At 53.9% G+C, this 52,576-nt stretch carries 47 protein-coding genes and 3 pseudogenes; 22 read left to right on the top strand and 28 right to left on the bottom strand.

What is annotated here, in order from left to right; genetic code table 11:
- Positions 1-581: 581 nt before the first annotated feature.
- Together ACFQEY_RS05475 and ACFQEY_RS05470 are read right to left on the bottom strand one after the other, a co-directional pair.
- Complete coding sequence (locus ACFQEY_RS05475) at positions 582-797, bottom strand: hypothetical protein (protein WP_379765570.1); 216 nt, start codon at positions 795-797, stop codon at positions 582-584.
- Between the two features lie 261 nt (positions 798-1,058).
- A complete protein-coding gene (locus tag ACFQEY_RS05470; protein WP_379765567.1) occupies positions 1,059-2,219 on the bottom strand; it encodes a tyrosine-type recombinase/integrase in 1,161 nt (386 codons plus the stop codon).
- Between the two features lie 1,093 nt (positions 2,220-3,312).
- Here ACFQEY_RS05470 and ACFQEY_RS05465 point away from each other — a divergent pair.
- Positions 3,313-4,764 (top strand): site-specific integrase, encoded by a 1,452-nt coding sequence (locus ACFQEY_RS05465; RefSeq protein ID WP_379765564.1) that lies wholly within the window; start codon positions 3,313-3,315, stop codon positions 4,762-4,764.
- 312 nt (positions 4,765-5,076) lie between these two features.
- Positions 5,077-5,436, top strand: a complete 360-nt coding sequence (locus ACFQEY_RS05460; protein ID WP_379765561.1) for a hypothetical protein — start codon at positions 5,077-5,079, stop codon at positions 5,434-5,436.
- Positions 5,437-5,980: 544 nt separating this feature from the next.
- Here the strand turns inward: ACFQEY_RS05460 and ACFQEY_RS05455 are convergent.
- Together ACFQEY_RS05455 and ACFQEY_RS05450 are read right to left on the bottom strand one after the other, a co-directional pair.
- Entirely contained in the window at positions 5,981-6,295 is a 315-nt protein-coding gene (locus ACFQEY_RS05455; protein ID WP_379765558.1) for a hypothetical protein, read from the bottom strand.
- 2 nt (positions 6,296-6,297) lie between these two features.
- On the bottom strand, positions 6,298-6,948 hold the full coding sequence (locus ACFQEY_RS05450) for a hypothetical protein (protein ID WP_379765555.1): 651 nt from the start codon (positions 6,946-6,948) through the stop codon (positions 6,298-6,300).
- Positions 6,949-7,055: 107 nt separating this feature from the next.
- Here ACFQEY_RS05450 and ACFQEY_RS05445 point away from each other — a divergent pair, with 107 nt between their 5' ends.
- Both ACFQEY_RS05445 and ACFQEY_RS05440 read left to right on the top strand, forming a co-directional pair.
- Complete coding sequence (locus ACFQEY_RS05445) at positions 7,056-7,739, top strand: hypothetical protein (protein WP_379765552.1); 684 nt, start codon at positions 7,056-7,058, stop codon at positions 7,737-7,739.
- 689 nt (positions 7,740-8,428) lie between these two features.
- Positions 8,429-8,842 (top strand): ArsR/SmtB family transcription factor, encoded by a 414-nt coding sequence (locus ACFQEY_RS05440; RefSeq protein WP_379765549.1) that lies wholly within the window; start codon positions 8,429-8,431, stop codon positions 8,840-8,842.
- 59 nt (positions 8,843-8,901) lie between these two features.
- Here ACFQEY_RS05440 and ACFQEY_RS05435 read toward each other — a convergent pair whose 3' ends face one another.
- The gene (locus ACFQEY_RS05435; protein ID WP_379765546.1) at positions 8,902-9,414 is read right to left on the bottom strand and encodes a PIN domain-containing protein; all 513 of its coding nucleotides are present in this window, start codon (positions 9,412-9,414) and stop codon (positions 8,902-8,904) included.
- Complete coding sequence (locus tag ACFQEY_RS05430; protein ID WP_379765543.1) at positions 9,415-9,717, bottom strand: hypothetical protein; 303 nt, start codon at positions 9,715-9,717, stop codon at positions 9,415-9,417. It abuts the gene before it with no gap.
- On the opposite strand from ACFQEY_RS05430, the gene ACFQEY_RS05425 reads away from it, so the two are divergent.
- Positions 9,676-10,185, top strand: coding sequence for an ATP-binding protein (locus ACFQEY_RS05425; protein WP_379765540.1), 510 nt, complete (start codon positions 9,676-9,678; stop codon positions 10,183-10,185). The genes ACFQEY_RS05430 and ACFQEY_RS05425 overlap by 42 nt on opposite strands.
- Positions 10,186-10,307: 122 nt before the next feature.
- Here the strand turns inward: ACFQEY_RS05425 and ACFQEY_RS05420 are convergent, their stop codons facing one another.
- The gene (locus tag ACFQEY_RS05420) at positions 10,308-10,802 is read right to left on the bottom strand and encodes a hypothetical protein (RefSeq protein WP_379765537.1); all 495 of its coding nucleotides are present in this window, start codon (positions 10,800-10,802) and stop codon (positions 10,308-10,310) included.
- Between the two features lie 151 nt (positions 10,803-10,953).
- On the bottom strand, positions 10,954-11,382 hold the full coding sequence (locus ACFQEY_RS05415; protein WP_379765534.1) for an RDD family protein: 429 nt from the start codon (positions 11,380-11,382) through the stop codon (positions 10,954-10,956).
- Between the two features lie 247 nt (positions 11,383-11,629).
- Between ACFQEY_RS05415 and ACFQEY_RS05410 the strand changes: the two genes are divergently transcribed.
- From ACFQEY_RS05410 to ACFQEY_RS05400, 3 genes are all read left to right on the top strand, one after another.
- The gene (locus ACFQEY_RS05410; protein ID WP_379765531.1) at positions 11,630-11,917 is read left to right on the top strand and encodes an amphi-Trp domain-containing protein; all 288 of its coding nucleotides are present in this window, start codon (positions 11,630-11,632) and stop codon (positions 11,915-11,917) included.
- A 308-nt stretch (positions 11,918-12,225) separates the two neighbouring features.
- Positions 12,226-13,320: a hypothetical protein gene (locus ACFQEY_RS05405; RefSeq protein WP_379765528.1), complete on the top strand. Its 1,095-nt coding sequence runs from the start codon at positions 12,226-12,228 to the stop codon at positions 13,318-13,320.
- Positions 13,320-13,868 (top strand): hypothetical protein, encoded by a 549-nt coding sequence (locus ACFQEY_RS05400; RefSeq protein WP_379765525.1) that lies wholly within the window; start codon positions 13,320-13,322, stop codon positions 13,866-13,868. Before ACFQEY_RS05405 ends, ACFQEY_RS05400 begins: the two co-directional genes overlap by 1 nt.
- A gap of 385 nt (positions 13,869-14,253) precedes the next feature.
- On the opposite strand, the gene ACFQEY_RS05395 is transcribed toward ACFQEY_RS05400, so the two are convergent.
- The 8 genes from ACFQEY_RS05395 to ACFQEY_RS05360 all read right to left on the bottom strand — a co-directional run bounded on the left by ACFQEY_RS05395 (position 14,254) and on the right by ACFQEY_RS05360 (position 20,466).
- Positions 14,254-14,751 (bottom strand): hypothetical protein, encoded by a 498-nt coding sequence (locus tag ACFQEY_RS05395; RefSeq protein ID WP_379765522.1) that lies wholly within the window; start codon positions 14,749-14,751, stop codon positions 14,254-14,256.
- 287 nt (positions 14,752-15,038) lie between these two features.
- The gene (locus tag ACFQEY_RS05390; protein ID WP_379765519.1) at positions 15,039-15,566 is read right to left on the bottom strand and encodes a hypothetical protein; all 528 of its coding nucleotides are present in this window, start codon (positions 15,564-15,566) and stop codon (positions 15,039-15,041) included.
- Between the two features lie 232 nt (positions 15,567-15,798).
- The gene (locus ACFQEY_RS05385; RefSeq protein WP_379765516.1) at positions 15,799-16,455 is read right to left on the bottom strand and encodes a hypothetical protein; all 657 of its coding nucleotides are present in this window, start codon (positions 16,453-16,455) and stop codon (positions 15,799-15,801) included.
- The gene (locus ACFQEY_RS05380) at positions 16,452-17,393 is read right to left on the bottom strand and encodes a hypothetical protein (protein ID WP_379765513.1); all 942 of its coding nucleotides are present in this window, start codon (positions 17,391-17,393) and stop codon (positions 16,452-16,454) included. The genes ACFQEY_RS05385 and ACFQEY_RS05380 overlap by 4 nt, the downstream gene beginning before the upstream one ends.
- Positions 17,394-17,880: 487 nt before the next feature.
- Positions 17,881-18,687 (bottom strand): DUF8168 family protein, encoded by an 807-nt coding sequence (locus tag ACFQEY_RS05375; protein WP_379765510.1) that lies wholly within the window; start codon positions 18,685-18,687, stop codon positions 17,881-17,883.
- A gap of 50 nt (positions 18,688-18,737) precedes the next feature.
- Complete coding sequence (locus ACFQEY_RS05370; protein ID WP_379765507.1) at positions 18,738-19,031, bottom strand: hypothetical protein; 294 nt, start codon at positions 19,029-19,031, stop codon at positions 18,738-18,740.
- A complete protein-coding gene (locus ACFQEY_RS05365; protein WP_379765504.1) occupies positions 19,028-19,972 on the bottom strand; it encodes a hypothetical protein in 945 nt (314 codons plus the stop codon). Before ACFQEY_RS05365 ends, ACFQEY_RS05370 begins: the two co-directional genes overlap by 4 nt.
- A complete protein-coding gene (locus tag ACFQEY_RS05360; protein ID WP_379765501.1) occupies positions 19,972-20,466 on the bottom strand; it encodes a hypothetical protein in 495 nt (164 codons plus the stop codon). The genes ACFQEY_RS05365 and ACFQEY_RS05360 overlap by 1 nt, the downstream gene beginning before the upstream one ends.
- Before the next feature lie 156 nt (positions 20,467-20,622).
- Here ACFQEY_RS05360 and ACFQEY_RS05355 point away from each other — a divergent pair, with 156 nt between their 5' ends.
- Entirely contained in the window at positions 20,623-20,877 is a 255-nt protein-coding gene (locus ACFQEY_RS05355) for a MarR family transcriptional regulator (protein ID WP_379765498.1), read from the top strand.
- Between the two features lie 206 nt (positions 20,878-21,083).
- On the opposite strand, the gene ACFQEY_RS05350 is transcribed toward ACFQEY_RS05355, so the two are convergent.
- Positions 21,084-22,808, bottom strand: coding sequence for a DUF2254 family protein (locus ACFQEY_RS05350; protein ID WP_379765495.1), 1,725 nt, complete (start codon positions 22,806-22,808; stop codon positions 21,084-21,086).
- Between the two features lie 650 nt (positions 22,809-23,458).
- Entirely contained in the window at positions 23,459-23,608 is a 150-nt protein-coding gene (locus ACFQEY_RS05345; RefSeq protein ID WP_379765492.1) for a hypothetical protein, read from the bottom strand.
- A gap of 40 nt (positions 23,609-23,648) precedes the next feature.
- Here ACFQEY_RS05345 and ACFQEY_RS05340 point away from each other — a divergent pair, with 40 nt between their 5' ends.
- The 3 genes from ACFQEY_RS05340 to ACFQEY_RS05330 all read left to right on the top strand — a co-directional run bounded on the left by ACFQEY_RS05340 (position 23,649) and on the right by ACFQEY_RS05330 (position 29,056).
- Positions 23,649-23,951, top strand: a complete 303-nt coding sequence (locus tag ACFQEY_RS05340; RefSeq protein WP_379765490.1) for a hypothetical protein — start codon at positions 23,649-23,651, stop codon at positions 23,949-23,951.
- Entirely contained in the window at positions 23,948-24,397 is a 450-nt protein-coding gene (locus ACFQEY_RS05335) for a hypothetical protein (RefSeq protein ID WP_379765487.1), read from the top strand. Before ACFQEY_RS05340 ends, ACFQEY_RS05335 begins: the two co-directional genes overlap by 4 nt.
- A 183-nt stretch (positions 24,398-24,580) precedes the next feature.
- Positions 24,581-29,056 carry an NACHT domain-containing protein gene (locus ACFQEY_RS05330; RefSeq protein ID WP_379765483.1) on the top strand — a complete coding sequence of 1,492 codons (4,476 nt, stop codon included), beginning with the start codon at positions 24,581-24,583 and terminating at the stop codon, positions 29,054-29,056.
- Positions 29,057-29,623: 567 nt separating this feature from the next.
- Here ACFQEY_RS05330 and ACFQEY_RS18765 read toward each other — a convergent pair.
- The 3 genes and pseudogenes from ACFQEY_RS18765 to ACFQEY_RS05315 form a co-directional block, all read right to left on the bottom strand.
- Positions 29,624-29,815, bottom strand: a pseudogene (locus ACFQEY_RS18765) (phage NrS-1 polymerase family protein); the annotation flags it as partial.
- Positions 29,816-30,022: 207 nt separating this feature from the next.
- Positions 30,023-30,289 carry a hypothetical protein gene (locus ACFQEY_RS05320; RefSeq protein WP_379765477.1) on the bottom strand — a complete coding sequence of 89 codons (267 nt, stop codon included), beginning with the start codon at positions 30,287-30,289 and terminating at the stop codon, positions 30,023-30,025.
- A gap of 580 nt (positions 30,290-30,869) precedes the next feature.
- On the bottom strand, positions 30,870-31,082 hold the full coding sequence (locus ACFQEY_RS05315; RefSeq protein WP_379765474.1) for a hypothetical protein: 213 nt from the start codon (positions 31,080-31,082) through the stop codon (positions 30,870-30,872).
- A 485-nt stretch (positions 31,083-31,567) separates the two neighbouring features.
- Here ACFQEY_RS05315 and ACFQEY_RS05310 point away from each other — a divergent pair, with 485 nt between their 5' ends.
- Positions 31,568-32,800 (top strand): hypothetical protein, encoded by a 1,233-nt coding sequence (locus ACFQEY_RS05310; RefSeq protein ID WP_379765472.1) that lies wholly within the window; start codon positions 31,568-31,570, stop codon positions 32,798-32,800.
- A gap of 493 nt (positions 32,801-33,293) precedes the next feature.
- Here ACFQEY_RS05310 and ACFQEY_RS05305 read toward each other — a convergent pair whose 3' ends face one another.
- From ACFQEY_RS05305 to ACFQEY_RS05290, 4 genes are all read right to left on the bottom strand, one after another.
- Positions 33,294-34,667, bottom strand: a complete 1,374-nt coding sequence (locus ACFQEY_RS05305) for a hypothetical protein (RefSeq protein WP_379765469.1) — start codon at positions 34,665-34,667, stop codon at positions 33,294-33,296.
- The gene (locus ACFQEY_RS05300; protein WP_379765466.1) at positions 34,664-37,396 is read right to left on the bottom strand and encodes an AAA family ATPase; all 2,733 of its coding nucleotides are present in this window, start codon (positions 37,394-37,396) and stop codon (positions 34,664-34,666) included. Before ACFQEY_RS05300 ends, ACFQEY_RS05305 begins: the two co-directional genes overlap by 4 nt.
- Positions 37,397-37,780: 384 nt before the next feature.
- A complete protein-coding gene (locus ACFQEY_RS05295; RefSeq protein WP_379765462.1) occupies positions 37,781-38,143 on the bottom strand; it encodes a nucleotide pyrophosphohydrolase in 363 nt (120 codons plus the stop codon).
- Between the two features lie 142 nt (positions 38,144-38,285).
- Complete coding sequence (locus tag ACFQEY_RS05290) at positions 38,286-39,533, bottom strand: hypothetical protein (RefSeq protein ID WP_379765459.1); 1,248 nt, start codon at positions 39,531-39,533, stop codon at positions 38,286-38,288.
- A gap of 249 nt (positions 39,534-39,782) precedes the next feature.
- Between ACFQEY_RS05290 and ACFQEY_RS05285 the strand changes: the two genes are divergently transcribed.
- Positions 39,783-39,980, top strand: coding sequence for a DUF6884 domain-containing protein (locus tag ACFQEY_RS05285; RefSeq protein WP_379765573.1), 198 nt, complete (start codon positions 39,783-39,785; stop codon positions 39,978-39,980).
- Here the strand turns inward: ACFQEY_RS05285 and ACFQEY_RS05280 are convergent.
- Positions 39,946-40,242, bottom strand: a pseudogene (locus ACFQEY_RS05280) (Lrp/AsnC ligand binding domain-containing protein); the annotation flags it as partial. The gene ACFQEY_RS05285 and the pseudogene ACFQEY_RS05280 overlap by 35 nt on opposite strands.
- 49 nt (positions 40,243-40,291) lie before the next feature.
- Here ACFQEY_RS05280 and ACFQEY_RS05275 point away from each other — a divergent pair.
- The 7 genes from ACFQEY_RS05275 to queC all read left to right on the top strand — a co-directional run bounded on the left by ACFQEY_RS05275 (position 40,292) and on the right by queC (position 47,553).
- Positions 40,292-40,480, top strand: coding sequence for a hypothetical protein (locus ACFQEY_RS05275; protein ID WP_379765456.1), 189 nt, complete (start codon positions 40,292-40,294; stop codon positions 40,478-40,480).
- Entirely contained in the window at positions 40,470-42,923 is a 2,454-nt protein-coding gene (locus ACFQEY_RS05270) for an AAA family ATPase (RefSeq protein ID WP_379765453.1), read from the top strand. The genes ACFQEY_RS05275 and ACFQEY_RS05270 overlap by 11 nt, the downstream gene beginning before the upstream one ends.
- A gap of 297 nt (positions 42,924-43,220) precedes the next feature.
- Positions 43,221-43,745: a hypothetical protein gene (locus ACFQEY_RS05265; protein ID WP_379765450.1), complete on the top strand. Its 525-nt coding sequence runs from the start codon at positions 43,221-43,223 to the stop codon at positions 43,743-43,745.
- Positions 43,746-43,928: 183 nt separating this feature from the next.
- A complete protein-coding gene (locus ACFQEY_RS05260) occupies positions 43,929-44,480 on the top strand; it encodes a hypothetical protein (RefSeq protein WP_379765448.1) in 552 nt (183 codons plus the stop codon).
- 1,033 nt (positions 44,481-45,513) lie between these two features.
- The gene (locus ACFQEY_RS05255) at positions 45,514-45,975 is read left to right on the top strand and encodes a 6-pyruvoyl trahydropterin synthase family protein (protein WP_379765445.1); all 462 of its coding nucleotides are present in this window, start codon (positions 45,514-45,516) and stop codon (positions 45,973-45,975) included.
- Positions 45,975-46,751 carry a 7-carboxy-7-deazaguanine synthase QueE gene (locus ACFQEY_RS05250; RefSeq protein WP_379765442.1) on the top strand — a complete coding sequence of 259 codons (777 nt, stop codon included), beginning with the start codon at positions 45,975-45,977 and terminating at the stop codon, positions 46,749-46,751. Before ACFQEY_RS05255 ends, ACFQEY_RS05250 begins: the two co-directional genes overlap by 1 nt.
- 112 nt (positions 46,752-46,863) lie before the next feature.
- Entirely contained in the window at positions 46,864-47,553 is a 690-nt protein-coding gene (queC, locus tag ACFQEY_RS05245; RefSeq protein ID WP_379765439.1) for a 7-cyano-7-deazaguanine synthase QueC, read from the top strand.
- 83 nt (positions 47,554-47,636) lie between these two features.
- On the opposite strand, the pseudogene ACFQEY_RS05240 reads toward queC, so the two are convergent.
- Positions 47,637-47,813 (bottom strand): annotated as a pseudogene (locus tag ACFQEY_RS05240) (YgjP-like metallopeptidase domain-containing protein); the annotation flags it as partial.
- Between the two features lie 241 nt (positions 47,814-48,054).
- Here ACFQEY_RS05240 and ACFQEY_RS05235 point away from each other — a divergent pair.
- On the top strand, positions 48,055-51,852 hold the full coding sequence (locus ACFQEY_RS05235) for a helicase-related protein (protein ID WP_379765436.1): 3,798 nt from the start codon (positions 48,055-48,057) through the stop codon (positions 51,850-51,852).
- A gap of 42 nt (positions 51,853-51,894) precedes the next feature.
- Here ACFQEY_RS05235 and ACFQEY_RS05230 read toward each other — a convergent pair whose 3' ends face one another.
- On the bottom strand, positions 51,895-52,416 hold the full coding sequence (locus tag ACFQEY_RS05230; protein ID WP_379765433.1) for a hypothetical protein: 522 nt from the start codon (positions 52,414-52,416) through the stop codon (positions 51,895-51,897).
- Between the last annotated feature and the right edge of the window lie 160 nt (positions 52,417-52,576).

Below are 52,576 nucleotides of genomic sequence, written 5' to 3'. Positions count from 1 at the left end.
GATCTTACAGGAGACGCTCGCTACCGCTACGCAACCGAGGTGTGAGGCTTAGCTAAAGACGAATGCTAGCCTTGATTAAGTTGCCGGCAAATCGCGGGCGGAGGTGCGTATCCCGCTTGGTGGTCGTGAGTATGCTGCGGTAAACGAGCGATAATGTGCGAGGTGTTTCGAGAATCGAACGTGGCGATTGGAGTGAGAGTCCATCGTGATTGCCAGGACTCTCGCGGCGATGCATCCTCGTACACGCCGTCGAACCTCTCGATTTCGGCCCGTTCACCTACGATAACCCGTTTGATCCTCTTAAAAACCCGGATAATTGCTGGTGAGGCAACTTCGACTCGAAGGACTCACTGCGACGCTAATCAAGGCGTGGATCCTCTCGTGTGATCAGTTCCTCGAAGTACGGTTCTGAGAGACCAGTGCGACCAGTACTGGATCGAAACGCATGATCCAGCACACTGGGAGCGGTAGAACTGCACTCGATTCTCATCCACGCCGGGTTCACGGATAGACACTATCGGCTCTGTTGAAATCGTCAGAAAGTGATATATGTTGGCCCTGTCGCGGTCAATACAGGGGATTCACTGACTGCGAGCATAGACGGCTTGTGAAATGATGAATACAAATGCGGTAGAAAAGAAGATTCCCAGAATCTCGATTGCTAACTCGCCGAGAACCCAGTACTGATACGAGAGAACGAGAAAACCAGTAAGCAGAGCCGCTGTGAATCCGTTTCTGTAGCTTCTCGCCTTGTTCATATCCAGGTTCGAATCCAAGACGGCTTCTACGATTCCCACAGGTGAGAAGTCTCTCAGCCAATGATAAATATTGTTCATAAAACACAACGTGGTCTGTTCAATTCGCCGTCTTCTGTGAACGGCTATTTCATCCCGTCTTATAGCTGATGAATAGGATTTCAACAGAGTCGCACTATCTTCTCAGCCGGAAGAGAATATCTGAGTCGCCAGTTTTCCGTAGAGTAACGAATCGGGTGTGTCGCTGTCGTAATCAATGCTGTAACGAGTGATCTTTGCTTGACTGTCGTCTCGGAAGACCGGTTAGAGTTGCGCGAGGTGGTCTCGAACGGTTTCGTCCGGCGGGTGGATGTATCGGAGTGTCGATTCGATGCACTTGTGCCGGAGTTGCAGCCGGATTTCCTCGATGTTGTTCGTGATCGTTGCCATGTGAGTGGCGAGTGAGTGCCGTAACGAATACCACGAAATGTCTCTTTCCGCGATCGCGATTCCGGCCGCCTCCATGAGGGATCGAAGCCGGTTTCCGAGCGGCCCAGAGCTGAACGGATTCCCTTCCCTGGTCAGCCACAACGCGTCAGTGTTGTCGTACGCTGGATCCGCTGCGCGCTGCTTCAACCATCGGTTAAGTGATCCTCCGGTTCGCGATCTGAACGGGGTTTCCCAGTACGCGTCGTTTTTCGCCGATTCGTTTTTCGGGATTTCCAGTCGGTTCTCCTCAAGATTCACCCACCCGACTTTCGCTCTCTTCACTTCGATGGGGCGCAGCGCGGTGTCAAGTGTGACGTGGAATAAGCTCGGGTACTTCCAACACCGATTCACGTCTTCCCAGTCGCCTTTTGTCACGTCACTTTTCGGTTTCCCGAGTCGCTGGGCGAGCAACGCACGAATCCGATCGCGTTCTTCTGGCGTACAGTTATTGTACTGTGTGACGGTTTCATACTCAAGCACTGCTTCTCGCAGTTGTTTCCGTTCTGCCAACTTGATCGGGTCGGCCATTGGTTTTTGACTCGGTTCGTGGTCGAACAACGTGTGTGGCTGCCACGCTTCGCCGCCACGTTGATCCGTTCGCCATCGCTTGTACGCGTAGAGAGCGCACGCGTGCTTGCGTTTTGTTGAGTCAGCGTACGGGTCGCCGTTGTCTTTCGTGATGTTGTCGTCTTCGAGTTGTTTGACGTACCAGTCTGCGAGGTCGTTCGTGATGGCGAGCGTGTACCTGCCGTGCTTTTTCCAAAGCTGCGGCAGCGTGCGACCGAGGCGCTGAAGGTTGTTTGTTGCGGTGCTTCGCTCGTATCCTGTTGGGTTCCGTGCTTTCGGGGTGAGCCCGCTTGTGAGCATCCAGTCGAAGAACGCGTCCATTTCCGCGAAGAAGTCGGTTGTGCGTCGCTGCCCGAGCGCCTCTTGATACCTGTTTTGGAGTACGTCTTGTGCCTCAGGTGTGCTTTCCTGAGTGGTGCTGTTCTGCATAGACGGGCAGTGAACCCGGGTTTAAAAAGCGGAATTTGACTGGCAACCGGTTGCCACACATAAAAATTTATATACAGTAATTGGACGCGCTGTGTGCGCACGAGGGTTTATTAATAACCTCACTTAGAACGGTGTGCCATGATAGAGAAAGACGAACTCTTCCTGTTCTTTGACCGTGAAGGTGCATATGAGCTGTGCGCTGCACTGTTTGATGAGCACCGATCACGACAATCACTCATTGAACTGATCGACGTTCCCACACGGTCACTCGATCGACGGATGGATGAAGCACGAGAATTATCGCTCGTCGAATTTATTCCGACGACTGAGTCAGAACGCGTAGTTGCGTTACAACCCGATTCCGTCCCGGAACCATTCCACGGACGCTGTACAGACGTTCTTCATTGCCACCGCACAACGACACCAGAGGATGATACTGGTGACGCGCCGTTCCGACCGTTACACCGTGATAATTTGAATGGGTCCAACTGCGACTCGTCAACAGTTCATGCAAACGTGGTTGGTGGCATTAGCAGGTTTCGCTCTACTTAGGAACCAGCGCGGTCACCCGTTCCGTCATGTCTCGATGCCGTAGCCGTGTCGCTCCATACACTCCCCAGTTACCCAGATGTCCTCACGTTGAATAGGAGAGTCGTTCAGCCGTTATGCTGTTCGACTGTGAGGTCAGAAGCCAAAAACGGCTTTCACAGCACACGCGTGATAACTCACTAGACTAGGTGAATTTAGACTTGGTGAATTATCAGTTTGGGTGCAGACCCGTCGTCACATCATTAAAAAAACGCGTGTCTAGTACTTTCTCTACTACGCTCACCCTGACGGGTTCACTCGTTCCTTGAGGTAGGGACCCTGCGCTACCGAGTTGGGATATCCGCACCAGTACATGGGTTCTGTAGAAATCATTGCATTCTCGGGGGGTGACAGGCTGTTTGCCGTCGATAACTTGGTGGATGGGGCGCAAAACACCCCTGTTTTGGGTACTCTCAACGACTACCCTGGTGTTACATTCTCTTTCAGGGTACGATGTGGCTGCTCAGCCCTAACCTATTATTACAATTGGAAGATAACCAGTGTGATGCCAACGAAGAGTCCACGCAGATCGGCCAAAGATGCACTCGAACCGGATACGTACTTCCAGTTGTATCTAGGTGCATTACAGATTGAAGACCCTGACCGGCGGTTAATCGCTTGTTTCGTAATCTTAGTTGCGGGACGGCTTGGACTGCGGATCGGCGAAATCCTCCACTTGAGAGAAGAGCACATTCACTGGAAGCGAGGAGAGATCTGTATCCCGAGTTTCGATCCGTGCGCATGCCATCAATGCTGGGTCAAGGCGTTGAATAAATGGGGGCGGAAGGGACTCAAAGAGCTTCAGGCTAATGGAGAGTGGGATAATACAGCAACGTGGAAATCACTTTCCGCAGCGGAACACGAGGAAGTCACAGCCAAAGCAGACTACTGTACTCCTGAGAATCTCACTCAAATCATCTACACCGATCAGTTCACACCGAAGTACGACCGGTCAGCGCGCGTCATCGCGTTCGGCTGGTCTTACAGACTTACCGCTTGTTTGAGCACGTTTTTCGACACATTCGATTGTCTGGACTGGCAGCGGCACTCTGTGAACCGGTTGCTGAAAGAAGCAGCCGAGAATGCCCGTGGACTCGATCCTGAACACATCTCAGCGCACAAGCTCAGAGCGACGGGTGAGACGTTCTTTGCTGACATTTCGCTTGACCCGAAGATGCTTCGTGATCTCGGTGGCTGGCAACAATTAAAAACAGGTGACAGGTACTGGGCGAAGAGTGGACGAGTCAATACGTTGAAACTCTACAATATAATGGGGATGAAGGATGAAGCGCCTCCGGTCGTTCCTGAAGAACCCAAGCATGAATTCCCCATCGTCTGTAATCCGGTCCCATTCCAGAACGAGCCGTTCCAACCGGTTGGTCCCGATGACCTTGCATACGATCGTGATTCTCGGTTGGAGCGACATCAGGAACAGGAACAGAAACCGATTCGGCTACGACATCCACGGGAAGTTAGTCTCCCGTTTGACCGAGCCGGGTTCCCCGATCCAGACGAGATTACGTATGATCCGATGAAGCACACGGTTCCTGGGCATCGGCACGACAGCAGTGACGATGTAGCGGTGCAGACTGGAGAAGTCGTGACGAAAGCAACGACTCTCTACGAATATATGGATACTCACCGGCACACCCGGTCACCGGACCCTCGTACTGAAACTGAGAGTCACCGGGTGGACTTGGTTGACACCACGTTGGAACGATACCGAGATACCGATGGATCGCGGATGTACCTCGCCATCGACATCATAACTGCCATGCGGGTTAGCCTCATTCAAACCGGTGGGTGGGTGTATCACCGCTTACAGCGAGAGTGGCGCGAGTACTGGTTGAACAATCCGACCCAGACAATCAGTCCCGAACGAGCAACAAAAGCCATCGCAATGTACCTCATCGGTGTCGTATTCCCCCTTGTGATAATTCTCGGATTGATACACTGACTTGGGCACGGTGCAGTCGCGGTCAAAGCAGCACTCCCATCCTCACAGCCCGACCGTTGCGTTCCTGAGTCCTCCACCGTGGTCCACGTTGAAACCGCGGGCGACCCCGCAAACAGGGAAAATTATTTATATTAGTTCCGTCAGTTGGTGCCCAGTAGTGTGAGAACCCGCATCGACCCGAGCACACCTCGACACGAACGACCGTGGAGACCCGTGTGCCCGGGGTGACCCTCACCAGCGTGGCACTCGGCGTCCTGTGACCCCGGATTGAGAACGCCGGCGGGGTCGTCCGCGCCACGGCCAGCGGGACCGATGTCGTCACGGAGTACCCCCAACACTCCCGCCGGTGTTCAGAACCGTGGTGACATTGAATCCGCAGTAACCTCCATCGAAGAGGTCAGTTTCGATTCCGAACCGGAAACCATCCACGAGAAGGCGTATCACCTCCTCGTCGCCAATCTCCCCTTCGTTAGTGCGAACAAACGAACTGTGCTCAACGTAACAGTCGTCTTCTACTTCCCCAATGAGTATCGATTCGAGTACGACAACGAAGAGAGAACAATGCTGAAAGGGTTCGGCACTGACGAGGCCGCCATCGATGAGAAGGATACTACCGAGTATCTACGATCCCACACCGAGAAGCTGGATCTGGCCAGAAAGATCGAGGAGTGACGAGACGAACTCGTCCGGTACGGGCGAGACCAGTTGACCCGCGACCCTTCGAGAGATAATCCTCCCTCGATCATCAGTCTCAGTCGCCATACCTCACACCACGCGTGGGACAACAATCAAATTACCCAACACTACCGTTTCCGTCCCGTAGCATTTCAATACGGTAATCGGTTTCAGCAACCGTGCTGAATAGAGGACCCGTCCCGGTCAGAAGGCTCACGTTTGGTGGCGGACGGTTGAGTCGGTAGATACAGACGATGGGATTCGTTTAGACGCTTGGAGCGAGATACATCTTCTCAAATCAAGCTAGGACCCTTCACGTGTTAACTCATGAAACTCTGAACCCACGAGAGAGAAATCCGGCCACAGTAAGAATTTGAAGTTATCGGAGGACTTGGTCGGCCGATAAGAAGCCGATGCCAGCAAAAGTGGATTGGTCCACATATGCGATTTCTATCGGCATTTCGATGTGAGCAATCCGACGATTGACCGAGTGCCCACGCAAAAATCGCGATTGAAGGAGGAAGAATACTTAGATGATGTACTATTCGTCCAGATGGTCGGGAGCGTGCTCTTCGATATAATTGTCCAAGAGATTGCGGAGCCTGAGAACACCGTCCCAGTGCATCATTACCTCTGTTTCTAATTGGTAACCGGTCGCCTCTACACCATCATCCATCTCGATTTCTGTGTCCTTGTCGCTCCAGAATCCAAGTTGGACAGTATTGTCGTCAGACTCACTCATCCTTAGAAGCGTCCCACGTGCGAAGACCCGCCGAAAATCCGGCTCATACTTCGTCAGAACGGGTGCATCGTCGCTGGCAACGTGGATCTCCTCGTCGTCTGTTTCGTCACTCATCGTTAGTAGGCGGACGCGTTTTCGGTGCCGAAATTGGTTGAAGCGTAGTCTGCATTGTTGTCGTCTGAAGTGCTCTTCCTATCCACCGTTTCGGAGAAGCCGCCGTACTCCGAACCACTGTTCCATCGGCCAACGACATTCGGGTCTAATTCGATAGACTCGGCAGTTTTGATCGGATTGGTGTTTCTAATCTCGGACCGAACGGGCCCAATCATTCCGATTCCTTCTGGCTGGAGCCGAATCGTGTCTGATTCTCTATCGTGCTCGATAAGATTTAAATCGTGTAATTCGCCGATTTCGTCCTCGTATCTTTTCAATACATCGGAGTGCTCGCTAATCTTGATTGGTTCGGTTGGTCCCCCCGAAATCTCTGCCTGGAATAGAATGTAGAGAAGTAATCGGAAATCATTCTGTCCACGAAGATGCCGAAGATTTTGGCCTATTCCCTTGACAAAGATTCCGTCGTTACTGGAATCGAATGCCGGCGTGATTCTTGAGACGGTTTCTAAGAGTGTAGTGTATTTTTTTACAGTGGCCCAAGATAGATCTGTCTCTTCGGCAAGACGATTCACGGAGACAGACTCTCTAGAATGGAAATTGAGCGCCCATGCAATACGCTCGATTGCGTCCGACGGCTCCGTGCGTTGGCTCATCTCATTACAATGAGAGTGTTCCAAGGTTATTAACTTTGTCTTCGTCATCACGGTGATGTAGCCGGAGTCTGCCGTGATTTATATATCAGTTCTACATTGGATAGTATGTGTCTTGGGACAAAGAATCAGTCCTGCGCGCCTCAGACACCGTTGGAGACAACGGAACCCTCTGGCTTCTCTATCTGGCTGGAAACACTGCTGTTGGCGTCGGAAAGACGTCGAACGCTGAACAACATATTGGGTCGGTTCGAACACTCGCGCAAGATGGTGGGCTTCCTGACCCAGGCCATTCTGACGTGATGTCCGGTTACGGCAACATCACACGGAGGGTCGTCGAAGACGCTGATGGTAACCGTAGTCCGATTAATGTCGATAAGAAGAGTAACAATTTACTCCAGCTAACCACACTAGGGAAACAACTTCTCACGAAACTTGATCGAGACGAGCGTGTCGAATTGGCTGTGAGAGAACAGATTGGGATGGATGTCGATATGCCGACTGAGCCTTGGTGGCCTTATGGGGATCCCAACGAAGCGTTCCCTATATATATGCGGACCTTCGCCGAACACTCTGTTCTAGACGAAGATGAATGTAAAATAGAGGTCGTTTCGAGCTTCGAATGTGGGAAGTGTCATACAGATATTGAGCACTCGTACAAGGTTCTGATGCGGGACGGAGATTTGGTCAATGGATGGAGCAGAACTGTTTCTGTGGATTGCGAGAACCCGAACTGTAACCTGACGTTTGAACACCTCGTCGGTGATCCACATAGCGAGCCGGCCCCGAAGTGAACACATTCACCTTTACTCTACCTATAGACTATCATCTCACCACGTCATTGGCAGCTATTACGAAGCGGGGCCGACGAACGTAACGTTCAGCCCTCGGTTGGACAAAGTAACCGGCTGATATTTAGGTGCCGCACTTACCAGTCTCGACGAAGGGTTCGTCCGAAACAAAGCTCGCCGCTTGCAGAAGAACAACAGAGCAAATTATTGCCCAAGCGCAAGTGTAGCATGCGGACCGTAATCGGCTGAGGGAGAGCGAATAAGGCCTGACTGAGCCCGGTCCCCGAACTATGGGATACTCCCGACTCTGCTGGAAATTCTCGGAGATAGGCTCCCGGACGTGGGGTACTGAATACATCCTCTGTATCTCGCACGGTGCTCCTGACAGATAGTGAGTGACTCTACGGATGGAGCGATCTGTGAGTTTTTTGTATTGACCGCAACTGCCACAACGGGCCTCAATTGTAGTGGGACTTCACTAAAGCCAAATTAGTCTAACAGATCGAGATTCCCCATCACATAGGAGAGAAACCGGTCGTACGTCACATGACCTAACCGCTCGGTAATAAGTTCACGCGTGAACTCCACAGCTGTGGCCAATTATGACCGTCAGTAGTATTTGAAAACCGGTGTTTTTGAGAAACTTCGGCTTGAGAGAGCCTAAGGGCCTCTCCTCCGTACGAGGCACTACGATGGCGACGAATCACTCGCAGACCGCCGGCGCAGCGTTCCCGGAGAATCCCGAAGATTTGCTGCCAGAGGATAGCGTCCTCAGCCTTGACGAGTACTTGGCGATGCTCGCAGCGGTCGGGCACCGCACTAGATACGAGGTTCTCTACCGACTCGTCCACAGCGGTGACATGAGTCCCACAGAACTGGCAGACGCGATCGACATCGACGACAGTACCCTTCACTACCACCTCAACAAACTCGTTGACGTGGGACTCGTCGAAAAACGCCAACACACCGAGCGAGGCGCAGACGGTCTCTACACGTACTACCGAGCGACAGTGTTCGGCGAGGTAACGCTCACGAGCGGCGTTGACGAACTGATCCGCGGCGAAGCAGCGTTCGAAGCGATGTACGACAGTTCGACCGAGGAGTGAACTTTCCGTCCCCTACTCGTTCACGGCGGAACGACCAGTGTGGAACGTGTTCCACCGCATTACCCTTCCTCAAGCAACGAGCGAGCTCGTTGCACATAGCTGTTCGCGCCCCAGCTCCGAGCGTCGCTGATCGCATCAAGGAGCAGCCGTGCATCGGTAGCTGAGAGGTGTTCAGTTCGAACGAACACTGAGAGGAGCGTCGGCGTCGTGACGAGCCGTGTATCAGCGAGCGAGGCATGGATCAAGCCAAGTTGCGTGAACTCGTCACAGAGGAAGAGCGCAGCGCCGAAATCGTTTGCGAGAGTAACGGCCGCGTTCTCGCCATCATCGAGCGGGAACGCTGCATCGAGGGCGACTGACCGCGTCTCAAACGCATCGGTTCGATCGAGGACGATGGTTGCAGCACGTCCGTGCGCATCATCGTACGACGCGATCTCTCGGAGCTCCTCAACGACCGCTGTTGGGACGACGACATCGTATCGGGCGTCACAAAGCGCAAGCGGATCCGGATCGTCGTCAGCAACGATCCCGAGACTGACGAGGGCAGACGTATCTGCGACGAGTGTCGGCATCTACGCGTCAGCGACCTCATCGATGAAGTCCTCGTCCAGCTGCTGTTTCAACACCCGGATATTCGCCGCCTCCTCAGCACCGACGAGTGCTTTGAGCTGGTCAACGGTGATCTCGTCGTCATAGTAGGCGGCTGCGATTTCTTGTACCAGTGCGTCGTCGTGCGTGGCTTCCTGCAAATACTCACGAAGGGCAGTCACGAGAATGTCCGTCCGGTCCTCCCCAAGCACCTCCGCGAGAGCGTCGGCCCGGTCGATGAGCCGGTGTGGGGCCCGGAACTGGACGCGCTTCTTATCGCTACTCATCATGTGTACACTGTGAGCCACCCCACGTCGCCCGTGCGACACCCTCAACTGAGCAACTGCCGAGCAACCAGCCACTCGGCAAACGCACACCATCTCCTGCAGCGAACCCCGAACAGGCGAAGCCACCCCACCTACATCGACCCGTCCCCGTTCAACAACTCACTCACATCACCGTACACATCATCAGGCTCCCCACCCCACGTCTCCACGCATCCTAAGTTACCGTCCGGCATCCCCCAGTCATTCCACACCGGTACACCACCCTCACAGTCGTTCGACTCGACATCACGTTCCACTGGCCGCCCACCACGAACGGCTGGCTACTCGACAAGAGAGGACACAACTGGCTTCGGACTGAGTATCGTCCAACAGATCGTTGACGCTCACGACTGGCACATCAACGTCACTGACGGTGACGAGGGCGGCACACGCTTCGAAATATCTGGTGTCGAGTTCGCTGTTCAGTAAAACGCGCAGATCCCGCACAGAATGATTCCCGTATCCGAATCAGACCTGATCGCTCAGTACAGGGGATTCACCCATCGATTGGTACCAGTTAACAACCGTTCTCGTAAGAGTGACGTGCCGGCTTATTCCGTGACATTCCCGCCGCGCTCGCCAGTCCTCAATGAAGAGGAACCCTTGTGGTAGTAGTAATACTCAACGAGCGTCCGTAGTACCACCGCACCGTACGCCAGTAGGCCGAGGGCGATCCCGATGAATAACAGTCCGATAGCACCCGGACCGGCAGCCTCGCCGCCGATCTGAACGATGAGAACGTAGAAGATCCCGGGGGCGACGACGGTCACGACCACCTCGATAGCACGAATCGCCGTATATCTGCGTCGGCCCGTGAGCCGAGCAGTCGGATCGTCAGCGCGTGTAAGTTTGTATCCCGCGAGTAGCGCTTCAGCACCGACGACGACAGCGAGAATCATGGGGGAGAACGCGAGATACAGCAGGCTGTATAGTTCCTGTCCCGGCAGAACCCCAATGAAGCTGGCAAACGCGAATGCGAGGCCGCCCATAACAGCAGTGAGCTTGAGGACTTGGAGGGGCTTGTCGTGAATGAACGAGGAGGGCATGAAACCGGTTGGCGTTGCTTCTGGGTATTGAATAAGCTTTCTGGAAGGAGTGCTTTCAATACAACCGCGATCTTACGGTAGAGTCAGCCGCGCACCCCCGGGACGTATCAACCGTAGTTCGTTCAATACAGGGCAAACAGATTTGACCTGATTACTGCTGCTTCACGACGACCGTATCTGCAACGAGATCGCCGACCCGCTGATTGTCATCAGTAACCAATATTGACACCATTGCGACGAGGTTGAAGGTCGGGAGCGAGTCAACAATCCATAACAGGTTCCGGAGTATTGACGCGCCGATTGAACACCTGGAACCATCCGACTTGATAACAACTAGTCCGAGCAGGTATTTCCCCGGCGTGTAGCCGTACAATCCCTCAAGGAGAAACCCGTACACCACTGTTGCGACCAGCCCAGCGAAAATAAACACGAGAGCAACCATATCCCCGACGGCCGCCCCGACGAGTATCACGGGAACCCAGATCACCCCCATGAGAAGCGAGTCGATTAAGAATGCACCCACCCGGTGCCAGGTCACACTTCCATTCGTCCCTAATTGCGGTTCCGGATGCTTTTCCATACCCCACGACTGTGACGCATCACTAATTAATCTTTAAAGGTGATCTCACAGGTAAACTCATTGGATTGTACACACGTTGTATCACACACGGCTCCTGGAACATCTCCTTGAACTAGTAGAACCTTCGATGATCAATACGCAAACGCCTTCCTGCGGTTGATTCAGCCGAGCACCCCCGGGAAGTACCGACCGTAGTTCGTTCACTACAGGGGAGTCACTTATCGGTGGAGGAAGCGTATTGTTCAGTATGCCTGAAGAAATCCTGTTCAAATCAGAGAGTGAGCAGACCCGAGAAGAAATTGCATCGTATCTCCGTAGCGTCGCTGATAAGCTTGAACAAGGGGATACAGTTACACTCACATCCGGTTCTGAATCCGTGACAATGGAGCCACCAGCCCGCCCGACGTTTGAGGTTAAAGCCGAACGCGAGGGACCAACGGACGGGCCCGGTGAATTGAGTATTGAGTTCGAAATCGAATGGGGCGAGAACGACGATAACGGAGACGGCGGGAGCGGCCAGTTAGAAATCGAGTGATAAATTCGCAAACGCGAACTTGCGGTTGATTCAGCCGCGCACCCCCGGAAGTATCGACCGTAGTTCGTTCAATACAGGGGATTCACGAATCGCTCAGTACAGATGAAGTACGTATCGTTCAGTACAGAAGATGTAATGTACGGTCGAATCTCGATCTATCCTTTGAAATTGACTTACCACAATCGATTAATACAGCCAAATATTCACATTTCAGGAACATCACAACAACTTGTTAAATGGCGAATGCTTAGTAACCATCATTCAATAAACATATAGACCGAAAGATATGTTAAGGCCGAGGATGGTTGTTGATAACATCCAACACTCACATGGCACGTCACAAGCTAATCCCATACTGGGTCAAGGTTCGGGAATTCAATGAACCAAACAAACGCTGGAATCAGACAAAAATCCAGGAACACGAACCAAAATTCCCATTCAACAATCTCGCCGATTATTTTCAGGACTTCCTTGAAGAGTACACCGGCGAAGAGAACGTACACATAAACGAAAAGAGAGACAAGACATTCACCGTCCAGCGACCGGTAGAGCGGAGCGGAAACACAATCGAAGGTCGATTCAAATCCGGTGAATGGGGAGAAAATGCCGACTTCTGGGATAAAGACAAGCACGAACGGATCAAGGACGCACGCAGAGAGAACCATGCAAAAGAAGTCCCCTACTACTTCCTCTTCCACATCCCAGATCACAACCCGTACCAAGCCCTACTGGTTCTTAGCAGGTCTAAGCGCAAAGGCATCAAATCAGTGCTTGACGACATAATCTATCCGCGGAAACGCGAGATGACGGTAGGCGACGCGTACATGGATATAAAACCCCACTATTCTGATAAAGTACTCGAAGAGATCAACAACGCGGACAGCATAGCCTCCTTAAAATTTCGAGGCCAGGATGTCGTTGCTGCACGGGAGCAATACGCTGAACGAAAAAGTCTCGAGCGACTGAACGATGATATGGAAGGTGTGATCGATGTTGGACTGGAGATGAAACTGACACCAGACGACAATCAAGGCGCTTTCCGGGAATTTATCCGTGGGCTGAGACCAGAAGAAGAAAGTCCTGATTTCGAGTATGGGCATTTAGAAACCGGGGATTTTTCCAGTGCCAGCGTCACCGTGGTTGAGGGCGAGTCACAGCTGACGTTCCCGCTCTGGGAGGATGAAGTCCAGATGCGAATGGATGTCAACCCGGACGATTATGACCTTGACATTTACGGGGGGTACCCGACTCCGTACTCGCTTGGGTGCGTTGCCCGTCAACTGGCGAACGATCTTATGGACGATCTTAGTACGTCGATAGACACTGAATCATTGGTTTCACGGTCAGTTGGTATCCCAGAGGATCAGGATGAAGAGTTGCAGCCAGCACCGGCTGAAGACTGATGAAAGCATTCGACATCACGCCGATTGTCGAAAACTTCTACCGCGATATCTTGGAGAGCGACCGGCGGTCGGACAATGAAGCGTACACACTGTTGGCGGTACCGGCAGTGTTGGCATTGGTAGGTGTCGTACGACCGATTGACACCGAATTTATGTCAATGATGGCTACGGCACTGGCCATCCTGTTCGGATTCACGTTCAGTTCACTATTGACTACGGCAAAGTACTCTGCCAAGGACGATCGGATAGAGGAGCGGGTGGTGAACCAGACCCGGCTTGGCACCTCGTATGCACTGTTGATGAACTTGGTCGCGTTGATCATGGTGGTGGGTGTTTCAATTGGTGTGACGGATTATGGGGCGCTGTCGCAGCATTCAGCGGTTGTTTTGTCCGTCGGTGTCTACTTCCTGTTGTTCCACTATCTGCTGGTGATGGTCTATTTGATGCGGTACCTGTATTTGCTGGCGGTTGGAGGAGCCCTCGAACAAACGCAGGATAGGAATCAGGGACGGGAGGATGAGAATGAGAAGAACGAGATTACCCTGTAGAACGTGGAGGGGAAGCAATCGGTCTGTAGGATCAGAAATAAGCTGACTCCGTCAGAAAACCAATAAGAATCTTTCGACAACTACGCAGACTTCAACAAGCGGCTGTTTCAGACCGTAATACGTCTGAAGAAAAGACTTTCAACAGAGCCTAGCGAGCAGGAAGGCTGAACACATCTCGATAGCTGTTGCGCAGCAGGTTCCCCGCGACCTCGAATAAAAAAAGGGCCTTGTTTAGACGGGGTGCAGATTGTCCGCTACGGCCGTTGTCCAGAGAATGAAATCTGCCAGAGAGGCACTGATGGACGGATTCTGTTTCCCTCGCAGAGCCACTACCCGACCTCTTCTGGAGTGTCTAAACAAGGCCAAAAAAAGTGTTCGCCGTGCGTTACTGTCGGGAGTCGTCAGGGTCCCACGGTGGGAAGTGCCTGTCCGGATCGACGTCGGCACAGATCCGACAAAGCGGGCTCGGCCCGTCATCTGGTTCGACCCACATCCCGTCGAGTGACCGGCCGCAGTCAACGCATTCCTCCGGGAAGTCCGGGAATCGATACGCGTCAATCAACTCGTAAATCCAGATCGCGTCAGCGACCTTTTCCCGAGCTCGACGGCAGGTTTGACGGTATTCAGACAGGCTCTCGAACCCCTGTTCTCGAACCATGTCTTCAGCCAGTTCCTCTTTTGACACCCGTGGGAATGACTTGAGGTATCCCTGCACGAACGCGAATGCTTCCTGTTTGCTGAGGTGTATCGTATCTTCGAGTGCAGCGTGAAGTTCGGCTTCGCTGCGGTTAGCCTGATTACTGAACGCTTCTTCGATTGTTTTCTCGTTACCGAATCGCTGCGAGTCAGTCTGGGACTTCTCGCTGATGTTTTCGTCTGTCATTTGTTGTGTGTTTGAGTGGTTGTCGGTGGCGTCTGGTTGGCGGTACGGGTTGTCGGTCGCGTCGGCTACACTGTTCGCTGACGAGGAAGCCGGACTCTCCCTCAAAATACTACGGATGCACAGATTACGCATCCAGGATGTTCGCGGGCTGTCCGGTGATGAGTTACAATTACGCTAAACTAATGCGTGATTATAACCTTTTTCCCAGCAAAACACTCGGCTCCTCACACGACCCGTCGCACGCGAGAGTCAGCCACACCACCATCACTACAGCCACTCTCGCCGAGTTATTTGTCCCGCCGGACCGGCCCGAGCCGTGTGAGGTCGTTCGCTTCGATGAGCCGTTCAACCCCGTCTCGCGTCGGAAACCCCCACGTCGCGTCGTCAACCGACTGACTCGGAGCCACCGCGCAGAACTCCGTCCCGTACACGTTCGCCAATATACGGCGCTGCACTCCAGCCATCGAGAACATTCCAAGATCGTACCCGCAGCCAACCCGATCAATCCGAGCCATGCCGCGTCGATACCCGAGGAGCTCCCGCGGTTCGAACTCTCCCATCGACTCAACGGGGAACCTGAAATTCTTGAACGTCACCGGATCACCGACATCCAGCGACCCCGTATCCGGGTTGTACTCCCCGAACGAAAACGGGCCGCGGAGCTCCGAGGTTAACGCGTCACGCGCCTTCCCGATTTGCTCGGAGTGACCAGCGTGAAACACCCAGTGAACAACAAACCCCAAGCGCAGCGCTTCCCGCGTCTTCGCACGGTACTCCTGATCAGACTCGGCGACGAACTCGATCCACCGATTCACATCACCCCCAAGCACCGCACAGTCCGGAACACGGTCAGCAACCGTCCTCTCAAACCGGTAGCACCCATGAAACCACGGCTCAGTTTGCGTGCGGCGACGCCGCTCCAACTCTAACTTCCCCCACAAGTGCTCCCGCGACTCTTTCCCCGCCGTACGGAACGTATCAACGTCGTCCGGGAAGTCGTCTGTACTCACTGTCCATCACCCGCCGGGCGTCGTGTCGTGTGTCGTGTCATCCGTCAGTCTGTGTCGGTGTTAGCGATTTCACGTCGAACTCTGATTTCGCGCAGTACCGCTCCGCGAGCCGCCCGAGATCACGGGTTCGCAGCACGTCCGCCACGTTATGCGCCGCGAGCGCCGCGAACCGCGCCTCTTCGAACGCCGTCACCGCCTCCGCACTTTCCGCGAACGGGTCGAGCTCGCCGTACTCGCCGCCGCACAGCACGTCGTACGCGGTGTCGAGATCGTTGTGCGCGTCGCCGTCAACGGTCGTGTTGAAGCGCTTCGTGACGAGCGGCAGCACGTCCGCGTACGGCACATCGGTGAACGGCCACGGAAGGTCAAGGCGTGCGAACCGCGTGCGGAGGAACGGGAGGTCGAACCCGCCGCGCCACCGCTCACCATTATACGCGACGAGCAGCACGTCCGCGTCCCGGAACCGCCCCTGAACGAACTCAGCCACGGCCGCCAGCAACCCGTGCTCTGACGAGTGCGTCGACACCTTCACGACCACGTCCCCGCCAACCTCATCGATGCTCGGCGCAGCGCGCCCGCCCGTGTTCACGAACACGCGCACACCGAGCGGCACCGCGAACCCGACCACCGTCACGACGTCACCCGCGTCGAACCCCGTCGTCTCGATATCGAACGGCACCTGCCGCAACGTCACGCCCCGTCACCCCTTGCTTCCGAACGGCCCGGCACGCGGTCATCAGCAGCTGGCCTGACGCGGAACTCACCGAACCCGTACTTGGAATGCGTTCCGACGCGACGCACGCCGTTCACCGCCGTCCGCACCGGGTTCGACCCCGTGTACGGGACGACCTGCCCGTGATCGATCGTGTCCACCACGTACACGTCGCCGTCATCCACGACGCGGGTTTCTCGCCGCCGCACCTCGTCGTCACCGACACCCCACCACCACGGCACATCTTGGTCGTCTGCGCCCGAGTACTCGGACGCGGTGACGAACGGCGTCACCAACTCAACCAGGCACGACTCGCCGTCCTGTTGGGCCGCTTCCAACCGCGAGTAATCGAGCTCTTCCAATTCAATGACTTGCGTGTCCGCGACCGACAGTTCACCGAACCCGTAGTTCCGCGCGGCACCGACTTGGATCCCGTCAAGCACCGTGTCACTCAGCGGGACCGTGTCGCCGACCCCGTCCATGTGGACGTAGCAGTGTACGTACCACGACACGGACCGTCGCGTGTTCCGCATCGCCTCCGGCCGCCCGAACCACGACGTGTCAGCGTACGCCACGCGACCACCGTGCGTTTGCAGGTCGTGCGTATTCTGCGCATCCCTGGGCCTGGAGTCCAGCAACCACCGGTGCGCCGGGTCACGGTACAAGAACAAATCCTCGTACGCGTCCACTGTCGGGAGTGACCCGCCGAGTTTCCCTGCGTACCCCGGCATCGAATGCGCGTCCGGGTATTCGCCGTACTCTTCCGGGACGAACACGCCGTGACTCACTCGCAACCGCCGCCGCGTCTCACCGTCAACGCGCGGCGCGGCAGCGTTGAACAACGCGTTCCCGGTCACGAAATACGGGTGCCCCATGTACGGAGCCTCCAACTCGAACAACACCTGCTGAATCCGCGTCACGCACCCACCCCCACGCTTCGACTAGAGATGGTCACACACCCACACGGCACGCCACCAGCACGCGGCCCCGCACACCCTGTTTCCAGTGTTCTCACCGAGGCACTCTCCCCGGGATCCACACACCCCGTTTCCAGTGTTCTCCACCGATCAGCCACGCGGTCGACACACCTCCCTTCAAGTGTTCTGCGTGCGTCCCGGCGGCAGGGTCGAAGCGTCACTCCACGCTGCAACCCGCACCACCGGTTTTCGAACCGCGCACCGGCCCCGCGTCGCCCCACCACGGACAACCCGGCACCAGGCCCGCAACCCGCAGCACGCACCCACCGCGACTGCGAACCCACCACGACCCGCAGCCCCGCACCGAACCCACAATCCCGTCGCCCCACCACGAGCGACACCGCACAACACCCCACCACGAGCACCACGCCCCGAGCGCAGCGACCCACCACGGACGCCGCGCCACGCCGCGCACCCCCACCCACTCGGATCACCTCCCCACCCCGTCACGCAACGCACCCGCGTCACCACCCTCCACAACATCCTCCACGAATTGAAGTGCCGTCGAGAACGACCGGATGCGCCGCAACTGCGAATCCAACACACGCAGCCACTCACGATCGAGGTTCAACGGTTGCTCCGTCAACCGCCCCCACGTCCCCGCAAACGACCGGACCGGCCCCGCGCCCATCGACGCCACCGCCCCCGACAACGGCGGCTCACCCGTCACCCTGATCGCCAACTCCGACGTCCACAACACCGTCCGGCACGGCACCACCACATCCGCATCCAACGCCGCCACCACCCCGTCACCAGCACCGTCACTCGGCGGGCGACGCTCCGGCCGCTCCGCCACAACATACAGGTCGTTGAACGCGTGCCCCGCACGGTAATTATCTAGCAACGCCGCCACCAACAACACGTGGTACTTGAGCGACGAGTACGGGAAATACACCGACTCGTTAAACCGCGCCGCCACGTCACTCGTCAACCACGTCGCGTGCAACTCCGCCGGATCCGAACACCCCGGCACCACCAACCCACGCACTTCTTCCAACGAAGCCGGCACCTCGCCAGGATCCGCGGCCGCCGCCCCGGTTACTAAGGAGAGACGCGCCGGCGACGCGTGATTCTTCACCGTTTGCTCTGGCTCACCAGACGGGCGACTCAGCAACGCCGCATCCCCATCCGCACCGAACGGCACCGACTCATTCACCCGCATCCCACACACCACCGCCTCACCAGCCTCATGCGTCCGCCCCCGCAACTTATGCACATCATGCCGGAACGCCGCCACCAACGCATCCGACCCACCATCACCAGGCCCAGTCGAAGAACCTGACCGCGTCACACCCCATCACCCCCCGCACCCGACTCGCCCTCGTCTCCACTCGACGCCGCTCCGTCACGCTCTCGCCACGCCGGCTCAACCGGATCCTGCACCGGGTCAGTCGTTGTCGACGGCGGCCGCGGCTCATCCAACCCGCGTCGCTCACCCTCACGCACACCACCCGACTCAACAACCGCGTCCGGCAACGCAACCGGATCCTGCACCGGATCCGTCGTCGTCGACGGCGGCCGCAACTCATCCAGATCCTCCTGTTCACGCTCATCGCCCGGCTCGTCACGCGACCCCGTCACACCGAACCACCACCCGAACCCGACACGTCACCACCACGCACCACCACCCGCTCTTGCAGCGCCGCCACGAACTCCCCGCGCACCGACTCCCGCCACACATCATCCTTCCACTCCATCCCCGACGTCGCATCCTGCGCGCGATTAAACACCCGCCTGATCTCCGCGTCGGTATAGAGGGGGTTGATGACGCGCGCATCAACCATGCCCGCCCCGAAATTCCGCGCCCCACCAAGCTGCAACTCGAACTCATCACTGTGCGCATCCAAGTAATCAACCGCCTCAACGAGCAACCCAACGTACTCCGGCTTCAGTTCTCGTAGTGAAAGTTTCCACGTCCCCACCAAGTTCCCGACCACGTCCCGGGACGCCATTCTAAGTGGTTGCCCGTCGTCCTCCGCATTCCGCGAGCGGACCTGCGTGTTCAGTTGCCGGTAGTGCGCTTCCGCTTCGCCCTGCAGGACGTCCACCTGCCGGCGAATCGGCGAGAACCCGATCGGTGTCCGGACCAGGCGACCCGCGCGATCATTGAATCCGCCGAACAAATCATACAACATGCAGCCAGCATCGCCATCCACGCACGACCCTTTCTCGTGATAGCCGGCATCAAGGTCGCGCTCGTACACATCCTCCAACATGTACTCCGCGTCCGCCGCGCCCGGATGACACGCCGACCCGCCCGCCGCCTGCACCACACGCTCACACCCATGCCGCAACCATCCCGACAACGGGAACGGTGACACCATCCCCCCAATCTGATTCTGCGGATCATCCGCCTCATACCGATCCGCCGACGCATGATGCCGATCCGTCACAATCCCATCACCCGGCGCAAGCAACGGGATTTCCAGGCCCACGAACACATCCGGGAGCGTCAACTCCTCCACATCATCCGGCAACGAGAACTCGTAATCCAGGTGCTCCGTGTCGAACGCCAGCACCATCACCACTCACCCCCATCCGCCCGTGAGTACTCGCGGAAAGCCGCCAGCAACGGAGTCGGACCATCACGACCCTCAGCAGTCTCAGTACTCTCAGTGTCGGCATCGCGCGACGCATCACCCACCGTGCGAGCCGAGCTCGACGACACCACACTCACCACCACCGGCGACGGGTCAATCAACACCAACCACGACGACTGCGTGGAAACGTCCGTACACTGCCCAACCCGGCCCGTGACAACCAGTTCATGAACACCACGCATAAACACCGACGGATGCTCATGCACATCCGCCCCGCACATCACGAACCCGATTTCAAAAATAGGGTTGCCAGCCGCCCGGAAGGCATACGCCGTCACCCCATCGCCTTCCCCGAGTTCGGAGCCGCACACCTGACACATCGCGGCCCCTTCCCCGAGCGCATGGAATTCCACATGGCTTATCGCTTCAATTAACTGATCGACGTTCTCTTGACCGTTGAAATCCTTCTTTTTCATGGGTTCTTACTTTGTCTGTGGGAACCCGGTCCGCGTGCTCCAACACGCGGGCATTCTAACTGACTGCCCCGTGGGACCGAGTGTTCAATCTCTCCTAACGCTGCTGTTTACTTATATTTAACGGATAGTAAAGGCAGTTCGTATTTACGGATATGTATGATGAGAGATAAGAGGAACCAGAAAGGACATGACGTAAACATGCCCCTGAGAATCGACAAGAATACTGAGAAAGTGATTGATGAATTTGTATCGAAAGGAAACCTCACAACGGGTGCACTTGTGGATTTCACAGGTCTATCTCGACCGACTGTAACAAAGAGGCTAGATAGACTTCATGCTGCAGAGTTTGTTGAATATGTTCATGAACCAACAGCGCTCTGGCAACTCACTAAAGATCCTAGAACCCATTGAATCTTCTATCAAACTCACTCTCAGGAACACAGAAGACCTGACCCTGGAACGTCTCTCCGAGATCAATATTCCCTGAGAAGGATTCTAGACTGAACGGATATTCTGCTTGTTGAACGGCCCTACCTAGCATCGCCCTCCTTGTCGAACTCTGAAGATGCTCACTGTCAGATATTCTAGCGGCTAAGACCAGCTTACGAAGCTGCTCATCACTCTTTTAATCTATTCCAGCGCTCATCGGCCTCTTTCTGAATCTCCACGATTTTTTTTGGGAAATCAGGCCTGTTGTTCAGCGGTCGGAGTTCCTGAATATTCAACTGATTTTGGTAGTATCTCTGTCGGTGCTCCTCCATTTCACCGACGAAGACAGGGCCTGGTTCTTCCTCGACGTAGTCGTAGTCAAGAATTCTGTTGAAGGCCTTGTCGACGATCCTGGAGTCTCCCTCATGTTTGACTCGGCCGATAGTGGAGCTCCATGGGATGCTTGTTTCACCTAGTTGGCTTCGGTCGATCATCGCGATCTCGATTAATGCTTGGCAGAGCGTGATTGCGTAGTCTTCCGCTGGAGATTTTGAGGCCTCGACGCAGATGTTCTTCCAGTGATCTTTGAAGTTGCCTTCTGTAATCGGGTATTGACCTTCCTGATCGACGTAACGGAGGAATTGGGTTGTTGTGTCCAACAGTGCGTTCCTCCACTTGTAGACTGCTGAGACCTCAGTTCTATTAGGAAAGTCATCGGGTACGTGCTCGTACCTCCACTCCATGTCAACATCTGCTACCTCTTCCCCGTAATGGTCGAGTAAGGCCTCGTGGGCAGTATCCATTGAACGATACAAGTCAGTCATCGCGCTTTGGTACCAGCGGATATCTGAGACTTTCCACAGCTGTCGTTGTACGTTTTGATCTATAGAGGAGGAGGTATTCCAGACGATTTTCGGCTCCGGATTTTCGGCAGCGTCGATGAGGAGATTCCCTAGTTCTTTCCAGGCCTTATTATTAGCTATCAGGCTTCCTGAGTTAACCGGTGAGCCTCTAATAACGTACGAAATACCGTACACTGCTTGTCGTGATACGGTGTTAGTTGATAGGCCTAGGCCTGAACTGCCGAGCTCATACTGCGTTTCGATAGTATCGCCGACCAGTTGTGTTTCATCGTGCTCCTCAGCATGGAGAGCAATATCCCGGAGTTGCTCCGTCAAGACAGGGTTGAATAGTTCCTTTACGACTTTTCTATCCAATTTTGAGAACTCATCCTCTGCTTCGAGGTCCTCAAGCGTCTTCTGAGTGAGAGAGCTATACTCCTGAATTCCTCTGTCAGCTGTTACGTGCTCTCCATTAGACAGCGCATTCATAATTAGATTATACAGTGGATGCATGGGATGCACGTTCTCTGAATCATCCAAGGCAAGACTCTCAGACTGACTGACGTACTCTTCCGTAGTCATCCCTGATACGAAGGCCTCGATAGCTCCCTCGGGAGTGCTCTGCTGGATGGCTGACTTCACAAAAGCAAATAACGTGATGGACACGGCCAACCCCAGTCCGCTTACAGCGAATACTCCCGCAGTGTGGATCTGGTTACCGGTTGCAGGGATGTTGTAGAGTAGCCAGAAGTCGAGGCCGATTGAAAAGACGAACAGTGAAAATGTGTATAGGAAGATCGGAGAATCAGTGAATAGAGAAACCATTCTCGGAGAGTACCGGTTTCCAGTCAACTGGATGCCAATAACTGTAACAGAGAATACGATCGCCAGAACTGTTGCTTGAGCTCCCGCCAACCCACTCAGGAGAGACCGGATATTAGACGGGTTAACCACAGGGTCGATAACGTACCCGAACACCAAGCCAGCTAGCGTGAATAGAGCAGTAGCTGCCAGCACAAAGTTCGGAACCTCGGAAAAGAATTTCTTAACATCCATATCCAAATCCTTCATTAAATCAAATCAACTCTGTTATACTCATATCCGCATCCATATTTTAAGCCAGTTCCGGCCAAGCCTCAACAATTTCTCGCTTCCAACGCTTTCAGAGTGGAGTCACCTGTTTAGAGATAATCGAGCCCTCATCACTCACCAGAAATCGGTAATCCCCGACTGCTCGGTGAGGACGCTGAGGAACTGAAAAAGTACCCGGTTGCTACGTCCCGAACCCAGCAAAAAGGTGGAGTACAGTTCGGTCTGTCACTAGGAGAGGGGAATAATGCTGGTAGAGAACTCCACGAACGATTATTGCTTCCGCCAAAATACGGTTAGAAGAAGACGGGGAAGGCACCCAAGTCAACCTCCTGTATCAAGGACAGGGTGACGACAAACCCGACGACAAAATCATTCTTTCAGACGGCTCCACAGCACATCTCGAAGCCGAATACTCTACGCTGAGCAAACCGGTAAAAGTCCTGAAAAACTACTTGCGAGCCACGCAAGAAGGCCGAGAATGCATCTTTGTCGTCCAACAGGGTAACGCGAAGAAACTGGAGAACATTCTAACCGCTGTCAATCGTCGAGGCCAGGACCACGAAGACACAGACGGTAGTTACAGCTACTACAAAGGTGAGGACGGTGAATTCACCGACACCGAAATACTGCTAGAGAACGGTGAGCACCGGATCATCGAAGCCGGTGAAGATCAAATCGAGATCCACAACGAATCTGTAGAAGCCGAATGCCCCGAACTCGACAACCACCCCGAAGACGAGCTCGAAAATTTCTGTCTCTACCGCGAAGACGACGGACACTGCACTACACTTGGACAGCCCTGCGTCATAACACAAGTCAATGACTGAAACAATGGATAAGCTCCGGGACAAGGACGAGATCGTCCTCCAAGCCATCCAACAGGGGAACAACGACATCCAGAAAATCACAGAGACAACCACACTGGAAAATCACGAGGTCAACTACTGCTTCACCAAAATCGAAGACCTCAACCTAATACACGTGGAGAAATCCGACGGCTACACCACCCGCAACATCAACGGCCAAAACAAGTCTTCTAAATACCCAAACAAGCCGATCTCACCAATAGAGCTGAGAAATATCTCGAAAACACGGATAGAGAGTACATCAATCAGTGGTTGAACAAGCATCCCGGTCCGACGAAGGATGCTCCACTCTGGTGTAAGATTCAGCAGGGTGGCTCCGATAACCAACTCGGCTATCGGTACATCCGTGAGAAAATCCTGAAAAAGACGATGGAGAGCGCCGGTATCGACAATGCATACGACGAAATGCACGGACTGTACGTGCTGGAGGAGGACAGCGATGAACCACAGGTGCGGAGGTGTGGGCGGTGCCAAGAGTTGAACGAGCCCGGCGCTGCGTTCTGTATGCGGTGTGGGTTTGCTCTGGACCAAGAGACTGCCGGGGAGCTAGAGGAAGAGGCTGGTACGGACATGAAGGAGTCGTACCGGGAGACTCATCCCGACGACATGGATACACAGGACAAACTTGACGCACTCGATGATCTGCTTGATGATCCCGACGTGAAAACGGCTCTTCTTAGCCGGATAGGAGTCGATTCGTAAAACACGGAGCTATGTTTGGAGATCTGGCCTTGTTTAAACCACTTACTGATAGGAGCCGTGTGCTGAATACAGACAATGAGGTCAGTAAACCGATTGAATTCACTCTGGCAAATCATAGTTGATAGACTTATTACCTAAATCACCCCATTTCAAGGTTATACAGATTGGATATGCGTTTGTGATATGGGGCGAGAAGAAGATGTCCTTTCTGCTATAGACGAGATGAACGGGTTCGACTTTCAGAAGCTTGCCCGTCGCCTCCTCAAGCGAGAGCTGTTTCCTAACTTGAACCCACTCCCGGATCAGGACGACCTCGGTCAAGACGCTCGAACAGAGGAACTACCGATCGAGAATTTACCTTCAATAACTGAGGATAACGTTACCTTTGCCATCTCCAAGACAAATACAAAATCAAAGCTGAAGAGAGACTGCAAACGGTGTCGTGAGATGGGTCACGACATCGACACCTTTGTCTTTGTCACGTCGGGAGAAGTCCAGAATACGCTTCAAAAAGAGTGGAAACGAGATATTCGAGACGAATATGGATGGGAACTTATCATTTACGAGCGCACATGGTTCGCGGATGTGGTTACACAACCGGATCACGAGAAACTAATCGAGGAGGTGCTCGGAATTCCTCCGTTGAACGGTGACTACTATGAGAGCATTGTTGGTGCGTTCGAGCAAGAAACTGATAACACATTGTCCGGTATCACGGGGACCATTCCACAGATTGACCGGAAGCTTCCCCGGTCAGAGATGTCGGAGATCCATACCGAGCTCACTGAAGGGAACGCGGTAATTGTAACTGGAGAAGGTGGTGTGGGGAAAACTGGAGTCCTCGCCCAGATCGTAGACCAGTGGACTGACGGTCCAGAGTTGTTTATCGATGCTCGGCGATTTTCGGAGTGTTCAACGGATACTGAACTTCGACAAGCGTTTGATTTCAATGGATCTCTTTCAGATGCAGTTGGCCGTGTTGGTCGACACGAGAGCTGTTTGGTGGTAGTTGACCAGCTTGACAATATCGGGGGGACACCGGCCGCTGAGGTCTTCACTGATTTTCTCAGGGCTGTAGACGGGGAAGACGGAGTTCATCTCGTCGCAGGATGTCGCAGTTGGGACTTGGAAAACCAGAGAGTCTACGCAGATCTCGCCAACGAAGAGACGTTTACCACTGTTACAGTATCGCAGTTATCCTCTTCGGAGGTTCGTGACGTTCTTGCAGACCTAGAGGTCACCGACTATAGTGATGAGCTGCTGACGATCGGCCGGAATCTCCTGAATCTTTCAATCATTGCTGAGCTCCAGGCAGAGACGACTCATTCCCAGATTAATTTCACTGCGATAAAATCTCAAGTAGAGCTATGGGACCGGTATCAGGAGACACTCGCCGAACGCGAAACTCAAGGTGGGCAATGGGATGAACAGTCTGGAGATGAGGTTAGAGCTCGTGCGATCGAACTAGCACAGACAGGGCTTCAGGACGGGTCACGGGTATTCCCGATCAGTCTCCGCCGGGAACGTCCCGACAAGCGTCTCATCAGCCGGAGGGTCATCATCAACGAATTTGGGGAACGATACCGATTCCGGCATGAGGAACTGCAGGACTATTTCTATGCGTGGAATGCAGTGAACAGGTTGGGATGGACCACACCCCAAGAGGTACTGGAAGAGATCGACGAACGTGTTGCCGCAGGTGTATTTCGCTGGATGCTACGGATTCTCGTAAAGCGAGGGCCTTCCCCCCCGATGGAATTCCTTGACGCTGCATTATCCGTTGACGGCCTCAACTACTATGCGGTGTCGCGTATCCTTGACGAGATTTCGACATGGGATCCAGCCGAAGTCGATGATGATGTAATAGATGTGGCACTCTCCCAAATCAACGAAAACGAGCAGTTTTGCGAATACTTCTACACGAATCTTGAATCCGCTGCTTGGATGTCAATACTCCATAACCGAGGACAGTTTGATGACCCCTGTGGCCCAGTGATGACATATCTAGAACAAGTCGGACCCGAGGTCCCTGATCTAACTGTTGAAATCATCCAGAACACAGACACGGACCACGAGAACTTCCAAGCAATCTTTGTGAAAATCGCAGGGCAACTCCCTGCAGAACATGCGACGCAGTGCGTGGAGGTCTTCACTGAATGGCTTTCGGAGGCAGAGATTGGGGCTGGACCATATACTGTCCAATACACTGATTTAATTAAGGGTCTAGTTGAGAAGGATGCCCTGGGAAGTGCATTTTCACTTCTCTCTGCGCTTGTTGAACCGCAGCCGCCGGAACCGGAGGTCACTGAACGAGAACTTGAGAATGGTGAAACCTTAGTGCACAAGTGGCAGACAGAAGCCAGAGCACCTGCCAGGATCTATACGATTGAAACTGCGATCGAAACGGTAGCAACCGATCTTCTGGATGAATACGATATCGAATTCATTGATATTCTGGAAGAAAAACTTCGTCAGGCAATCAAACTTGAAGCGGAGGTGTGGGATGCAGAACCTGAAGAACTGAGATGGCCACTGTATGCAGGAGGGTCAGATCTGAACAATACGAAACTGAAGGAAGTACTTCTGGACGGACTAAGGTCGTTTCTTGAAGATTGGATTGCTGCAGCACCCTCTGATTCTGATCGGCACGACCTGATCACTCGGTATCTAGATGAGATACACCTTTTTAGGCGGCTCGGCCTGTACTTACTTAGTCAGAACGCAGACGCTTATCCTGAACTGGTCCGAGAAGAACTTCTCGCAGAGGAAATCTACGATGCGTATGAAGTTAGACAAGAGTTCTTCCAGTTACTTCAGGATGGGTTTCCAGTCTTATCTGAGACGGAGCAGGACCGTGTTCTAGAGATCATTGATGATGGTCCTGAAAGGGATGAATTGTTGGAAGTAGCGGAAGAACAGGCAGATCGGTTCCCTGACCGTGATATTGGTGACGTAGTGGATGAAGAAATCGACTTATGGCAGCTACGGCGACTGTGGATGCTCCGCGGCTACCTTTCCGGCAGCTACGCTGACCGAATTGAACAACTTGTAGAGACGTACGGGGAACCAAATCATCTTGAGAGAGGGGGCTCAGCTAGGATGGGAGCAGTCTCATTTGAAGGACCGATGGACCAAGAGGAGCTACGTGATCTACCTGCGGAAGAGGTGTTGGAACTGTGTGTGGAGTGGGATCCGAAAGAAAACGAGGATGACACAGATTTTCTAACAGAGATTTCTCCGCGCGGGCTTGCACAGGAGGTTAAAACTCTCGTTGAGGAATCCCCTGAACAGTTCACGCCCCACCTAGCTATACTTACAGAGGCCGAATCCGTCTATATCTCAGAAGTATTTGATGGATTGCAAAATGCGCTTGATGCGGACCGAAGCTTCGAGTGGAGTACGGTGCTTGAACTCTGTAAAGAGGCAGCACAACGCGACAATGGTCAGGTATCGTCAAGCCGTAAGCGCGTGTGCCGGTTACTGGATAAAGGGCTTTCAAAAGAGGACTCTGGTCTGTTAGATCATCAAGATACAGTCCGTGAATTACTATTGACTCTTTCAGAAGATCTCGAACCCCGTCTCGAAAACGAGGATCAAAGGTATATTCCACACGATAACCCACTGCGGACAGCGATCAATGCTGTTCGCCCAGTTGCCGTTGACACGCTAATTATATACGCACTGGAACGAGCAAAGGTCGAAGGATTTGATGGATCCGACGAAGAACAGGAATCAGGGTTGGAAACAGAGGTCCGAAGATGTCTTGTTGAAAAGATGGAGGATCCGAGCACGGCTGTGCATTGTGTATTCGGAAAACGGCTTCGGAATCTTTACTGGCTTGACAGGGAACTGGTCGAGGAAAACATTGACACCATCTTCCCAATAGATGAGGATGACGAGTCCCGTGATCGATTTGGTGCTGCCTGGGCAGCATATCTCAGCGTCTCTCCTTGGATCGGAGACCTCTACGAAGAGTTGAAGGAACGATACCTACACGCTGTTGACCTCCATGCCAGCGAGGGACGATTCACTGGGCATACCGAGGGAAATCGGTTTGTTGCGCATACACTTCACACATATCTTCATTCAGATGAACAGTTAACAGCGGACGACAGTTTGCTTCCGTATTTCTACGAAAATACAACTCCTGACACAGCGGGAAGCGCGGCGTGGCAGTTATGGAGATGGGCAGATGAGGACCCAGAATTCCATGAGAACTGGGATGCGATCCAGACGTTGTGGGAGTGGCGGTTAGACATGGTTAGTGACGACTACGAAGATCATGCAAAGGAGTTCGGATGGTTCGTGGAATGGCTTGATTTAATTTCTGCGGAAATCGCCCCGCCTACAGTTGAGTCTATACTACAGGACACTGCCCCATTCCTTGTATATAATCGGCGAGGATGGAAAACGCTAGAAACGTACTTGGCACAATGGGTGGATACCTATCCTCATTGTTGTATAGAAATCTATGCTGGACTTCTTCAGCAACCAAAGTTGCCGGATTATCTGCAGTTCGATGAAGAAGCCATGTCGATTTTGGAAACTGCCCTTCAGGCCGGTGACAATACACGGGAGCTTGCCCTTGAAGTGACCGAAGCAGTGGCCGAACATGACCAGACATTTCTTGACTTGCTTCGGGAGTACAGTGTAGATTGATGACGAATTATAATCTATCAGAAAAACAGAGGCTGATCCATTCGTTTTAATTCACACGGACAGTACTATTTCTAGCTCGGTCGAGATCCAGATCTACTGGTATCGGCCCCGAATTCAGCTATTTGCAATAACGGTCACTTCGTGTGGCTTGGTGAATAGGTGCTCACGGCCCCGACCAAACACGGATAGCCGTGTCACGATCGCTCTTGTCCTCTTCACGACGAGGATCGTGCGTACCGTCACGTAGGGTGTGTGCTGGATAGAGAGGATGGGTTATTCGGGGTTATCGTACGGGCTTTTTCCCGCGAAGTTTATCAAACGCTACGAACAGGATACTCAGAATCGAAGCGATCACACCGAGTGCAGCTGCCGCACGAACCGAGACAATGAGGATATACGCGACTGCAATCGCTATTGGAGCCGGTTCGGAAAGCGACAACTCGTGAATCGTGCTAATCTCAACGTCAGCTAAGTATTCTGTGACGATGAAGTCCCCTTGTCCGTTAATTGCCTTCCTGATTTCGTCGTTTTCTAGGCGCTCCCATTTTCCCGGTTCCCTTGGTGGGGGTACAGGCCGGATTCACGGAACAATCGGTCCATGCGCTTAGGGTCCCCGCCAGTCCAGAATGCGAGGTCGTATAGTAGAGCCATCCGTGCCTCGGAGTGACTGCGGTAGCTCGACGTATCACCCCGATCGAACAGCTGATAGAACCGCTCGCCACTCTTGACATCCCGTGCCCGCTCAAGTAAGTCAGCGTCGAGCCCGCTGAACCCCTTTCCCGTACCTTCGGCTTCCCCGACGGCACACTCTGTGTTCGCCGCATCCAAGACCCCTTGCTCGTTCTCCTCGGCGTATTGTGGGTCGGCACGAAGGAGGTCGGCGAATTCGTCGGTGGTGATAGTAGCGATGGGACGGTTGATGGAGATCCGATACCACCCACCTTCGGGCGTCTCGCACTCGTCACATCACCCGTTATCGCATCCTTGGAGTTGCGACCCCACCCCGACAACGTAACCGTTACAGACCTTTACGTCTCCCCAGGTCGGCTTACACGCCTTTTTGTTGCCTGTAACGGCTTCGAGCGCCTCTTGGGCTGTCTCGAACTGATCACCGGACTCTACCTTGAGGAGATGATGACCGCCGAATTCGCCGTCGGTATGCGGCGTCTCGTCGGTTAGCGTCTCGGGGAGTTCCTGGAGCGCCGCAAATCCGTTGTATCGGTGTTCTCCCATAGTCATCTACGTCGAGGAGAGCGAGGCCGCCGCGACAGTCCCCAGTCGCGTACACCCCATAATTACCGTCTATGTCACGTGGGTCTTCGTGACGATTTGCCGGGTCGTCGTGTTCGATTGGAGATCCTTTCTCGTCGTCGAGCACGTCGATAATGTGCCCTGTCCCGAAGCCGGCTTCGTCAAGACGGTCGGCGAGGATGCCTGTGTCTGCGGTTCCGTCATAATCAGCGTCGGACGGGGAAGGGTCCTTGTCTGTCTCGGTGCTCACTGTTGGTCACCCTCGGTCTGCGATATGCACCCACGCCGATCTGACTGAGGCCAGCACAGCCGGCAGCGACGATAGCCACGGTCGCGTAGCTCCGCCGTCCGACGCTCGACTCCCGCGCTGTCGAACGACCCGCAGACGGGCAACAGCGCCCCCGTAACGACGGGCTGGTGGAACTTGTCCTCGCGGGGAGCGTGGGCCGGTAGGAGTACTGTCTCCGTCTGGGGACACTGTCAGCTCGTCGCCGCCTCCGTTGCGTCATGGGCTCAGTCACCTTTATCGCCCGCTTCGATGGAGTGAGGGCTGTCGTATGGGTCACTGTCCGTCACCTCCGCGGCCTGTGTGTCTATTCTGTTCGTCCAGCAGGTCAAGCAAGCGTTGAGCCCACTTGCTCGCAGGAAGATGGTTCTTGGCGAGGGCTTCGAGGTCCTCGCGGTGTTCGCTGGCGGCTTCGAGACCACCTGGGTCAGTACGGGCTTGGGCCGACTGGTTGTGTTCGCTGGTGTCGGCATCGTTTGTTGTTCTCATGGTCGGTAACGGCGACCAACGATCTATAGGGTGGGTGCGCCTGGGTACTTAAGCCGACACGGAGGGTAAGAAACGATACACGCCTTACAGCGTGTCTTACCACCCTTGCGCCGCCCTAAGCGGCCGAGAGGACCCTTTCCCTACAGGGTCGTTTTTTGCCGTTGACTAAGAACAGATGCCCATACCACTTGAACTCCTATTCCTACATATATATTCAGTACCACAGTACCGCTGTACAGCGGTTATTTTCTATCAAATTATTGTCTTTATATCTTGGTATGCTAAGATTCGCACGATGGCGAACTCGCAGCAAGATGTGCAAGAGGATTCGTGCGGAAACTAGTTTTTGCCCTCGTGTTGAACTGAGTAAGGCCCCTTGCTAATTTTTGGAGGCCCATGTAACCAAACATCGATTTGCAGAGTATCAGTTATTTTGGCATACGTATTTCCAAAGTTACTTCGCGAATGGCCCAGGGTACAGAAATATGATTTCAGAAATAGTATCTCAGTTGCCGAATCTGGTTTCTCTTCTAACTGAACTCATCAAAGAGTTATCTATGGTATCAAACTGGCTCCGGCATTGGGCCCCTTTACTTGGGGCAGCTGCCGGTCTGGTAGTGCTGTACCGATTCTTCTTGGTTGGACCAAATCTTGCCCTGGAATCAGAAGCGGAGGCAGCATCACGACCACAGGCGTTCGATGTAATGCGAGTGACGCCGACCATGTATTTGGAGAATCACGGTAGAGCGAAGGCCGAAGATATCTATATCAATATACAGCTGAATGACTGGGAATTCCACAGGCAATCTGATGATCGGCCTGCTTCAGTACTGACTATCAACGAGAATGAAACGGGGTACATCGGGTCCCCAGGACGGATTTACGAAGTGTTCGTCGATACCGTTCTACACCGAGGTGCACGGTTCAGAATCTTTTTCGGTGGTGCTCGGATGGAACGCGGGCGGACGTATGAGTTAGAGTACACCGTTGCCTGTCGTGGACACGCTGAACAATCAGGGAAGATCCTCTATCATGTGGGGCATCAAGATGTTGAGGTCGAACACACCTATCCTGGAAGATGGCTGAGGTTGAAGAAATGGATCGCCAACCAGTGGAATCGGCTTACCTCGGATGATCCTGAACTCCATCTTGCGGAATTGAATGAGGATTGGCTTGACGAGAATACCGTTCGCATCACGGGGAAGATCAAGAACATCACTGATCAGCGAATACGGTATTCCAATGTTCGGTTAGAATTCTTTGAGGACAGCATCAAGACAGAGAATTTCTTCCAAGCAGTGCCATTGCGGATGACTGCATTGGATCCTTGCGAGGTCTGGAAGACAGAAGCTACCATTGAATTTAGTAACGCCCCTTCACCAGATGACATCGTGCTCCGTGGAGTAGTGGAGCCTAATACGAATAAGACAGCCACACCGTGGAACGGAGTCCAGCTTGTGGATCACGAAATAGATCTACCGACAGATAACGATCCTACCATTCGAGTCCACGGACGCATCGAGAACACGAATGCTGGGACAGATCGACCAGTACATCTCGTTGTGAAATTTTATAATGTAGATGGGGAGGTCATCGCCGATGAAGACACTCGAAAGAAGCTCGAAGCAGGTGAGGCCAAGGACTTCAGTATGTATCCAGCGTATGATTCTACAATCAGGGACCAGATAGATACGGGAAAAGTCGTTCTCATGGGCTAATCAAATAAGCGTTCTCCAGACTCTCGCCGTCATTAGATAACGTTCGAAGTCTCCGATCGCGTATTTGACGTATAAGCAGGGTACGAGGGATTCGAACCCTTTTTCCCCAAGCCTAGGCCGAGATTTGAACTCGGGGTCTCGTCCTTACCAAGGACGCGCCTAGCAACTAAAAATAAAACTTCAGAGTCCCAGTTTCGCTGTGCAATTGAGATGCCACTCCATGGCCCACTTTCTTTGATCGAATCCCATACAAACATCCGTTATGAATGGGCTGTAGGTTACAAGTGCCAAGAGTAGCATCTATTCCTGTATTTGTAGAGGGAAATAAACAGATATCGGAGGGTCGGTATACGGCTCTAAGGGGAGACAGTTGCCATTTGGAGTCGCATAGAAGGCACACTGAGGAGCTGAAACAGTGATGAGGTATTTATCATGATAATATTGGATGTCAAACCGTGTGGACAATTGGTCGTGAATATTCTTGATAGCATATCTAAGTGCTAAATTGTTGTTTTAATACATTCCTTAGAATTACCGGGAGCTCCTCATCAAGTTCTTCAGCCTGGAGGATAGTGATGGGTTCATCTTTTTGTTCAGCGACAGACAGTGTATTTTGATCTAAGTCTTGCACGACGAGGAGTCCGTTCCATCCGCTGCCGAAGATATCGTTCTTGTCTTCGGTTTCTCGCCCGAAGACATACTTTTCGTTGATGCGGAGGAAGCCGAGGTATTCGAGTGTTTCCTTGATTCCAGTTCGGATCGTCTCCTCGCGGGTGCTGTGCTTTACTTCGGCGATGAGGTACTCGTATGTGATCGGGTTGTCTGATTTGATTTCGAGGACGATGACGTCGGGGCGGCCGGTGTGGTTTTGGAAGTTCTTGTCGAAGTAGTTGCTGGCGACGTCACGGGCGGTTTGTTGAACTTGTTCGGCGCGGGTGGGGTCTCGGTCATCAGGCACAGTGTCGGTGCGGAACGAAAGACCGCGGTCGGCGGCTGACGTGTCGTGGTACAGCACGATTTCTTGTTTGCCGTCGATTCGGGCGACTTCTTGTCGTCCGCTTTGGATTGTTTGGAAGACTGGGGACGTCTCTTGCAGGTCTTCGAGCGTGTCGATGAATCGGAAGAGGACGTAGAGTTCGAATAGTCGAGCTTGGTCGTCAGGGGTGATTGCGGTTTGTTTGAGGAGGGTGTGGAGGGCTTCACGATCGCCGTTGAACAGTTGTTGCCGTTCACGTAGGCGTTTAGCTGCTTCTCGATAGATTTCCTGTCGAGAGTTTTCAGCAGTGGTGAGCATGCGTTCGGTTGGTTCGTACGTTTCTGGGTCGCGGATGCGGCGGACGTGGACGTTGCGTTCGACGGTCCGCTGGACTTCATCGATGAGGTCGTTGTTGGCTTGCCACCGATCGGTGACCCAATCGTAGTTGTCTTTTAGATATTCACCGGCGTCGCGGAGCGTTGTGTAGATGATTGAGAGGAGGCGTTTGAGGACGATGTTTTCGGGGATGTCGTAGTCTTCGGAGCGGTTTTCGGTGACGAATAACGAACGGTCGTTGGGATTGGTGGAGTACCGGGCCTTAACCGTTGATCCCCAGTTGATGTGCCCGTCAATACCGCCGCGTTGTGTACGGGCGACGGTTTTCGTTTCGGTGCGGACGTTTCGGAGGCGTTGTGAGAGCTGTTCGACGAACTCGACGATCTCGGGTTTGAGGATGAAGTGCAGGTCGAGGAGAAGCTCGTAGTCTTCGAATCGTTCGTCGAGTCCGTCGAATGTGAGTGAGTCGGCGAGTTCGCGTTCGGGGAACCCGCCGTTCATGACGTACGCGAGGATGTCTTGGGTGAGGCCGTCGATGAGATCCTCGCGGTTCATGACTCACTGTCGAGTGTGACTTGCAGCATGTCACGAGCGGCCGTCTCTAGGAGGTCCCGGTCGATCATATTGGCGGTCTGCTCGTGGTCGTTGATTTCGGTGATATGCCGTACGATTTTGTCCCGCTTGGGGACGCCTTCGAGTTGTGGGAAGATGTAGCTGATAACGGCGTTAGTGACGCGGTTTGGGAGGGTGCCGTTTCCGGTGCCGTGGTGGTTGGTGATGTACCCAAGCATGTCTTTGACGATTGCGGGGCCGATTGCGCGGTCGTCGACGGCCTGGTTGGTGTGTTTCCAGACAAGCCCGACTGCGCGTAGTTCTTCGGGAGTCGGGTCGAGGTCGTCCCATGCGGCGACGTACTGTCGCATCCCGTCGTCAAGAGCGTCGAGTGCGTCGTCGTCAGTGTCTGCGGGGAGGGTCGGCGCGGGGATGCGGATGAACGCGAAGCGACGCATGAACGCGTAGCTCATTTCGTACAGCGACGTCTTGTCGTATGAGTTCATAGTGGCGAAAATGTGCCATGAATCGGGGACGAGGTACTGATGATCGGCAGGGGTGCCGTCAAGGTGGTCGGTTGTGAGTAACTCGATTTCGTTGTCGTTTTTGGTGTACGGGAGTTGGACTGGCTGCCCGGAGAGCAGGGTGAAGAGCTGGCCGAATCCTTTGTCGATGTCGGCTCGGTTGAGCTCGTCGATGATGATCGGTTCGTTAACCTGAACACCTGTTTTCGCGTTTTTGAGTCGGTTGAGAACGACACCAGAGGTGAATGCTAGGTCACCGTTCGTGTCTTCATCAGTGGATTCGGTCGGCATGTATCCGCCGACGGTGTCGAACGTGGACCAGTCGGCGGTGGCGGTGGTGACTTGGTAGCCGCTGTACAGGTGCGGGTAGTGGCGAGCCAGGTACTCAGTGACTTGCTGGGCGATTTCGGTTTTCCCGGTACCGGGCGGCCCGGTGAAGATAATGTGGTCGCCGGCGCGGACAGCGGCCGTAATTTGCTCAGCCAGCTCGTCAGCAGACGGGACGTCGTACGCGTCGGGAAACACAATGCCGGAGAACGCGTCCGGATCGATTGTCCCTGAGAATTCGATCGTCGTTGCAATTGGCGACGATTCTGTTGTTGTGCCTACGAGCAGGTCGATGACTGCCTCACCACGACCGTCCTCGGCGTCATCATCGAATGTGCTGATGAACTGCCGGCTTGGGAAGTGATCGCCTGTGGCGTCGTGACAGCGTTCGTTGACACTGCCGATAGGAACGCTTTCTCGTTGGAGTTGGTTGATAGCGTCTGTTAGTTCGTGGACAGAGTCGGTTGCGTCTGGAAGGTTTGTCGCGGCGGCGGCACCAGGGGTGAGGAAGAGCTGGTCGAATGCGACGCGGTACGGGTACGTTCTGGTATTCTGGATATCGTCGTACCACCATTGCTCGTCGGTTTCGAAGCGAGTGCCCACAATCGCAACGCCGAAGACGAACCCGTCGGGTTGTGACAGTTCGGGATGCATTGGGTCGCCGCCGGCATGGAAAATGAGGACGTCGCCCGGGTCCATATCCGCCCACTGAGTGTGGTGTGTGTCTTCGAAGCCGCAGGCTCGGTAGTTGAGTGCCGTCACCCAGTAGTCCGCAGGTGCTGTCAACCCGTAGATAGTGGTACCATTGTCTTGGACGTGCTGGACGAGTAAGTCGGTTGGGTGGTCGTACTGCTTGGAGTCGTCAGACTCTGTCTCGCTCGGGTCTATCAGTAGGGTTTCTGTGCGTTCAGCGGGGTCTATTCGGTCGAGATGTGGGAGTGTGTCGTCGATGGCGGTGCGTGCGGCGGTGCTGATGAGTTCGACGAAGGCGGGCGGGGCTTCGGTGAGGTATGCGCCTTGGTTGAGGTTCAGGTTCTTGCTGTATACGACGGTGTGGTCGTTGCGGAGGTCATGCAGAATGTCTTCGTTGGCTTCTGTGAGTACCTCGTCAACATCGAGAGGTGTAGCGAATTCTTGGTAGTCGGTGAGTGGGACGCGGTATGCGGGGCGCTGCCCGGAGTTGTACCCCATTTCAGATACGCCTTTGTCGTCCCACTCGGTGTCTTCGAGACACGTCGTTTCTTCGTACGTGTCTGCAGCGAGTGACGCAGCGGTGAACGCTCGTTGATGTTGATCGAGGTGTAAGATGACGTCGCCTGGTTGCACGTCGGTCGCGTTGTCGTAGTACACGGATCTCCCACCGTCGGTCCGTGTTTGCGGGCACCATAATGCGTCACCGAGCCCCCATCCGTCGACGTCGCGGTCGTCACGGTTGTGGTAGCTTTTTTCGATCCATACTGTCGGTTGGTCGTCGCTGTGCTGTGTTTTCGCCTGGTCGGCGTACGCTTCTAGTTCGGAGAAGTGATCGGTGAGTCCGCGAGAGGATTGCAGCTGGGTTTTTAATTCCGGGTAGTCGTCGAATTCTTCGAATGTCCAGCGATTGATCGGGACGTCGGGTGTGAACGCTCCACCGATCAGTTCGTCGAAGTTGAGGATCCAGTTGACGTCCCGATGGTGAGTGTTGAGAGAGTTTCGTGCGGTCGGTGGGAGTTCACCGTACCGGTCATTTGGGTCTTGATACGTGTAGTTGCCGTCGATGACGCCGATCGCTCGAATTGTTGCGTTTCCATGCCACTCGTCATCTGAGTGGTAACGAAGCCCGTTTTTGAGAACGATGATATCGCCGATCCTGGCTTCGTGTGCGAATTTCTGGAGTTGCACGGCAGGGTTCCGCGGGTGCACCGAGTCGCGTGCCGTCGTCGCGTCAACAATTGCATCGTGAGATGTTAATGCAGAAATGTCAGTTGTGACGTCCGGCCATCCCATACTAACGCTATCTTCACGCAAAAACAGGTCACACCACGTTTCATTGTTGAACCCGACAACCCACGCACGGCGTTCGGTCTGCTCACGATTGTCTTCGGCGGGAGCCCCGTTACTCATGAGGAATCGGTTATAACGCCTATGTCATATAACACATGATTCTGCCGAGCAAAAATCTCTGGATCGGCAGCCATCCGCCTTAGATCACAAACCAACCGTATCAATGGATGCTATCGAAGAAGCGAGGAGAGATGGTAGAGCGTTTGCAACTCCGTCTGCGGGTTAGTCTCTCTGCCAGCGTTCGAGTTCTGCAGTCATGTCTGCGGCAGTGTCTTCATCGAATCGGGCTTCATTGGCAGTCATTTTCTCATCTACAGCGTCAGCAAGGTCAATATCCATCTGGGTTGCAAGCGCAACCGAGTATATAACCACGTCCGCGAGTTCTTCTTTGACTCGGTCGTGAAGTTCGGTGTCGGCTTGCACAGTGTCAGGCGGGTGATTGTCATGCCAGAGGAAGAGTTCTAACAGTTCGTTTGCTTCAATGCTGATCGCTTCAGCGAGGTTCTTCGGTGTGTGGAACTGGTCCCAATCGCGTTCCGCAACAAATGATTTGTACCGCTCAGTGAACTCATCGAATCCGATCATCTACCACTAGTCTTTCATGGTGGAGTATCAAATATAGGTACTGCCTTCATACCACGGTCGCTGATATGAATCAACTACCACGTACGGTCTGAAGATAGCTAATCAATCAGATACTGGCATTGAAACCGCGATCTGTAACACATTAATTAGGTCGTTCTGCGCCACCAACTGGTTGCTCTAATCGCCACTCATTTTCGAGGACTGTGTCCTTATCATCGGTGCCGCCGGTGGTGAGGATTCCGAGGTGATAGAGTTGGTATTTGAATTGGAAGTGGATGCCAGATTTGTAGATCGTCGGGTCTCTGAGGACGGACTGGTTAATATCGCCGTCTGCGGTGAGAACGTCCTCTCGTCGATCCCGGGTGAAGAACACTTCGACGGCGAGTGGTTGGTTGATGCGTGTGGCTTCGAGTGCGACATCGGCGAGCGTCGCATCACGGACCCCGTTCTGATGGAGCCGTTCAAGCGCGGTGATGATGAGCCTCGTGGGCTCGTATTGAATGGCGACTGAACGCGCGAGCTGTGCCCATCGCGGAGCGAGCTCGGTGAACCGCGTTCGGCTACCAGTCCACGTGTCGAACTCGGCGAGTGCAGCCGTGACACTGCCGTGCTGGTCGCGGGCGAACCGCACCACTTCTGCGCCGAGGTGCGTGAGTGAGTCGCCGTTGGGTTGGTCGTCGACGAGGTTCAATAGGATTGCGCCGCGTCGCCCGCCAGAGATCGCGTTGATGACGTTGTCGGCGTACACGGTGTTAGTGTCGCCCTCGGCAGCGAGTGCGAGCGCGTACCCGAGGTAGTTTTTCGGGTGATTCACTGGGAAACTTCCGTCGGTGAGTCGGTGCGTGGTGGCTTGGAGTCGCACCGCGTCGATCGTCGTGGAGAACTCACCGGCTCCAGTGACACGGGCGGGCTCGACGACACGCGTGGAGTCAGCATCCTCCACGGCGATCACGCCGACGTTGAGATTCCTGGCCTGTGCGCGTGCTGTGTCGGTGATGCTGGGGGCTGGTGCGGCGACGTACCCGAGGTTGACTTCGGGGAGGTGTGCGTGTGCTTGCGTGATGCCGCGGGCGACGTCCGCAGCTGCCGGGTTGGTGTTGTGGCCTTTCGCTTCGATCACCGTGACTGGTGTCGTGGCCGCGTCGCCGTTCAGGACCTCGGTGGCTGGCATGCCAACGCCGAGTAAATCGGGTTCGCCAGCACTGAGTCGAATCGTGTTGTACGGCGCGAGCCGGTCACGGAGCGCATCAGGAATTGTCCATCCACCCCACGTGGATTGCGTGAACTGCGTTTCCGTGACCGCGTACTGATCGGGACTCGTGTCGATATCAGGATATAGTGTGTCCTTCGCGGCAGCAAGCACTGTTGGCTCGGCGAGCGTGACTGCCATTGTCCTGTCCACTGACGGGTAGATGATATAGTTGGGGGGATCGGGGCACCACTACTCACAGCGTACTCGCAGGCACCTATCGAATACGATTATAGGATCGACGACTCAACAACTCCGCATGGAGGTCGGGCTCGTCAGCTGTACAAAGAGTAAGCGCGAGAAGGCAGCGAAACCGAAGGATCTGTATCTTGAGTCGGGTTTTTCAGGAAGGCTCCCCAGTACGTTGAAGCGAATCACGATGCGTGGTATATTCTCTCTGCAAAACACCATCTGCTCGACCCGGACGGAAACCCGATAGAGTCGTACGACGAGACGCTGAGCGGGGCGTCTGTCGATACAAAACGGAAGTGGGCAGAAACCGTGTTCGAGCAGTTACGCGTAGAGGGCTTGCTTGGTAGCGAGGGATTAGTGGCTATGTGGGTAGTTCGAATTGGTTGTGTTCTTTGACGGCGTTGAGGACGATACTGGTGTTAGATCGGTTGATACTGGGATCGGTGATCAAGAATTTGATCTCGTCGTTCATGCGGTCCGTATCTTTGAATTTGCCGATAGCGATGATATCGTAGTATCCGGTGACTTCGTAGACTAAGATTATTGGCTGGTAGTTTTTGAGCGAGTAGATGATTTATCCGAGTGCGTCTCCTTCGACTTTGAACTGTATGACGGCGGTGACGTCGTATCCGGCTTAATCGTAGACGATGACTGGTGTACTAACTTTAGCGTAGTTTTATGATATTCAGGCTAGACTAGGATTGTATATGACGGATGACTCGCAATCGCTTGAGGATAACATCGTAAGCAAGTTCCTCGACAATTTAGAGTCGTCCGATGAGGTTTCGGAGGAGGTTTCGAGTGCTATCTCTGACCTATCCGATGAAGGTGATTTCGGAGGCCGAGATCAAATTGCAGATTTGGCATTAGAGGCGGTGAGTGAAGATGGAGATTAAGGAACTCAAGATCCACAACTTTCGGGGCATTCCTGAACTTAAGCAACAGCCAGAAGGCGAGAACATCGGTCTAATTGGGCCGAATGGGGCAGGGAAAAGCTCCGTCATGGATGCAGTGGATTTTCTGCTCACCGGCGAGATTCAGCGAATGACTGGGGAGGGAACTGGCGATATTTCAATTGATGATCATGGCCCGCATGTAGACAGCGAGCCTGAAGAGTCGTGGGTGGAGATCACGTTCTCGAACGGCTCCGAGCAAACCACGTTGAAGCGGACAGTCAATGACAACTCGTTAGACTACGATGGTGATCTTCCTGACTCCCTTGAGCTTCTTATGGACGCTGCGGAGAGAGGCCAACATCTGTTATCTCGAAATGAGATACTTAATTTCATTGTCTCCCAGAAGCAGAACCGGTCTGAGCAGCTTCGAACCCTTCTCAAATTAAGCGATATCAAGGAGAAACGGTTGGAGCTCCAAGGCGCAGCGGACAATTTGGATTCTGAGGCAGACCGGAAAGAAAGAGAATACGAAAGCAGTCAACGTCGCTTGTTTGAGCTTTTTGAGGAAGAGGTGTCGGACTTAGACGATGTTCGGGAGAAGGTTAACGAGTTGAGAGGGAAGTTAGACGGCGACCCCCTAGAAGAACTAGATCCAGATACACCATTCCGAAGCGAGTTAGAATCACCGACAGATCGGGCCAGTGCTAGTCCGATACAGTCAAAGCAGACCAGGGAGCTACTAGAAAAAATCAAGGGGTGGTTCGAGAACGAGGTTGAAGGGTTCCTTGAGATAGATTCAGAGCTTAGAGAGAAAACAGTGGCTGTACGCTCCGACAAGGAAGCACTACGGGCATTAGACGTCTTAGAATTGATCCAGGACGGCAGACAGTTCCTTGATGAAGACGCTGACCGCTGCCCTCTCTGCCTTACAGACTGGGATGCAGAAGATCTGGAAGCACTTCTAGCCGAACGAGAGGAAAAAGCATCCAAGGCTAACGAGAAGATGGAAGAGTTAGATGATCTTCGACAGGACGCTCTTCCCCTACTAACCGAGATCCGAACCGCGGTAGAATCACTTGTAAATGTTTTAGCCCAACACGAGGACTTCGATACAGAGGATCTCGACATCTTCCTTGGCGAGCTTGAAACGTACGAAGAGGAGCTGGAAGATGGTATTATCGACGAACTACCCCACGAGGAGTCCATTAGAGACGAGAGAAAGACGGTTCTCTGTCCTGAAGACGCTGTAGACTATATCTCGGATTTAACGAGTAGAGCGGAGGAACTGCCCGAACTCGACGCACTCCAGGATGCTTGGGACGTCCTGAACTCGGCCTACGAAAACTACCAAGAGGTCTTGGAACTGGAAGAGGTGGCAGAAGAATACCGAGAAGCCGCCGATCAAATGGACGAAGTCCAGAAGGAGTTCATCAACGCACGTGACAACGTCCTTAACGAAACCTATGAAGCTATCACGGAGAAGTTTGAGGAATATTACAAGGCGATACACGGAGAGGAAAAAGAGTTTTCGCCTGAAATAAGTCCAACTGAAACCGGATTAGATATCCAAGTCGGATTCCACGGTCGGGGCAAGCATCCGCCTCACGCACTACACAGCGAAGGCCATCAAGATAGTATGGGTCTCTGCCTCTACCTCGCATTATGTGATTACTTGGAAGACGGCGAACTTCCCCTGATAATGCTTGACGACGTCGTAATGTCCGTAGATGCTGAGCATAGACGGCCTCTCGCAAATCTCTTGAAAGAAGAGATCTCCTCAAACTTCCAGATACTGATTACTACACACGACGAACTCTGGTACCGTCACCTGAAAACGGTCGGCGTGCTTTCCCGGAAAAGTACGATCAAGTTCTCGAACTGGTCTCTTGAAGACGGTCCTCAGATACTCGGCCGTTCCGGCGATGAATGGGACCGTATTGAAGAACTCATGGACGAGGGTGATGTCCAGGCAGCAGCATCCCGCCTTAGGCATACTGCGGAGTGGTTCCTTCGTGAAGCATGCCACCAGTTTGGGGCGGAAGTGCGATTCAAATCGGATTCCCGTTGGACGCTGGGTGACTTTACAGGACCGGGAATGTCACGGTACAAGGAACTACTCAAGCAATCGAAGCGTGCCGGTAATTCCTGGGGGAACGACATCTCAGAGATCAATGACTTGGATAACAAGAGAAGCGAAGTGTATTCCAATTTCCAGAGGGAGATGGGCGCAGTCAATCCCAACGTACACTTCAATGAGAACGAATGGGCCACGTTCTCCGTAGCAGAACTCCGGCCGGTCGTCGACGCTTTCAAAGAACTCTACGACCTGTTCTGGTGTAGTAACTGCAACTCCTGTCTATCCTTAGTCGAAGATGGATTTGATGAGGTAGCCTTCAAATGTTCCTGTGGTGGTAAAGCAAACTGGACTCTTGAAGAGCAGTAAAGCCCCAACAAGTCATCACCTATTTAAAAATTCAGCCTTGTTGAGATGCGTGATTTCTCGGACAGGAGTGGCTGACGCTGACTGCGATGTTTCTGACAGCGCATTTCAGGACGAGTTTTCGGAACTGACCGAGCCAAGTTCGAGCAAGAACAATTTTATACTTATCTGGCTCTGTCGGAACCATCTTCTTTAGAGATGTATTCACGTGGATCTACTGCTCACGACACATGCTTGTTAATTTTGTAGTGCCAAATCTTGGTGAATTATTAACTTGATGTATGCCGCTTCGAGAAGTATATGTCCACTATTCAGACGCACGAACTGTATGGACTGGAGATTGGGGCTGAACCCAGAGACAAACCGTCGCCGGTTTTGTGGACGGACTCTCAGCCGACTATCGAGGTCACCTTTTCAAATAACTCTGACGTACCGTGGCGAGAAGATACGGCAGTCCACTTTTGGATCGAGATCGACGACGACGTGGTCTGGTCGCAGAACGTGGAAATGGACACGGAGCTTGCGCCTGGCGAAACGGCCACCGTGATCGTTGAAACTGGACCGTTGACCTATGAAGGCCACGCAGTGCTCGGATTTTCTATTTCATCCGGTATCAATATAAAAAGCAAGCCGAGGGCTCTCGAACCTGGTGATTCTACATACGCATTACACCCTACAAGCGCGTTCAGCGTTTGGGATCGCTCACACTATGTTTCGACGGTGAAGCGCCCTAAGCAGTTTCAGAAAGGGATCATCTTCACGTCCGTTGTGCTGATCCTCTTCGCAGGCGTCCAACTGTGGCTCGCGTATTTCCCACCAGGATGACGACGCATTCACTCTGAACGAAGGGCCCGACGACATTTCGCACATGGATCTTTCTTTTTAGCGGTCAACGAGAGAAAGAGCGTAAAGACCCTGGTGCAAATATAGCAGAGGAGACAATCTGGACCGACCTAGAGCAGTTAATCGAACCGACGTTTTTTCTACTCTGCTATTTTGTCCATTGATATGAGTGATTTTGAGGAATTTCTCAATCAAAACAATAGCGAGGAACTGAGCGTCGATGGAGAGAATTCTGAGATAGATGACTCAAAATTTTGGAACCAATTGTATAGACAAGCCATCAGTAACTTTGAAAGAGCGCTTGAAGAAGCTCAAACACTTCGGGCTGAATCAATAGAGATGTTGAAAATTATTTTACTGCTGGGGTCCTTCTATGTCGCGATATTCCAGTTTGGGTCAAACCAATTTAGCATGACAACTGAACCTACTTGGATTTTCCTTCCTTTCATATCACTCCTTGTTTCCGCTATTATATTCATCCATGGATACTTCACCCTGTCTTCGATAACATTTGGACCCAATAGCCAACATCCACGCAAAGCCATCAGAGACGAATTTGATGCGAGTGAATATCAAAAAGTGATGATGATAGTCTATTTTGAGTGGGCAGACGACAATTTCGATTTAATTCGGAAGGGACAGAAGCGGTTCACTATCGCATTGGGGGGACTGTTCGCATCTTTAGGTATGGTAGCTGTAGTGTTTTTGTATTTATAATCAAGAATATAAGGATACTGTTTAATCCACTCCGGGGTTTGCTATGTAATCTTCTACATCTCAACATCTACAATCTTTGGAACAAGTCGATTACATTTCACCGTAGAAGCGAGACCAATAGCCTTTCCGTAGATCATCTGTACTGAGCGAACTCTCGATCCCCTGTATTGACCGGAATAGGGGCATAACGTATCATTTTCTGAGGGTCTCTACAGAGCCCATTATTTCCGATAGGAATTCTCCAATCAGTCGAAGTTACAAAGAGAGGGTGATCTCAAGACATTCTACTTATACAGGAGCAAAATACATCGCACATTCTCACTTTACTTCTGTATTTCATATTTGATTTCGGACATAATGTAGGTAAGTCGAGGCTCTACCTCAGTATCTGGATCTCGCATACAGACACAAACGAGTCAGAACGTGTCGCTTACTGGAAATTTATACAGAATCAAGTTAATTTTCTTTTGTGGATTCTCGATCAATCACAACTGTATGTCCTGTCTTTCGCTTATGCCGATCAACAGCAGATTCTTTATAATAAACGTACAGACACTCTTTACATCGATATCGTCTTACTACTCCACTATTTTTTCTCTCAATCAAGTAAAGTAGGGCTCCTAACATACCGAACAAAAGCGTTAGAACTACCCACCAAAGGGATTCTCCTCGATCGACTGTATCATACCAAACAAACATTGGAAGAACTACTATATGTATGATGAAATAGATTACCACGATACCCGGTATTATAGTATTTATTACCATTCTACTCAAGGTGTCGGCGTCTGCTTGCTTAATGTTTACCTTGTACTGACCGTTCACCACCCTTGGGAGATCAGCCTTCGGCTTGTGCCACACTTGCGCATTGTATCTCGCATAGCAATCAGAAAACCCTCTGAATTGATGGGAAACTCGGTGGTCAATATGTGCTCGTTGATGACTGCTTTGCTTGCGAACCCGTCTGAAGGGCTAGAATCCGACAGTTCCTCCAAAACTCAATGCTTATAGTTGTACCCAGTGTTCTTCGAGTATGCCTCAAATCATACCACAAGATGATTCTACAGCGGTAGACCTGACTGAAGCAGGCCAACGTACTCTCCAAATCGGAGCGGGCAACCCGATTCAGATTAGTTCGGGCCATCGAATACTGCATCACAATGGGAAGTGCTCGCGGCCGCACGGCCATAACTACGAGATCACTGTGGAAGTGACTGGGGAACTCACCGAGGAGGGGTGGGTCGTCGACAAAGGAGATGTCACGGATGTTATTGACGCGTGGGATCACCGGTTCCTCGTCGAAGAGGGCGATCCGCTCGTCGACGCGTTCGAAGCCTCCGGCGACGGCGACGCACTCGTCGTGTTGGAGCATCCGCCGACGGCGGAGGTGATGAGCGTCCTCCTCGAACAACGAATGCTCGATGCGTTCCCGGACACCGTGTCGGACGTGTCGGTGTCGGTGAGCGAAACCGGCGAGCTCTGTGCGACCTACTGATGCCGGTCGCACGTGACGGAGAGAAGCCCGCGACGGACGCTGACGCGACTGGTGAGGGGCTCCCGATCAACGAGGTGTTCTACTCGTTGCAGGGCGAAGGAACGCTTGCTGGCGTCCCCTCGGTGTTTGTGCGGACCTCTGGGTGTAACCTGCGGTGTTGGTTCTGTGATTCCTACCACACGTCGTGGGAGCCGACCGGCGCGTGGCGCGATGTCGACTCGATCATCGAGGAAGTACAGTCACACGAACAGGCCAGTCATGTTGTGCTGACGGGCGGAGAGCCACTGATTCACGAGGAGTCTGTTGAACTCCTCGAACGACTGGCCGCTGAAGGGTATCACACGACGGTGGAGACGAACGGGACGATCTACCGGGACGCGCCGATCGACTTGGCGAGTATCAGCCCGAAACTGGCGAGCAGCACGCCGACACCCGATCGGGACCCGAAAGGCGACGGCGAATTCGAAGAGCAGCACGAAGCAAATCGGATCGACATGGACGCGCTCTCCCAGATGGTTGACGCGTACGAGACGCAGCTCAAGTTCGTCGTGACCGACGAGTCGGATCTCGCAGAAATCACGGATCTAGTTGATCAGGTTCGAAAAGCGACGTCGACGACCGTGGCGGATGATGACGTGTTGTTGATGCCGGAGGGTATGACTCGGGAGCAGCTAGATGGGACGCGTAGCGATGTCGCCGAGTTAGCGATGGAGTACGGGTACCGGTACACGCCGCGACTCCACGTTGACCTGTGGAACGACGCACCGGGAACATGATCGTCGCCCAGGGGCATTCCGGTCGATGTCGTGTGGTGCCGGGAGTACGGCGTGGATGTCCCACACGGTGTGGTGTACAGAGCAATAATCGATACAACGCAACTGAGCAGACATGAGCAACAAAAGCGCGGTAATTCTGGTGTCCGGCGGGATGGATAGTGCGACGGCTGTCTACGAGGCGATGGAGCAAGGGTACGAGCCGTACTTCCTGCACACGTCGTACGGGCAGCGCACCGAGGACAAGGAGTTCGAGTGTGCGCAAGCGCTTGCTGAGGAGGTTGAAGCTGCGGATTTCTTGCATATCGAAACGGGGCATCTCTCGCAAATCGGTGCGTCGAGCCTGACGGACGAGGAGATGGACGTGGCTGACGCGGATCTTGAGAGTGATGAGATCCCGACGTCGTACGTCCCCTTCCGGAATGCGAACCTGTTGTCGATGGCGACGTCGTACGCGGAGGCGACTGACTCGGCGGCGCTGTTTATCGGGGCGCACTCGGAAGATTTCTCCGGGTATCCTGATTGTCGCCCGGCGTTCTTCGACGCGTTTCAGAACGTGATCGATGTCGGGACGAAACCAGAGACGGAGATCGAGTTGAAAGCGCCGTTCGTCGAGTGGTCGAAAACGGAGATCGCGGAGCGCGGATTGGATCTCGGTGTGCCGTACGAGATGACGTGGTCGTGTTACCGTGATGAGGAGCCGGCGTGTGGGACGTGTGATGCGTGCGCGTTCCGGCTTGAGGCGTTCCGGAATGCTGGGTCACGCGATCCGATCACGTATGCTGAGCGGCCGGAGTTTTCGTGACTCATCAACTGAGATGAGTTCACTCTCTCATCTTCGTTGAAATACGGTTCTTCAGATATATTTTCGTCTGAAACAACCGGTCGCTGCTCGATAACGACTGTGTGGGGCTCGCCGAGATACGGGAACTGCTCGCCGTCCTCGTACTGCCGGTCAGGTATCCGGTCTCGATGGGTGTCGAACTCTCGCTTCTTCTCGATGACCCAGGCTGCGTTCTCCTGCAGCAACCCCTCGGGGTCGATGTCAGCAACTCTCGGCACCATAACCGTCACGCTCCGAATGTCGACGTCGATTCGGGGCTTGCTCGCATCTGCACTCCGGGAGATGTCGTACTCGACGGTGTGGCCGAGCAGCCCCACCTCTCGCAGCTGTGTCTCACTCATGGTTTCGAATGAGGTAGCCCCGGATGGTGTCGACGAAGCGGTCGTCGACCCGTCCAGCTAACGGACAGCAGAACCGTGCCAAATAGTTAACTTTCAGAGATGGGAAGACGTGATAACTAACATGATCTCGCTTCCTCCGCTTGTCGATAACGCGAAGGCGAATCTCGAAGACATCTACGAGAAGGTCTTTCCACAAGCTGAGGAAGCACGCATCGCAACCGGCTACTTCTACCTCTCAGGATTCGACCTCTACCGGGACGACCTCGACCAACTCGCCGATCCAGACGAGCTGGGTCGTGCCCCATTGCGCATCCTCATGGGCCGACAGACGAACCAGCAGACTGTCTCCGAGATTGAACAAGGCCAGAGTCTCCGGGAACAGTTCACCTCCGAGCTCAAAGCGGACATCGAGGAACTGAACAACGCACAGCTGGACCGCTTGGACCGCTTGCGGGACTTCATCGCCGATGGTCTCGTCGAGGTCCGTGTCCGCAACCCTGAGAACGGATACTTCCACGCGAAGGGTGCTGCCTTCCGTGGCCCGCCTGAAGACGATGAGTTCGAGACCAATGCAGACCACGATACCCGACCCTGCGCGACCATCGTCGGCTCGTCGAACTTCTCAGCGAGTGGCCACCGCAACAACATCGAACTCAACCTGACGAGCCAAGACGCCCTTCAGACCCAGGCCTTCGAAGATTGGTACGACAACCAATGGGCGAATGCAGAAGCCTTCAGCGAGGAGCTCATCCGGGTTATCGAGAACAGCGATCAGTACCAGGACTGGCAAGAGGAGCAACAAGCTGAGGACGAAGAGACCGAAGCCGAACTCGGGACGTACCTCGAACCCTTCGAGCTGTACAAACTGCTGGCGTACGATGAACTCAACGGCAACGTCGACGCGCGAGACAGCCCCCTCTACTACTTCCAGCAACTCGGCTACGAGAGCGCCCGAGAGAAACTTGCCCAGTACGATGGCTGCATCATCTCCGACTCCGTCGGTCTCGGGAAGTCATTCATCGGCGGGGAGCTCCTCTATGACTACCGCCAGCGCGGTGATCAGTGTCTCCTCATCGTTCCGGCGAACCTGACCGACCAGTGGGCGGACCTTCTCCAAGACGGGACAGACGAAGACGGGGAGCCGTACTTCGGCCTGGAGGTTGACGGCACCCACCTCGACGTGATGAGCATCAGTAAGTTCCAGAACCTCTCCTACGAGGAGGTCCAGGACCTGCAGGACGAATTCGACGTACTGCTCATCGACGAGGCCCATCGCTTCCGGAACTTCGGCAAGTGGCGACCCATACCCGAGCACGACGACGACTACAAAGGAACGCGGCGGCACGCGAACCTCCGGCAGCTTCGTGGGAAGACGATGATCATGCTGACGGCGACGCCGATCAACAACAGCGCCACCGACCTGAAGAACCTCATCAGCCTGTTCACGAGCCCGGAAGAGCTCCGCAACAAGGCCTCACTGGACTTCGACGCCTTCGATGAGTACATCGACCTCTCTGAAGAGCGAAAGCAGATCGCTGCGGGCAAAGAAGAAGTCTCTGAGGAGGACCAACAGGAGCTCGCCGAGAAACTCCAGCGCCAGTCAAAGGAGATATCCCACATCCTCAACGAGGTGATGGTCCTGCGGACGCGCAAGCACGTTAAGGAGCAAATCCAAGACGAGGAGGACTTCGAGATGAGTTTCAAGCCACCGGTGCTCAACAAGCAGGAGTATTCGCTGCCGGCGGCTTACCAGCCGATCTATCGGATGTTACCCGACGTGATGGATGCCCTCCACCTGCCCCACATCACGGTGAAGAACCCCCAAGCCGGAAGTACGCTGAAGGCGCTGTACAAGCTCAATCTGTTGAAGCGCTTGGAGTCCTCGACGTATGCCTTCGTCCAATCCATTGAGACACTCCACCAGAGTGAACGTCAACTCCTTGAACTACTGGAGGGCCTCCCCGAAGAGGAGGGCGTCGACGTCCTGCGCTCGGTGCAGAACGGCGAGAACCCATCGACGTTGGACGACTTCGTGGAAGGGGAAGACGCTGCAGAAGACCTCGAACAGACACTGGAGGAGTTCGGGTTCGATTCAGGCGTCGTCCGTGCCGACGACGGTTCCGGGAATGTCGAGAACGAACTAGCGGATGCGACGATTGGCCAGGTTCGGAACTACATCCGAGAGGATCTCACCCTGCTTGCGTACTTCCTCACGCAGTTCATCGGTGACGTCGCCCGTGACGCCGAGACGGTGCGTGACCAAGCTGTCACGGTCCGTCAGTGGCTCCACGAGCACGACGCGGGTGTTCTGCCGGATGTCCCCGAAGAGGAACTGAACCCCACTCTCTACCCGCACAGCGACCTCACGAGCGTCGAGACGTCGACTGAGGAGTTCTACGAGGCAGTGTTCGCCTTGAGTGGGTTCCGTGACCCGAAGATCGACCGCCTCGCCGATGTCCTCCAGAGCCACGACCAGAAGGTCCTCATCTTTACCCAGTACCGGGGGACTGCCGACTACGTCTACCGGACACTCAGAGACAATCCTGACTCGCCGTTGACGGCGTCGAACAGTGCTGTGGTGAAAGGCGGCGACGAGAACAAACAGGACATCATTCAGCGGTTTGCCCCACAGGCCTCCGGGTACCAGAGTACGCTGGCAGAATCTGACGAGAACGAGCTCCAGTACGTCGTCGCCACCGACACTCTCAGTGAAGGGGTGAACCTCCAGGACGTTCATGTCGCCGTCAACTACGACCTCCCGTGGAACCCCATGCGCATCGTCCAGCGTGTCGGCCGTATCGACCGGATCGGGAGTACCGCCGAGAAGCACGTCCACAACTTTTACCCTGACGGCGATATCGAGGCGGCGATTAAGCTTCTGAAGCGCCTCCAAGCGAAGATCAACGACATCGCCCTCATCGTCGGCAAGGAGAACAACATCCTCGACCCGAACGAGGACCAGATACTGGAGCAAGCTGGTGTCGACACCCAGAAGACGATTGGGGAGTTGGAGGTCGAAGAGATCGAGGATTCCCTGCGTCACTCACGAGACGTCGACGACGTGAACGAGCTTGACGACACCTCGAAGAACCCGCTGCTGCGGAACGCCGGAAGCAACGAAGAGGCTGCGTATGACCGCTTCCTCCTGAAGCGTGAACTGAACGAGGATTACGGGTTGGAGACTTCGGACTTCGAGTACGCCGAGGACTTCTTTGAGGACGATCCTGCAGAGCGGGAGTTCCTCTACACGAACGCGATCAATCACGAGAAAGGGCCGCGGCCGGGCGTGTTCGGGCTCGCTCATCTCTGGTTCGACAACGAAGAGGAGGCTCCCTTGGGACGTGTGCGGCGAGCGTTCTACTATAAACCCTTCAGTGACGGTGTTAAAGAGCGGTCCGTCCAGACGCTCTCGATGACGCCCTCGATAGAGGGTGAGCCAGCGACAAGGAACGTCGATCATGTGCTGGCGAATCGGGAGGATATCGAGGCTGTTCTCGATCAGCGGTTGAAGTCCATACAGAAAGGACAGACTGAGCAGATTTTCAAGCAGGGTGATTCCTTCTCGAAAGAGCAAGAGACGATTCTGGATTTCCTCTCTCACTACATCCAGCCGAACTACGGAGATGAGCCGTGTTTAGAGGGGGAGTATGAGATAATGGGGGAGTGGGCAGACGATCTCCACGATCAGCTAAAGACGGTGAAGCTCGGGAGTACCGACGAAGACCGAATCCTACGGGAGACGTTCAGACATCACGAGCAGTACGAGTCATTCACCGACTGGCCGGCGAGGGAGTTCCTGAGTGAGTTGGACTCATTCGTCGAAGAGAACATCGAGGCGTCGACGGAGTACCAAGATACGCTCGTCGGAGAGAGTGAGGTGAATGCGAAGTTGGTGTGTTGGGGTGTGGTTGGGAATTAGCTGAATTGCCACGCCTGGAGGCACTATGGTGGGCTCAGAAGCCTACGGGTGAGGTCCTTCCTCCATCAATAAATCAAACTTCTCGAATACCAAATCGAAATATTGGTTGTCCATCATCCGTGGAGAGGAAACTTGATGGAAATCGTCCAAGATGAATTGGACGTCCCTACGGTTTAGACCGTAGGCACAGAAGGCTGCAGCATCAATCTCAGCACGGAGTTGTCGGCGATGCTGTTCGTCCGTGACCGGGTCAATGTCTCCTAATCGCTTCCGCAAATCTGCAAATTCATCCCCGTAGCAGTTCAATTTTGCAGCACGTTCTGAGATGTAGTAGAACCAATCATCTCCCTTGGTTAGTCGTGGGAGCTGAGATTCATTGAATTTGTACTGGACAATATGACTATCTACCTTTGTTCTCATCAAGTAGTCAAATGGGATACTGTTGAGAAGGCCGGTCAAGACGAACAGTTCGTAATCAGTGAAGACCCGCTCGTAGGCACTATGCATCGGATAATTGCTCAAATCCTCTTCGCTCGGATTGACTGCATATGGTCGAACCGTCATGAGTGTATGAACGGTAACGACATCTTTCGGTAGCACAGTCGCAATCAGTGTTCTCTCGTCGTCCGCCCGTGCGATATTACGAATAGCAATACGATCATTCGTCTTTAGCTAAGCCTCACACCTCGGTTGCGTAGCGGTAGCGAGCGTCTCCTGTAAGATC

Source organism: Halorubrum trueperi, from assembly GCF_042662525.1.
GTDB lineage: Archaea > Halobacteriota > Halobacteria > Halobacteriales > Haloferacaceae > Halorubrum > Halorubrum trueperi.
This window is presented reverse-complemented; position numbering and strand designations above follow the sequence as displayed.

Excerpts from the sequence above, each read along its gene's own strand:
- ACFQEY_RS05235 (WP_379765436.1), top strand. The coding sequence starts at position 48,055 with ATGATCTCGCTTCCTCCGCTTGTCGATAACGCGAAGGCGAATCTCGAA.
- ACFQEY_RS05365 (WP_379765504.1), bottom strand. The coding sequence starts at position 19,972 with ATGGTGCTGGCGTTCGACACGGAGCACCTGGATTACGAGTTCTCGTTG.
- ACFQEY_RS05250 (WP_379765442.1), top strand. The coding sequence starts at position 45,975 with ATGCCGGTCGCACGTGACGGAGAGAAGCCCGCGACGGACGCTGACGCG.
- ACFQEY_RS05455 (WP_379765558.1), bottom strand. The coding sequence starts at position 6,295 with ATGAGTGACGAAACAGACGACGAGGAGATCCACGTTGCCAGCGACGAT.
- ACFQEY_RS05340 (WP_379765490.1), top strand. The coding sequence starts at position 23,649 with ATGACTGAAACAATGGATAAGCTCCGGGACAAGGACGAGATCGTCCTC.
- ACFQEY_RS05290 (WP_379765459.1), bottom strand. The coding sequence starts at position 39,533 with ATGGCAGTCACGCTCGCCGAGCCAACAGTGCTTGCTGCCGCGAAGGAC.
- ACFQEY_RS05270 (WP_379765453.1), top strand. The coding sequence starts at position 40,470 with ATGGAGATTAAGGAACTCAAGATCCACAACTTTCGGGGCATTCCTGAA.
- ACFQEY_RS05360 (WP_379765501.1), bottom strand. The coding sequence starts at position 20,466 with ATGAAAAAGAAGGATTTCAACGGTCAAGAGAACGTCGATCAGTTAATT.
- ACFQEY_RS05470 (WP_379765567.1), bottom strand. The coding sequence starts at position 2,219 with ATGCAGAACAGCACCACTCAGGAAAGCACACCTGAGGCACAAGACGTA.
- ACFQEY_RS05295 (WP_379765462.1), bottom strand. The coding sequence starts at position 38,143 with ATGATCGGATTCGATGAGTTCACTGAGCGGTACAAATCATTTGTTGCG.
- ACFQEY_RS05465 (WP_379765564.1), top strand. The coding sequence starts at position 3,313 with ATGCCAACGAAGAGTCCACGCAGATCGGCCAAAGATGCACTCGAACCG.
- ACFQEY_RS05305 (WP_379765469.1), bottom strand. The coding sequence starts at position 34,667 with ATGAACCGCGAGGATCTCATCGACGGCCTCACCCAAGACATCCTCGCG.
- ACFQEY_RS05355 (WP_379765498.1), top strand. The coding sequence starts at position 20,623 with ATGATGAGAGATAAGAGGAACCAGAAAGGACATGACGTAAACATGCCC.
- ACFQEY_RS05315 (WP_379765474.1), bottom strand. The coding sequence starts at position 31,082 with ATGAGAACAACAAACGATGCCGACACCAGCGAACACAACCAGTCGGCC.
- ACFQEY_RS05275 (WP_379765456.1), top strand. The coding sequence starts at position 40,292 with ATGACGGATGACTCGCAATCGCTTGAGGATAACATCGTAAGCAAGTTC.
- ACFQEY_RS05395 (WP_379765522.1), bottom strand. The coding sequence starts at position 14,751 with ATGACAGACGAAAACATCAGCGAGAAGTCCCAGACTGACTCGCAGCGA.
- ACFQEY_RS05230 (WP_379765433.1), bottom strand. The coding sequence starts at position 52,416 with ATGACGGTTCGACCATATGCAGTCAATCCGAGCGAAGAGGATTTGAGC.
- ACFQEY_RS05400 (WP_379765525.1), top strand. The coding sequence starts at position 13,320 with ATGAAAGCATTCGACATCACGCCGATTGTCGAAAACTTCTACCGCGAT.
- ACFQEY_RS05350 (WP_379765495.1), bottom strand. The coding sequence starts at position 22,808 with ATGAAGGATTTGGATATGGATGTTAAGAAATTCTTTTCCGAGGTTCCG.
- ACFQEY_RS05450 (WP_379765555.1), bottom strand. The coding sequence starts at position 6,948 with ATGAGCCAACGCACGGAGCCGTCGGACGCAATCGAGCGTATTGCATGG.
- ACFQEY_RS05320 (WP_379765477.1), bottom strand. The coding sequence starts at position 30,289 with ATGGGAGAACACCGATACAACGGATTTGCGGCGCTCCAGGAACTCCCC.
- ACFQEY_RS05420 (WP_379765537.1), bottom strand. The coding sequence starts at position 10,802 with ATGCCCTCCTCGTTCATTCACGACAAGCCCCTCCAAGTCCTCAAGCTC.
- ACFQEY_RS05265 (WP_379765450.1), top strand. The coding sequence starts at position 43,221 with ATGTCCACTATTCAGACGCACGAACTGTATGGACTGGAGATTGGGGCT.
- ACFQEY_RS05310 (WP_379765472.1), top strand. The coding sequence starts at position 31,568 with ATGATTTCAGAAATAGTATCTCAGTTGCCGAATCTGGTTTCTCTTCTA.
- ACFQEY_RS05460 (WP_379765561.1), top strand. The coding sequence starts at position 5,077 with ATGTCGTCACGGAGTACCCCCAACACTCCCGCCGGTGTTCAGAACCGT.
- queC (WP_379765439.1), top strand. The coding sequence starts at position 46,864 with ATGAGCAACAAAAGCGCGGTAATTCTGGTGTCCGGCGGGATGGATAGT.
- ACFQEY_RS05440 (WP_379765549.1), top strand. The coding sequence starts at position 8,429 with ATGGCGACGAATCACTCGCAGACCGCCGGCGCAGCGTTCCCGGAGAAT.
- ACFQEY_RS05435 (WP_379765546.1), bottom strand. The coding sequence starts at position 9,414 with ATGCCGACACTCGTCGCAGATACGTCTGCCCTCGTCAGTCTCGGGATC.
- ACFQEY_RS05415 (WP_379765534.1), bottom strand. The coding sequence starts at position 11,382 with ATGGAAAAGCATCCGGAACCGCAATTAGGGACGAATGGAAGTGTGACC.
- ACFQEY_RS05255 (WP_379765445.1), top strand. The coding sequence starts at position 45,514 with ATGCCTCAAATCATACCACAAGATGATTCTACAGCGGTAGACCTGACT.
- ACFQEY_RS05330 (WP_379765483.1), top strand. The coding sequence starts at position 24,581 with ATGGGGCGAGAAGAAGATGTCCTTTCTGCTATAGACGAGATGAACGGG.
- ACFQEY_RS05410 (WP_379765531.1), top strand. The coding sequence starts at position 11,630 with ATGCCTGAAGAAATCCTGTTCAAATCAGAGAGTGAGCAGACCCGAGAA.
- ACFQEY_RS05430 (WP_379765543.1), bottom strand. The coding sequence starts at position 9,717 with ATGAGTAGCGATAAGAAGCGCGTCCAGTTCCGGGCCCCACACCGGCTC.
- ACFQEY_RS05260 (WP_379765448.1), top strand. The coding sequence starts at position 43,929 with ATGAGTGATTTTGAGGAATTTCTCAATCAAAACAATAGCGAGGAACTG.